This is a genomic window from Micromonospora sp. NPDC005413 (assembly GCF_040606435.1).
In the GTDB taxonomy this organism is placed as follows: Bacteria; Actinomycetota; Actinomycetes; order Mycobacteriales; family Micromonosporaceae; genus Micromonospora.
This window is the reverse complement of the sequence record NZ_JBEXEV010000033.1, coordinates 1-56,402: the sequence shown is the minus strand read 5'-3', so window position 1 is coordinate 56,402 and position 56,402 is coordinate 1. Positions and strand designations below refer to the sequence as shown.

Genomic DNA, 56,402 nt, shown 5'->3' with positions numbered 1-56,402 from the left:
AGACCGGCACCACCGCCCGGCGGGGCGGTGCCAGCCGGGGCGGCTCGGCCCACGCCCGTCGGGCGGCCCGCAGCCAGGCCGGTTCCGCCGACACACCCAGCTCGGCCAGGAGGTCGCCCAGCTCGGTCAACGCGCCCGGGACGGTACGCGGATAGGTGACGTGCACCGGCACGCCGGCCGCCCGCAGCGCCTCCGCGTCGGCCCGGCGGTTCTCCTCCACGTTGAGCAGCACCAGGTCCGGCCGCAGCGCGCGGACCCGGTCCAGGTCCGGGTACTTGCTGCCGCCGACCCGGGCGACGTCCAGCCCGGCCGGATGGCTGCACCAGTCCGTGGCCCCGACCAGCACTCCTGGCACGGTCAGCGCCACCGCCTCGGTCAGTGACGGCACCAGCGACACCACCCGCATCCGCGTACCTCCGTCCGCCACCCGTCCCGGCACCGATCATGCCCGTCTCGTCGGCGCGGCGCGGCGCGGCGCGGGTCAGGGGCGGCCGGGCTCGATGCGGGCGGTCACGTCGAGGTGCGCGGGTGTGCAGCCAGCGGTCGTCGCGAACCGGCGGACCGCGGCATCGACGTGCTCGCGTACGCCGTCGGCCCGGGCGTCGGCCGCCAGGTCCACCCGTATCCACACGTCGGGTCGCGGCGGTGCACCGGTGAGCACCACCCGGGCGCGGCGTACCCCGGGGTCGCCGGTCAGGTCACGCTCCAGTGCGTGGACGAGCACTTCGGTTTCCAGGCGGGTGCGGCCGGGGTGGCTCCCGGAATGGCTCAGCGTGCCGCGCAGTGCCCGGCCGGGCCGGCGCAGCTCGCGGTCCAGCAGGCGCTGCCCGGCGAGGGCGATCAGCACCCCGGTGACCGCCGCGGCCAGGGTGCTCCAGGGCGTGGCCAGCCGCCACGCGTCCAGCATCCCGGCGCCGAGCAGTGCCGCGCCGGGGTCGTCGCCGGGCAGCGCCCCGAAGCTGACCACCAGCGCGGTCGTTCCGGCAGCCACCAGCAGCAGCGCGACGATGGTCCACAGCAGCCGGTGTGCGGCGTCGGTCATGCGGGCCGCCTGCGGGGCAGCAGCCGTATCTCGATCCGGCCGGTCGGGGGCGAGGCGAGCTGATGCAGCTCCTGGTGCACCGCGAACTCGACCTCCGCACGGGCCGCCGGGTCGCCCGTGGCGCGCACCCGGGGGCACCACTGGTCGCCGCGCCGGCGGACCCGCACCCGGGCCCGGCGCACGCCTGGCACGGTCGCGGCCGCGTCGGTGAGCCGGCGTTCCACGCACCGCCGGCGGAGGTGCCAGCCGTCCCGCTCGTCGATCCGCAGCCGAACCGGTGTCCAGCGGCGCAGCTGGGTGGCCAGGATGACCAGGCCCAGCAGTACGGCCACGCCGGCCACGGTCCGGACGCTTGAGTCGTGCCAACGAGTGGTGGTCAGCGCGTCGTACCAGCCGGCGCGGGCGAGCAGCGGTGCCGGGCGGTCCAGCGTGACCAGCAGCGCCTGCACGGCCAGCAGCGCGCCGCCGGCGAGCAGGGCGACGGACAGCAGCAGCGAGCCTGCCCGGTTGACGGTCCGCATGCCGGCCCCCGGCCAACTGACGGGTCGTCGGGTCCCGGCGCCGTCCGCCCCGGGGACGAGCAGATCCTCCACCGTGATGGTTACCGCGGCCACGGTGAGCCCGGTGCCGGCGGCCACCCGGTCGGCGACCGCCATCCGGACGGCCTCGGCGACGGCGGGCACGCTGTGCCCGTACGAGGTGACCAGGTGCAGGTCGAGGCCCACGGACCGGTCGCTCAGGCGGACGGTGGCCGGGCGGGCACCGGATACGCCGGGCACCTGGTCGGCCGCTTCGGTCGCGATCCGCGCGACGTCTGCCACCCCGATGGTGCTCTGTTCGCGACGGTCCGCGTCGATGCTGGCGCGGGTCCCGGTGCTCGGGGTCCCGCCGGCGGGGCCGACGGTCGGGGCGGGGCCGGCGGTCGGGGCGGGGCCAGCGCTCTGTGCGGGGCCGCTGGTCGGGGCGGACGGGCGGGTGGCGATGGGGCGCGGGGGGAGTCGGTGGTGTCGCCCCGCTCGATCAGCGCGAGGGCGCCGGAGAATGGTCGGATCACCGGCCCGTCGAGGCCGGCGGGCACGGCGAGGGTCACCCTGACGCTGGCGAGCGCTCAGGTCACCACCGGCGAGGGTGCCGAACTGCTGTCCCGACATGCTGACCTCCCGGCCGGTCCGCTACCGGCGACCCCGCTGGATACACCCAGGCGGGACCCCTGGAACACGGCGTTGGTGTGATCTCAGTCACAGCTGCCTGGTTGAGCGCTGGCGTCGTTCGGCGGTTCTTGGCACGCTTCTACAACGTTGTAAGCCATGCTTCGTCCCCCGAGGAGCTCTCGATGCGCGTTCCACCGGCCCCGCCAGCGGCAGCCGCCCACCTCGCGCCCACCGGCGAGGACGAGGTGCCGGTCGAGGCACTCGGCGACCTCTACCGCGACGGCATCACGGCCTGCCGGGGCGCCTTCGACCCGGCCTGGGTGGAGCAGGTCGGCCACGATGTGGCCGCCGCGTTCGAGGAGGCGCGCTCGCGCCCCGACGGTGCCGTCGGACGAGGCCCACAGCGCTGGTACGTGGAGATCCACCCGGAGCAGCTGCGCGGCTTCGTCGAGCTGGTCACCCATCCGTGGCTGGTGTCGGTCTGTCAGGCGGTGCTGGGCCCGGAGTACGAGATCGTCGAGCTGGGCTTCGACATCCCCTTTCCCGGTGCGGCGATGCAGCCGTGGCACCGGGACTTCCCGATGCCGGAGGAGACCCGGCGGCAGCGGCGGCTCACATCGTTGGCGTTCAACCTGACCACTGTCGACACGGTGGAGGAGATGGGGCCGTTCGAGATCGCCCCGGGCACCCAGTGGGACGACGAGGCCGACTTCGACCACGGGATGTTCCCGCCCCGGGAGCGCTACCCCCGTTACCAGCAGCGGGCGGTGCGCAAGTACCCGCAGCGCGGGGACATCTCGGCCCGGTCGGCGCTGACCATCCACCGCGGCACCCCGAACGTCTCCCGGTCGGCCCGGCCGGTGCTGGTGCTCGGCGTCGATGCCCCGGGCGCGGGCAACGCCGCCCACCACGACATGGCCGTCACCCGAAGCTACTGGGAGGGCCTGCCCCCGATGGTCCGAGAGCACCTGCACTGCCCGGTGGTGGACCGGTTGGAGCCGATCCGGCAGAAGCACACCATCGAGGGCCTGGTGATGGGCGCCGCCGAGTAGCGGTCGGTCGGTCCGTGGGTCCGGCCAGCTGGGGCCGCACCGCCGAGGCGAGCACCATGATCTACCGCCTAGACTCGGCCCGGCGCGACCGACCGGCGGATGGATCAGGCAGATGACGAGCACCGGCAGCGACGACCGCGGCTGGCTGCGGGCGGTGCCCGCCGACGGCGGGCGCGACACGCTGCTCAGCCGCGCCGGCTACCGGGCCTATCCGGCGCGCCGGCTCAGCGACCTGGTCCAGGGCCGTCCGCCCGGTGTCACCGGCAGCCAGTGGAGTGCGGCCAGTCGCGCCAGCTTCGACTTCGTGATCTGCTCCGCTGACACCGGCCGGCCGATCGTCGCCGTGGAGATCGGCCCGGTCGCGTCCGCCGGCTCGGCGGAGCAGCGCGCTGAGCGACTCAAGGACGCGGTGAGCGCGGCCCTCGGCCTGCCCGTGCTGCGGATCGGATCGCCGACGTTGCGGGCGGCCGAGCACGGCCGGCGCCTCGTGGAGTACGTGATCGACGCGCGCGCCTACGCCGCGGGCGGTGCCGGGGTGACCGCCACTGGGGACGAGCCGGCCCCGGTGGGTTTCCGGGACATCCTCGGTCGGCTGCCGGACGGCCGTACCGGGCCGGTCAACGACCTCGGCGCGCTGACCCGCGCGGCGGCGGTCGAGGCGTACGTGGCCGGGCGGCTGGCCGACCCGATCGTGCGAGGGTTGCACGTGCGCTGGACGGACGGGCCGGCACAGGGGTGGAGTTGGGTGCAGGTACGCCCCGACGTGTGCCTCATCGAGCGGGTCTCGGTGACCGAGCACCGCTTCTCGTGCGGCGTCGACGCGGCACGGCTGGCCGAGGATCTCGCCACGGTCGCCGTCGGGGAGCGGCTGCGTGCCGCTGAGAACGAGGGTGCGGATCTGCTGCCGCGCGCCGAGTTGACCGCGCAGATCGTCGCGCTGAGTCAGCGCCGGAACGACCTGGTGGGCGGATTCGCCTTCGACCACCTCTGCGCCGACTGATCGGCACCCGTTTCACCTGCTGACCCCTGCTCCGCACCGGCTCCGTGTCGGGTCGCGGCAATTTCCTGTGCGCCGGTTGAACCTTCCCGGTCGCCGTCCCGTACTCCTGCGCGAATGAACAGATCTCCCCATCCGCGTCGACCGGGACGCGGGAGGCGGTGCGGAAAGGGCATCGTCGGCCATCGACATGTTACCGGGTAGGTCACGGTGGTCGCCGCCGTGGCGTGCCATCGCACATCCGTCGGTCCGCCGAGGGCAGGAATCCACTACCGGATCGAGAAGGAGAGCAATTCGATGCGCAGGTCCACACGGGCGCGCCGGTCATCCGGCAACGCGCGGAGCAAGCGTCTGCTGGCCGTTGTCGGCACGCTCGTGGTCTTCGGCGGAGTCGTCGCCGTGACCCAGATTTCGTCGGCCCAGGACCGGCGGACGAACAAGCCACGTCCGGCTTCCGGGCAGTGCGTGGAGCCGAGCCCGGGCTCGACCGCGCCGGCTGGCGGCGCCTCGACCAGCCGGACCTGGCAGAACGGTCGGTGGGTGCGTAATCACTGGGGTGACGGGCAGCAGTCGGTCCCCGAGTGCGAGGACGGCAAGGACGGCACGGTGGGCACCGGCACGGCCATCGCCTGTCCGGACGTGACGGCCAAGCTGCCGCAGGTGCCGGACCGGGCGCGGGCCGAGGTGGACCGCAACCTCGCCCAGCTGCAGACCCAGATCGCCGAGGCGGACCGCCGGCTGGCCGCCGAGGGAAACAAGGGTGAGGCGTTCATCCGTAGCGCGATCCTCCAGCCGCTCGCCGGCAAGCGTCGCGCGGTGCTGGACCGGATCACGACCGCCATCGACCGTGTCGGGCCCCGCCCGCAGGGTCTCGCGCAGCTCGCCGAGTGCCAGGTGCAGCCGACCAGCAACACGGGCGGCAACAACGGTGGGAACAACGGTGGTGGCAACACCGGCGGCGGGAACACCGGTGGTGGCAACAACGGCGGAAACAACGGTGGTGGCAACACCGGCGGGAACAATGGTGGCAACGCCCCCGGGGCCGGGCTTGGTGTGCTGGCCAATGACTGCGACGAGAGTCAGCTCCAGCCGCACGACGGCTTCCAGATCGGCAACCGCTGCGTGAGCACCGAATTCGGTGAGGTCGGCGCCGCCGCCAACAACCCGTCGCTGCTGATCACCCAGTTCCCCGAGCAGGTCGGCCGCGACCAGGCCTTCACCCTGCGGATCAGCACCCGCAACCTGGTCCGCGACCGCTTCCTCGCCGCCGGTCAGGGTGGCTACTACGTGGAGAGTTCCCTGCTCAACGACCAGGGGCTGGTCCGGGGCCACTTCCACACCGCCTGCCGGATGCTCGACAGCCTGACCGCACCGCCAGAGCCGCAGGAGGTGCCCGCGTTCTTCGTCGCGACCGAGGACGGCCGCGGAGGTGCCCAGCCTGACGAGGTGACCATTCAGATTCCGGGCCTGCCGGAATCGGGTACGGCGCAGTGCTCCGTCTGGGCCGGCGATGGTTCGCACCGCCTGCCGATGATGGAGCGGGCCAACCAGACCCCCGCGTTCGACTCGGTGCGCATCGACGTCAACTGACCCGACTTGACTAACGGCGGCCGGTCACCCGGGGCGACAACCCTGGGTGACCGGCCGCCGTGTCGTTTCTGGTGCCCGACAATCGACGGGGCCACACCGTTTCCGGCGGGACCCCGTCGTCATACTTGTGCGTCAGCGGCTCTTGTACGCCTCAACGACCTCAACCGGGATCCGGCCCCGCTCGGAAATCTTGTAGCCGTTCTTGACGGCCCATTCCCGGATGGCCCGGTTCTGCTCCCGGTCCATTCCCGCGCCGGTGGGTCGTCCCGGCCGCCGGACTGAGCGGGTGCTCTCGACCGGGCCGCGCCCGATCCGCCGACCCGCATTGATGTATGGATCGAGTGCCTTGCGCAGGACGCCGGCATTCTCGTCCGAGACGTCGATCGTGTAGGCCACGCCGTCGAGACTGAACTCGACCGTCCGGTCGGCCTTCCCACCGTCGAGGTCGTCGGTCAGGACCGTGATTACTTTTCTCGCCATTGCCGATTACTCCCTGTGTGCGGCGGGATGTGCCCAAAGTCTGACCTATCACCCCGGTAATCCGCAACAATATGCGTCCCATTCATTCGGCGCGTCGCGATTCCGTTACCGAGCAAAACCGTGAATCGGCGCGATGAAGGGGGAGTTCATTCGCTGAGGAGACCGGCCTGCCCGGCGATGGCCGCCGCCTCCGCCCGGTTGGAAACCCGCAGCTTGCGCAGCAACGCGGCGGTCATCCGTTTGACCGTCCGCTCCGAGACGTGCAGTTCTTCCGCGATGTCGACGGTGTTGCGGCCAGCGGCGATCGACCGCAGCAGCCGACGTTCCTCGCCGTCGAGGTCGACCGGTGTGGCCTGTGTGGGGCGCAGCAGGGCGCACAGCAAATTGGCCGGCAGCACCGCCCAGCCGTCGAGGATGGCCAGCAGCGGGGGCAGCAGTTCCTCCGCTTCGCTGGTTTTCGGCAGGAACCCCTCGGCGCCGGCCCGCAGCGCCTCCAGCGCCGGTGTGGCGTCTGCGGAACCGGACATCGCGACCACCCGTACCCGTGGGGTCGTCCGCCGGATCGCGGCCACTGCCCGGATGCCACCGGGTGGCGGCATGTGCAGGTCGACCAGGGCCAGGTCGGGGTGGCAGCGGCTGATCAGCGCCGCCGCGGCGGCGGCGTCGCCGGTCGAGGCGACCACCTCGGCACGGCCGTCGGTGGTGACGGGAAGCAGCAACTCCAGACCGCGGACGAAGAGGGGGTGATCGTCCACGACAACGAGTCGCATGGTGGAGGCTCCCGGCATGTCTGCGCCGTTCCCCAGCGGGTACCGATCATGCGGGTACGCACCGAACGAGGGGAGTCGGGTGGATGCGCGCACGCCACGGTTTGCAGGGTCTACTGCGAGGGTTGCGCCGAATCGAGCCCGCACCGGGTGACCACCGATCACCGGAGGTCGATTCCGAGTTGCTGCTGCGCGTGCTGTGCCACGAGTTCCGTACGCCGATCAGCACCCTGACCTCGCTGACCCGCGCCCTGGCCGACGAGCACCGCGAGTTGACCAGCGCCGACCGGCGGGCGATCACCGAGCTGGCCCGCGACCAGGCGGTCCACCTGCAGATCCTGCTGCGCGACGCGACCGCCGGCACCGGCGCTCTGGCCCTGGCCCCACAGTCGGAGCCGGCCGTCCCCCTCGCGGGCATCCTGCGCGAGGCCGCCGCGCTGGTGCCGGCCCGTCGACGGCGTGCGCGGGCCACCCGGAGTGCGGGCTCCTGCCCGGTGCCGGCCGGACGGACCCGGCAGGTGCTGGTCAACCTGGTGGAGAACGCGCTGCGGCACGGGCCGGCGGAGGGGGCAATCGGGCTCTACGCCACTCTGCGGGGTCCCGGTCTGAGCATCCTGGTCACCGACGAGGGGCGGGTGGACGATGCGCTGCTGGCCGCGCTGCGCCGACCGGCGCCAGCTGTCGGGATGTCCGGCCTGGGGCTGTGGATCGTGCGTCAGCTCGTCGCGACGGATGGGGGAGCGCTGCGCGTCCACCGGCTGCGGCCGCGCGGCGTGGCGCTGGAGGTGCTGCTGCCCGTGGTTCACCCGGTGCGTTGACCCCGGCGGGACACGGGTTGGCCCGGTCGGGTCACCGAGGTGGGAACGGCCTCGCTGCCGGTTTTCCCATACCGAGGGGGTCAGATGTTCAGTCATGTCAAGGACCTGCAGTTCGAGGCCAAACCGGACGGCCCGGACGCCGCGTTCGCCCGCCGATTACAGGAGGTTCTGGGCGGCAAGTGGGGCGAGATGACCGTCGCCAACCAGTACCTCTTCCAGGGCTGGAACTGCCGGCTGCCCGGCAAGTACAAGGATCTGCTGCTCGACGTCGGCACCGAGGAGATGGGCCACGTCGAGATGATCGTCACGATGATCACCCGGTTGTTGGACAACGCGCCGCTGTCGCTGTCGGAGGGCATCGCGGACAACCCCGGGGGCGCGGCGACCTTCGCCGCCTCGAACCCGGCGCACTTCATCCATGGCGGTGGTGGGGCGTTGCCCGCCGACGCCAACGGGGTGCCCTGGAACGGCTCATTCGTCACCGCGAGCGGCAACCTGCTGGCCGATTTCCAGCTCAACGTCACCGCGGAGGCGCAGGGTCGGCTACAGGTCGCCCGGTTGTTCAACATGACCGACGACCCAGGCGTCAAGCAGATGCTGCGCTTCCTGCTGGCCCGCGACACGATGCACCAGAACATGTGGCTGGCGGCGATCGAGCAGCTCAAGGAGGACGGGCTGGAGGACATGCCGGTGCCGGAGGCCTTCCCGGATTCCGGCGAGTTCACCGAGGAGTTCGGCTACACCTACCTGAGCTTCTCCTCGGGCGCCGACGCCGCCGAGGGGCGGTGGGCGTCCGGGCTCACGCCGGATGGCAAGGGCGAGTTCCGGTACGGCGACAGCCCGCGGACGAACGCCCCGGAGCCGGTTCTGCCTCCGGGGGATCCGCGGTTGTACGGCACCAACCCAGGTGCGGCCGGCTCGGTCGTCAACACGGTCAAGAGCAAGCTCACCTGACGCCTCTCGTCGGGTCGCCCGCCGGTCCCGGGCGGCTCGACGTACGGGGCCGGACAGTGGTCTGGGTCACACACCGGAACAAGGGGAACGCTTTGTTACTTGAGTGAGACACGCTCAACTCAACGCGATAGCAGGTGTTCGATGGCAACTCTTCCGGTACTTCCCCTGACCGACGCCGTGCTGCTGCCCGGCATGGTCATCCCGGTGACCCTCGACCCGACCACCCAGGCCGCGATCGACGCGGCGCGGGCGACCGGCGACCGCAAGCTGCTGGCCGTGCCCCGTATCGACGGCGAGTACGGCCCGGTCGGCGTGGTCGCCACCATCGAGAAGGTCGGCCGGCTGCCCGAGGGTGAGCCCGTCGCCGTCATCCGTGGCCTGTCCCGGGCCCGGATCGGCTCCGGCGTGCCCGGCCCCGGCGCCGCACTCTGGGTCGAGGCGACCGAACTCGACGAACCCGCTCACGCCGGCCGCGCCCGGGAACTCGCCCGCGAGTACCGCGCCCTGGTGACCTCCGTGCTCCAGCAGAGGGGCGCCTGGCAGGTCATCGACGCGGTGGAACGGATGACAGACCTTTCCGAGCTGGCCGACTCGGCCGGCTACGCGCCCTGGCTGACTCTGGACCAGAAGACCGAACTGCTCGCCGCGCCGGACGTCACCGCCCGGCTGGAGCTGCTGGTCGGTTGGGTGAAGGACTACCTGGCCGAGCAGGAGGTCACCGAGCAGATCAACAGTGACGTCCGCGAGGGGCTGGAGAAGTCCCAGCGGGAGTTCCTGCTGCGTCAGCAGCTCGCCGCGATCCGCAAGGAGCTGGGCGAGGACGAGCCGGATGGTTCGGCCGACTACCGTTCCCGGGTCGAGTCCGCCGAGCTGCCGGAGAAGGTCCGCGAGGCGGCCCTGCGCGAGGTCGGCAAGTTGGAGCGGGCCAGTGACGCCTCTCCGGAGGCGGGTTGGATCCGCACCTGGCTGGACACCGTGCTCGAGATGCCGTGGGGCACGCGTACCCAGGACAACACCGACCTGGCCGCGGCCCGGGCGGTGCTCGACGCCGACCACGCCGGTCTGGCCGACGTGAAGGACCGCATCCTGGAGTACCTGGCCGTGCGCAACCGGCGTGCCGAGCGCAACCTCGGCGTGGTCGGCGGTCGCGGTTCCGGGGCGGTCCTCGCCCTCGCCGGTCCTCCCGGGGTGGGCAAGACCAGCCTCGGCGAGTCCGTGGCCCGGGCACTCGGGCGCAACTTCGTCCGGGTCTCGCTCGGCGGCGTCCGCGACGAGGCGGAGATCCGCGGTCACCGGCGCACCTACGTGGGCGCGCTGCCCGGCCGGATCGTCCGCGCGCTGCGCGAAGCCGGCTCGATGAACCCCGTCGTGCTCCTCGATGAGGTGGACAAGCTGGCCGCCGGCTACGCCGGCGACCCGGCCGCCGCCCTGCTGGAGGTGCTCGACCCGGCTCAGAACCACACCTTCCGGGATCACTACCTGGAGGTCGACCTCGACCTGTCCGACGTGCTCTTCCTGGCCACCGCCAACGTGGTGGAGTCCATCCCCAGCCCGCTGCTGGACCGGATGGAGCTGGTCACCCTGGACGGGTACACCGAGGACGAGAAGGTCTCCATCGCCCGGGACCACCTGCTGCCCCGGCAGCGGGAGCGGGCCGGCCTGACCGCCGACGAGGTCAGCATCGCCGACGAGGCTCTCGCGCTGATCGCGGGGGAGTACACCCGGGAGGCCGGCGTCCGGCAGCTGGAGCGTGGTCTGGCCAAGATCCTGCGCAAGGTGGCGGTGGCGCTGGCGACCGACCCGTCGCCGGTACGCGTCGACACCGACAACCTCACGGGCTACCTGGGGCGGCCGAAGTTCACCCCGGAATCGGCCGAGCGCACCGCGGTGCCCGGCGTGGCCACCGGCCTCGCGGTCACGGGCGCCGGTGGGGACGTGCTCTTCATCGAGGCGACCAGCATGGAGGGCGAGCCGGGGCTGACCCTGACCGGCCAGCTCGGTGACGTGATGAAGGAGTCGGCGCACATTGCCCTCTCCTACCTGCGCTCCAACGGGCGTCGGCTCGGCATCGACCCGAACGCCCTGGCGGGACGGCGGATCCACCTGCACGTCCCGGCGGGCGCGGTGCCCAAGGACGGTCCGAGTGCCGGCATCACGATGGTGACGGCCCTGGCGTCGCTGGTCACCGGCCGCCCGGTCCGCCCCGAGTTCGGGATGACCGGCGAGGTGACGCTCTCCGGTCGGGTCCTGCCGATCGGTGGGGTGAAGCAGAAGCTGCTCGCCGCGCACCGGGCCGGCCTCACCGAGGTGATCATCCCGGCGCGCAACGAGCCCGACCTGGACGACCTGCCGACCGAGGTGCGCGAGGCGCTGACCGTGCACACCCTGGCCGACGTGGCCGACGTGCTCGCCCTGGCGCTGCGCCCGGCCGACGTCGAGGCGCTGGACCCTCCGGCGCTCGCCGCCGCCTGACGCTCCGACCAGAGGGACCCCCGCCGTCTTACCGACGGCGGGGGTCCTTCTGGTACGCGCGGAGGGGTCTACTGTCTCGCTTGAACTTTCAACTACCTCTCCGCCGCGAGGCGGCCCCCTGGAGGAACCCCCGTGAACGTGGTGCTCTGGATCATCCAGATTCTGCTCGCTGTCGTCTTTGCCGGCGCCGGCGTGGCCAAGCTGACCCAGCCCAAGGAGAAGCTGCGCGACATGATGCGGTGGGTGGACCCGGTCCCGCCGACCCAGGTCAAGGCGCTCGGCGCCGTCGAGCTGCTGGCCGCCATCGGGCTGGTGCTGCCCCCGCTCACCGGCATCGCCACCGTGCTCACCCCCCTCGCCGCGGTCGGGCTGGTCATCGTCATGATCGGCGGCATTCTGGTGCACCTGCGCGACATGAAGAAGCAGGACACCGAGGAGCGGCGTAAGGCGGAAATCCAGGGCGCGATCACCTGCACGGTGCTGCTCGTCCTCGCCGCCGTGGTGGCGTGGGGCCGCTTCGGCCCGTACTCCTTCTGATCCGCGGCGCCGGCGACCGTCCTACCCCGGCGGTCGCCGGCAGAGTGCTTCCGTCGGTCAAGCACGTCGATCGGGCGCCGACCGTGCGCGGTCACAGCGGACGGTGATCCGCTGTAGAGTCTGCCCGCTGCTCGATGTGGCACACAACGGGAGAGAGTCATGGAACCGATCGTGAGTGCGCCTGGTGCGGTACCGCCGGCAGTGCCGCAACGGTCAGATCCAGCGGGACGGCGGATGGGGCGGCGGCTGCTCTTCGCCGGCGGCGCGGGCGCTGCGGTAGCGACGACGGTCGCCACCCTGGCGGGTGCGGAACAGACCGGTTCGCCCTCGGTCACGACCGTGCGGGAGGCCCCGCTCAGCCTGCGGGACCCCCGGGTCGGCTGCCTGCTCGACGGCAGTGACGAGTCCGAAAAGGTCGCCACCGCGCTGAGTCTGCTGCCGTCCGACGGCGGGGAGATCGTCCAGCCGGTGGGCAGACTCGGTCTCGGATCGGAGATCGTGTTCCCGACGAGCGTGACCTGGACCGGAGAGAACATCGGCTCGGCGATCATTCAGCCGGCTCCGGGTTACACCGGTCGTCTGATCTCGACCGGAAAGTACAACCAGGTCTCCAACGTGCACTTCCACGGCATGCGGACCTCGAACGTGCTGATGACCGTCCGTGGCCCCCGATCCACCTTCCACCACCTGCACTTCAGCAACTCGGGCAGCCACGCCATCGAGTTCGTCGGTATTGATGCGAACACCAGCGCCCACGCCAACAAGATCACTGACATCAATATCGAGGACTGTCTCGGCTTCGGCATCTTCGTGAACGCCGTGGCATACGACAACGAGTTCCTCAATATCTGGGTCGGTGAATGCCAGACCGGGATACGACTGCACGACGGTTCCTGCTTCTTCGACAATCTCCACGTCTGGGGGTGCGTCGGCAACGGCGTCGAGCTGCGCGACAGCGCCCATCGAAACATCTTCCAGAACGTCTACCTGGAGTCGAACGGCACGGGTGGCACCGGCAGCGGAGCCGAACTGCGGCAGGTCTGGGGAAATCAGTTCATCGGCGGCCGGCTGTGGCGTAACGCCTCCAACGGCATCGAGGTCTCCTCGTCCGGACGTACCCGGATCATGGGTCTCGACATCCACGAGAATGGTGCGAACGGGGTCCGTGGCCGCGATTCCACCATGTGCCAGGTGATCGGCAACCAGTTCTACGACGACGCGACGCCCCGTCGGCAGGATCGGCCGATCATGACGTTCGGTAGCAGCAACCACTGGATCGTCAGCAACAATGTGATGCGCGCCTTCGACCATGTCTCCGGCGGCAGATCGCTGGTCGGCGCCAACAACGTCCTCAGCGGAAACGTCGAGTAGCAGTCGGGGCGACGCCCGGTCACCGCCCCACCGCAGCCTTCAGATCAGTGGCGCTCGCAGCGCCGGCGACCGTCGTACCCCGGCGGTCGCCGGCGGCGTGCTCAGCGCTCGTCGCCCCCGCGGTCCCGGCGCACGGTGGCCTTGCGGCCCTTGATCGTGCTGGAGCGCAACCCGGAGATCACCTCGTCGGCCACCCCCTGCGGCACCTCGACCAGCGAGAACCGGTCGGCGATCTCGATCGAGCCGATGTCCCGGCCGCGGATGCCGGTCTCCCCGGTGATCGCGCCGACCAGATCCTGCGGGCGCACCCCGGCGCGCCGGCCCAGGCCGACGAAGACCTGGACGGTGTTGCCGCCGCCGGAACGCGGCCGGCCACCGCCACGGCGATCGCCGCCGCGGCCGCCATCCTCCGGTCGGCCCTCGCGCGGGCCGCGCACCGGCACCTGCGGGATCTCCTCATCGTCGTCGGAGCCCGGCGAGGCCACCTCGTGCGCGAGCTTCACCGCGGCGAGGGCGACCTCCATCAGATCGAACTCGTCGGTCAGCGTCTCCACGATCACCCGGAACGGGTCGAGGTCGTCCTCCAGCAGGCTCTCCCGCAGCGCCGCCTGGGTCAGCTCCAACCGGCGGGTCCGCATGTCCGCCACCGTGGGGATCTTGTCTATCGTGATCCGCTGGCCGGTGACCCGCTCGATGGTCTTGAGCATCCGGTGCTCTCGCGGCTCGGCGAGGGTGATCGCCACGCCCTCGCGGCCGGCCCGGCCCACCCGGCCGATGCGGTGCACGTACGACTCCGGCGCCGACGGCACGTCGTAGTTGACCACGTGGGTGAGCTGCTCGATGTCCAGCCCACGGGCCGCCACGTCGGTGGCCACCAGCAGGTCGGCCGTGCCCGCCCGCAGCCGGCCCATCACCCGGTCGCGCTGTTCCTGGCTCATGCCGCCGTGCAGCGCCTCGGAGCGGTAGCCCCGGCCGTTCATCGTCTCGGTCAGCCGGTCGACCTCCTCCCGGCTGCGGCAGAACACGATCGCGGCGGTGGGGGACTCCACGTCCAACACCCGGCCCAGCGCGGCCGGCTTGTGCGCCCGCGTCACGATGTAGGCGCTCTGCCGCACCCGGGGCGCCTCACCCGCGACCGCCTGCTCGCGGCCGATCTCGATCCGGACCGGCTCGCGCAGGTGCTGCCGGGCCATCCCGTCGATCCGGGACGGCATGGTGGCCGAGAAGAGCACCGTCTGGCGCTGCGCGGGGGCGTGCTCCAGGATTGCCTCGATATCCTCGGCGAAGCCCATGTCGAGCATCTCGTCGGCCTCGTCGAGCACCACCGTGGCCAGCCCGCCCAGGCGCAGGGTGCCCCGGGCGATGTGATCGAGGGCACGCCCGGGGGTGGCCACCACCACGTCGACGCCGCTGTCCAGTGCCCGCAGCTGCCGCCCGATCGGCTGCCCACCGTAGATCGGCAGCACCCGCGCGCCCAGGTCCTTGCCATAGCGGTGGAACGCCTCGGAGACCTGCACCGCCAGCTCCCGGGTCGGCACCAGCACCAGCGCCACCGGGTCGCCGCCCTGGCGGTGTGCCGTCATGAGGTTCAGCAGCGGCAGCGCGAACGCCGCCGTCTTGCCGGTGCCGGTGGCCGCCTGACCCAGCAGGTCCCGACCCTCCAGCAGCGGTGGGATCGCCTCCCGCTGGATGGGGGTCGGCTCCTCGTACCCGAGGGCGGCCAGCGCGCCCAGCAGCTCGGCCCGCAGCCCGAGCTCGGTGAAGGCGTTCACCTCGTCGGTGCCGGCGGGGGTGGCGTCGGTCGGTGCGTCGTGCTGTGCAGGTGCGGAACTCATGTGCCAAGCCTTTCATCATGCCGGGACGACCGCTGCGCCGACCGGCACAAGAGTGTGCCGCGCCCCATGCCGCGCCGGTTCACGTTGTGCGCAACCGCAGCGAAAATGGTGCCTCCACGACGCCTGAGACACCACTTTCCCTGTTCTTACGGATCTTGCCAACCGGGCACGGCGGGTGGTCTCGGTCAGGCGTTGGTGGTCAGGATTGCCAGGATCATGATTCCCGCGAGTGCCGCGTCGAGCACGCCGCACCACTCCGCGTACCCGCGCGGCACCACCCGGCCGATGCGGTGGTGGACCAGGTCCCAGCCGGCGTGCGCCAGCCAACCGAACGCCACCAGCCACTCGGCCGTCCGCCCGCCGGCAGCGACCGCGACCAGCGTCAGGGCAACCCAGCCGACCAGGCCGACCAGTTGGGTGGCGAGCACCCCCGGCCCGTGCAGCGTGCCGCGGACCACGCCGATCACCAGATAGCCGCCGGCCAGCACCAGCATCGTCCACGGGCTGAGCACGCCCGGGTCGACCCACATGTCGACGGTCATCAGCAGCGCCAGCCCGGTCGGCCAGCGGCGGGCGAGCGCCACCACGACCGGGTGCCAGCGCACCGCAACCGGAGTCTCGTGCCGGTGCCGTACCGCCACCAGCACCATCGCGGGAATCATCAGCAGATGACCGCCGAGCAGTAGCGCGTCACCATCAAGCAGGCCGGCCCAGAACGGCACGAGCAGCAGCAGGAACGGAACGTACATCGCCGCCGCCATCTCACCGACCGCCGGCCATCGGTGCGCCCGGTAGCGCATCCACACCGTCATCCCGACGGTCATGTTCGTGGCCATCACCAGCGCGGCCACATCCGGGCGGCCCAGTGATCCGGCGAACCCCGACACGCCGCCGACCGCGTCCCACACCGGGCCGAGGAGCAGCATCCCGGCGATCATCGCGAGCGCCATCTCGCCGAGGTGCCACAGCAGTCGCCGCCTGTCGCCGCCGGGTGGTGCCGGCCGCGGCGCAGCCGACGGTACGACCATGGTGTCCGCGTACATCCGTGTCTTCTCCATGCCGTTGACCCTGCCGGCGTTCCGGCGCGGTCGGCAGGCTCGTCCGTCACCGGAATCCCGTGCGAATCGCACGGTCCAACCGTGACGTTCGCAGGGGTGGACCGGGCGCGGGGCGGTCCTAGGATCGGTGCGTGGCGAGCGAGGCGGTGATTCCCCGGGCGGACCGCCGGCTGCACCGGGCCCGGCAGGCGACGCTGTTGTCGCTGGCCGCCGGCGTCTGGGCGAGCGTCCTGTTGCCGGCGGTCGGCCTGACTCGCGAGCCCGACCCGGGCCGGGTGGCGCTCGGCGCGGTCGGCATCCTCGCCTTCGTGATCGCCCAGACCGTGGTGCTGTACGCGGCCGTGACGCCATGGCTCGACCCCCGTTGGCGGCGGCGCGCCCAGCTGGGTCTGGCCGGGGTGGCGGTGCTGACCGTTCCGCTGGTGGGGCCGGTGGCGGCCGGCAGTTGGCCGACCTGGGCCTGGCTCGGTGCGGCGCTGATCGGCATGGCCCCGCTGCTGGTGCGACTGCGGGCCGCGCTGGCGTTGGCGGCCGGCGTCCTGCTGGTGGCGGTGGCGGTCGCCTGGTGGACCGGTGGCTCCGTCGGGCGCCACCTCGCCGTGACCGGGGGGATCGGGATCGCCGTCGCCGTCGTCAACGGGTTCCAGATCTGGTTCTGGGACCTGCTCGTGGAGGCCCGGCAGGGTCAGGCAGCCCAGGCCAGGCTGGCCGCCGCCGAGGAGCGGCTGCGCTTCGCCCGCGACGTGCACGACGTGCTGGGGCACAGCCTCACGGTCATCGCGTTGAAGGCCGAACTCGCCGCCCGGCTCGCCCCGGTCGACCCGGAACGGGCCGGGCGGGAAGCCGCCGAGGTGCAACGGTTGGCCGCGTCCGCGCTGACCGAGGTGCGGGAGACCGTGCACGGCTACCGAGCCGTCGACCTCGACGAACAGCTCGCCGCGGTCGTGGGGGTGCTGCGCTCCTGCGGGGTGCGGTGCACGGTCCCGCCGCCGCCGGTGGACCTGCCGCAGCCCGTCGCCACCGAGTTGGCGGCGGTGCTGCGCGAGGCGGGCACCAACGTGCTGCGGCACAGCCGGGCCGACTGGTGCCGGATCCGCATCGATCGGGAGGACGACGTGGCCAGGATGACAGTGGCCAACGACGGCGCCGCCGACCGTGGCCCGGACGCGCACAGCCACGGCCTGCGCGGATTGGCCGACCGGCTCGCCGCGGCCGGGGGCGAGTTGCGGGTACGCCGCGAGGACGCGGTGTTCATCCTCGAGGCCACCGTGCCGGTGCCGTCGTGATCCGCGTCCTGCTCGCCGACGACGAGGACCTGATCCGGGTCGCCGTCGCCGCGCTGCTTGGCCTGGAGCCGGACATCGAGGTGGTGGCACACGCCGCCGACGGCCCGACGGCGGTCACCGCGACACTGGCGCACCGCCCGGACGTGGCCGTGGTGGACCTGGAGATGCCCGGCCTGGACGGCATCGCGGTGGCCGCCGAGCTGACCCGGGCCCGACCCGAATGCGCGGTGGTCGTGCTGACCGGGCACGGCCGTCCCGGGCACCTGCGCCAGGCGCTGACCGCCGGCGCCCGAGGGTTCCTGCCCAAGGGCGCGCCGGGTGGTGCGCTCGCCGACGTGATCCGCCGGGTGCACGGCGGCGGTCGGTACGTCGACCCGTCGCTGGCCGCCGACGCGCTGACCCTGCCCCCGTGCCCGCTGACCCCTCGGGAACTGGAGACGCTGCGGCTGGCGGAGTTCGGGGCCCCGGTCGCGGTGATCGCCCGCCGGGTGCACCTGTCCACCGGCACCGTGCGCAACCACCTCTCCGCCGCCGTGCAGAAGCTCGGCGCGGTCGACCGCGCCGAGGCGGCACGCACCGCCCGGGACAACGGCTGGCTCTGACCCCGCGGCGTCCGCTGCGGTGATCATGAAGTTAGCGACGTCGGTGTCGGCGTGACGTGACGCTGAAGGTGCCGTCGGCGGTGATGTCGAAAACGCGGAGGTGGTTCGGTTCCTGTCGGGTGTCGACGACGTAGAGCTGCCAGCTCGGATCGGTGAACCAGATCGTGCCGTCGGCGCGGGTGACTCGCCGGTTGCCCAGGCGGCGCTACGCAGCATCTTCGACATCGGCGGAGTAACCGGCACCCAGACCATCGTCGTGCTCGAGACATTCCTCGAACGTCCGGTGAGCGTGCTCGACCGGACCGAGCCGTAGCCGTCGGGCTAGCGTGGGGAGGTGCGCACGGTCGAGGTGATCTGTTCGGCGGAGCTGGACGACGCGGTCCGGGCCGCCTGGGACCGGCTGGCCGCGGCCGGGCTGCCCAGCCTGGCCCGCAACACCCATCCGACCAACCGGCCGCACCTGACCCTCGCGGCGGTGGACGAGTTCCCGCCCGGCGCCGAGCACCGTCTGGCTGGCCTGTTCGACGCCGCGCTGCCGGTGCCGGTCACGCTCGACCGCATCGTGGTTCTCGACGGCAGCGCGCCGTTGGACTGGCTCGTCCGACCCACGCCGGCGCTGACCGCGCTGCACGCCGCCGCCGGGGACGTCCTCGCCTCTGCCACCGGACACCGTCCGTGGCACGCGCCGGGCGCGTGGGTGCCGCACCTGAGCCTGGCGCTGCGGTTCCGCAACGCGGACCTGCGGCTCGCCAGGGCCGTCGCCGGCGGTCAGCGACCGATGGGCGCGTTCGTCGCGGCTCGAAGCTACGACGGCACTGACCGGTCCGTGACGCCGCTGATCCGCCAGCAACGCTGATCTCCCGCGACCGTCGGTTGGCGTCCTCCGCAGCTGACCGCTCAGCGACTTGCGGAGATCGCTGGGGACCCGGACTACTGAGCCGTTCAGCGGCCATCGGCTGCCGCCGCTACAGGTCGTCGTCCTCGGAGCGCGGCAGGTGGGTCCAGTGCGCAACGGTGGCGTCGCCCGGGACCGGCGCATTCGGACCTGCGGAGGCTTCGGCCTGCCGGACGCGGTGGACGACGTCCGCCGGCCCGTCGGCGGCGAGCAGGTGCAGGACGCCGGGCCAGTCGGTCAGGCCGTACGGGCTCACGATGCGGCTGGCGCCGGGGCGCCGAGCAGATGCGTCTGGCGGTGACCTCACGCTCGTCCGTGATGACCTGCAGGCCGTCGCTGGCCTGGTCGAGGACGAGGAAGGAGTCCGCCAACAGGAGGTGCTCCAGGCTGCCCCGGTGGGCGCGGACCACCAGAACGGTCGCCTGCATCCCGATCAGCCGACCGCGACGCTCACCGCGCCGAGCCCGCCCGGCTGGTGGCACGCCGCCGCGGAACGGCACGTGCAGAAGGGCCCCCGTCCAACGCGCCAGGCGTTGACGGAGGGCCCTTCCGCACGACTCAGCGGTAGAAGCGCAGGTAGTCGAACTCGGCGGTGACCGGCGACTCGGCGCCGCCGTGCGCGACCAGCCCGATCCGGGGGGTGGTGTCGGCCGGGAAGGTCCACACCGCACCCCACGTCCAGCTCCGCCCGTCCCGGCTGGAGCCGGCCCGGAACTCGTGCTCCCCGGTGGCCGGGTCGACGTGGTGCGCCAGCCGCAGCCAGGTGGTGGTGGCCGGGGCGCCGACGATGCTGCCGCCGTAGACCGGTTGGCCGGCGAAGGGCACCTCGTAGCCGTACTCGACCTGCCGGGTGTTCCAGATCGCCACCTGGGTCAGCCGGGCGAACCGGTCGTCATCCACGTAGGCGACCAGGCCGGCCTGCTGATAGTTGCGGATGGTCTCCTCGCCCAGGTCCAACGTCACCTTCGTCTCGACGACGTAGTTGCCACTCGGCGCGTCGCGCAGCAGCACGCCCGCCGTGTTGCCGGTACCGGTCAGGTCGGCGGCCTGCACCGGCCAGCGCAGCGCGCCGCCGGCGACGGCGGCGCTCGGGTCCTCGCGTACCCACCGCCAGTCGCCGTCCAGCCCGTCGCTGAACTCGTCGGAGTACGCCCGCAGCGGCGCCCCGGTCCGGGGCTCGGGCACCGCCCGCTTCGCCGGCTGGAACAGTCGGGCCACGCTGACGTTGTCGAACTCGGCCTGGCCACCGGTGGCGATCAGGCCGGGTCGACCCCCGACCGGACGGTCCAGCCGCAGCGACACCACGGCGAGCTGGTCGCCGAGGCGGGCCGGGCTCAGCTCGGCGACGAGCTGCTGCCCGCGTACCTCGATTGCCAGGTTGTGCGGGTCGGCCAGGTCGAGCCCGGCGGGCAACGGCGCGGTGGCCCGGCGGTGGCCGTCGCTGGCGACGAGCCGGCCGCCGGCCGCGTCGACCCGGACCTCGGTGCGGTCGCCCAGGGTGAGCCCGGCGCTGGCCGCGCCGGTGAGCCGCAGGTCGGCCTCCGCGCGCACGTCCGCCCCCACGGTGGTACGGCTGGTCAGCGCGCCGTTGCCGGTGAGCCGGCCGTCGGCGACCCGCCACTCGCCGGCGTCGCGTCGCCAGCCGGTCAGCCCGGCGGTGTCGAACCGGTCGTCGACCCGGCCGGTCGTCACCGGCGCGGGCCGGGCGCCCTCGGACGGGCCGGCACCGGCGTTCACCGTCGGCCAGCCGTCGATCCAGTCCAGCCGGTCCAGCAGCATCGGGCGTTCGTTGATGCCGAACGGCTCGTCCAGGTACGGGTCGGCGCGGTCGATCGCGTGGTAGACGATCCAGTCCTGACCGGACAGGTCGGTGAGGAAGCCGTTGTGTCCGGCGCCGATCCACCGGTTGCCGTTCTGGGTGAGCACCGGCGTGCCACCGGCCCGGGACGCGGTCAGCGCGACGCCGTCGCGGTCGGTGAACGGGCCGCGAGGGCTGCGCGCACGTCCGACCTGGACCGAGTAGCCCGTTGCCGGTCCGGCGCAGCAGTTCGCGGTGGAGGCGAACAGGTAGTACCAGCCGTCGTGGCGCAGCACGTAGCTGCCCTCGAACTTGTTGTCGATCGCCACCTGCGTCGGTGTGCCCACGGCGGTCAGTCCGTCGGGGCTGAGCTCGGTGACCGAGATGCCGCCGTAGTAGCTGCCGTAGTAGAGGTAGCTGCGGCCGTCGACGTCGGTGAACTGGCTGGGGTCGATCGTCCACAGGTAGCCGCCACCACCGCCGGGACGGGGGGCGACGACCGGTTCGGCGGCGAAGGTCCACGGCCCGGTCGGGGTGGGGGCGGTGGCCGCGCCGATGGCGTAGTCGCTGCCCTCGGTGGAGACGGTGGTGTCGGTGACCGTCACGTACATGACCCAGCGGTCGCCGAGGCGGCGCACGTCAGGTGCCCAGAAGGCCGCCCCGGAAGCCGCGTACGGCGGGCGCTGGTCGGGGCCGAACGCGTCCCCGACGTACGTCCAGTCGACCAGGTCGGCCGAGCGGGCGGTGGGCACCCGGTGGAACTCGTGCTCGCCCTCGCGCAGGGGGTCGGTGGTGCCGTAGGCGTACCAGAAGCCGTCGTCGCCGCGGACGATGACCGGGTCGGCGAACGTGTCGCCCACGCCGACCGAGATCGGATTGCGGTAGCGGGACGGACCGTCGGAGCCGGCCGCGGGTAGGGGCGCGGTCGCGGCCAGGATCAGACCGAGCGCGGCGGCGAGCGCGCCGCCGCGGCGAAGGTGTCGCATGTGGACCTGCCTCGGGGGAGTGGGCGGTGTGTGCCCTAGTTCTTACAACGATGGATACAACGTTGTAAAGAGATGCGCATCCGCAGTGTGGGCCGGCACGTACGCCGGACCCGGCCGTTCGGCGCGTCGACGGTCGGGGCGATGATGGGGCCATGAGCGGTGGCACCGAGGGGCGGGGGATGGCCGAGCTGGCCGCTCTGCTGGCCGATGGCACGCGGGCCGGCATCTGCCTCGCGCTGCTCGACGGCCGGGCCTGGACGGCCGGGGAGTTGGCCCGCCGTGCCGGGGTCGCGCCGTCCACGGCCAGCGACCATCTCACCCGGCTGGTCCGGGGCGGGCTGCTGGTCGAGGAGCGGCAGGGGCGGCACCGCTACCTCCGGCTGGCCGGGCCGTCGGTGGCCCAGCTGATCGAGCACCTGGCCGGACATGCCCCGGCCCCATCCGCGCCGACCGGCTCGCTGCGCAAGGCGACCGCCAGCGCCGCGTTGACCTACGCCCGGACCTGCTATGACCACCTCGCTGGGCGGCTGGGCGTGCTGATGTACGACGCGCTCCTGGCCGACGGACGGCTGGACCGGTCCAGCGGGTTGGCGCTGACCGCCGACGGGTGGGCGTGGGCGACCGAACTGGGCGTACCGGTGGAGGTGCTGCGCACCGCTCGACGCCCGGTGGTTCGCGACTGCCTGGACTGGACCGAGCGCCGCCCGCACCTGGCCGGAGCACTCGGCGCGGCGCTCTGCCGCCGTTTCACCGACCTGGCCTGGATCACCCAGGGCAGTGGCCGCGCGGTCCGTCTCACCCCGGCCGGCCGCGCCGCCCTGGCCGAAACCCTGGACGTCCCCGAAAGCGCCCTCGCCCCCGCCTCGCCCCCGGCGCCCACCAGCGGCCGAGCCTGACCCAAGGGTCGCCGGCCAGCGGCGCAGGGGGCACAACATCCTGGATCGAGTGGCCTCCGGCGCCGCCGAAGGCCACTCCATCCACGATCGAGCACGATCTTGGGGGCGTGGCGGGCAGGGCGGGCCGGGCGGGCAGGGCGGGCCGGGCGGGCAGGGCGGGCCGGGCGGGACGGGGGCGGCGTGCGGCGTGGGCGGGATTGTTCGGTGAGGGGCGAAGGGTTCGGCTTCTACGGTCGGGCGGTGACTGACAGATGGCCTGCCATTGCTCCCGCTGCGGAAACGCCCGACTGCGGCCCGCCCTCGTTCGCGCCTGGGCGCGGTTGGTGGCTGACGCGGCACGCCGACGTGCGGGCGGCGCTGACCGACCCGGCCTTCCGGGTGCCGGCCGTCGACAGCGGGCCGCCCGGCACGCTCGCCTGGCTGCGCGCCTCGGTCAGCCGGTTCAGTCCGCCGCAGCGGCACGCCGAGCGCCGGGCGATCGTGGTGACCGCGCTGGGCGAGCTGGACCCGGACGAGCTGCGGCACGAGGCCGCCCGGCTGACCGTCGCCGTCCTGGACCGGGCCGGTGACCGCCTCGACGTGATGGGTGCGCTGGCCCGGCCGGTGCCGCTGCGGGTGCTGGCCGTCCGCCTCGGTCTCGCCGATGCGGCAGCCGCCGGGACGGCGGTCGCGGTCGTCGCCGCGGCGTACCACCCGGGGGTTGATCCGGCGCTGGCCCGGCGGGCCGACCGGGCGGTGGCCACGCTGCTGGCGCTCGCGCCGCCGGCCGCACCGGAGGTACGGGCGAACCTGATCGGTCTGCTGGTCCAGGCGTGCGACGCGACCGCCGGCCTGATCGGCGCCGCCGCCCACCACCTGCTGCCCCCGCCCGACCATGGACCACCGGTCGCGGCGGGGACGGCCGAGGTGTTGGCCGAGGTGCTGCGGCTCGACCCGCCGGTGCGGGCGACCCGCCGAGTCACCACCTCCGCGGTGTGCGTGGGCGGGCAGGATCTGCCGTCGGGTAGCCCGGTGCTGCTGCGGTTCGACGCGGCCAACCGCGACCCGAGGGTGTTCGCCGAGCCGGCGATGTTCCGACCGGGTCGGCACGACGCTGGGCTGCTCACCTTCGGGGCGGGAGAGCGCGGCTGCCCCGGCGACCGGCACGCCCTGGCCCTCGCCGGCGGGGTGCTTGACGTGCTGCGCGAACGCTGTCGGCGCACCCGGGCCGACCTACGCCACGAGCCGCACCCGACCCTGCGTGTTCCGACGAGCCTGGAAGTGAGCGTCCGATGACCGACCACCGTGCGGAGTTCCGCGCCCTGCACCACACCGGGCGACCCCTGCTGCTGCCGAACGCCTGGGACCACGCCTCGGCGGCGGCGCTGGCCGCGCGCGGGCACGCGGCGATCGGCACGACCAGTCTCGGGGTCGCCGCGGCCGCCGGCCGACCCGACGGCACCGGGGCCACCGCCGCGGAGACCCTGGCCCTGGCCCGTCGGCTCGCCAAGCTGCCGGTGCTGCTCAGCGTCGACATCGAGGCCGGGTTCAGCGATGATCCGGCGGCGGTCGCCGGGTACGTGGCGGAGCTGGCCGGGCTTGGCGTGGTCGGGATCAACCTGGAGGACGGGCGGGCCGACGGCACTCTCGCCGACCCCGAGGGCACCGCCGACAAGATCGCCGCGGTGAAGGCGGCGGTGCCGGGCCTGTTCGTCAACGCCCGGACCGACACCTGGTGGCTCGGGATGGATGACCCGCTGCCGCAGACTCTCGCTCGTGCCCGCGCCTACCGGGCCGCCGGCGCCGATGGGATCTTCGTGCCCGGCATCGTCGACCTCGCCACGCTGCACGTGCTCACCGAGCGGATCGACGCTCCGGTGAACGCGCTGTACCAGCCGGGCGGGCCGGGGCTGGCCGAGCTGGGCGGCGCCGGGGTCGCCCGGGTCAGCACCGGCTCCCTGCTGTTCCGGGCAGCGCTGGCCGCCGCGCTCGCCGCCGCCGACGGGGTACGCGCTGGTGGGCTCGCGGCGCCGGAGGGGCTGCCGTCGTACGCCGAGGTGCAGGGCCTGGTGCCGGCGGACGGCGACTGACGGGCCGCACCCCCGCCGCCGATCCAGCGCGCCCAACCGGACGGCCCGCTCCCTTCGGGGTAGATAGGAGGATTGTTCGGTCTATTCCGGTCCCGATGATTACGGTGTGTTCTAGGGCGAACCACCCAGTGCCGTGACCGGAGAGAGGGACCCGTCATGCGAGTGCCCAGCCGTAGCCCGGGACAGCAACCCGGTTCGCCCGTGTCGCCCACCGCCCCGGCTCGCCGCCGGCCCTCTGGCGCGCCACCCCGCCGCCTTCCCGCCGCCGCGCCCGACCTGGCCGCCTACCGGGCCGCCGTCGCCGAGCTGCTGGTCGAGGTCGGTGCCCTGGCTGACGCGGCGAGCACCCGGGCTCGGCAGGTGCTCATCGACGAGCGGTTGCGTGAGCCTGCGCTCGCCGCAGTCCTCGACGCCACCCCGCAGGGGCTGATCGGCGCGCGCGAGACGCTGCTGCTGGAGATGGCCCGCTACCAGCCGAACGAGCGAACGTCGGCGCGGAACCTCACCGCGCTGGTCCGGATCTACCTGCTCTCCCGCATCGACGTGCTGTGGTGGCAGGACGCCCCGACCTTCGTCACCGACGACCAGGTCAACGGCAGCGCGGACCTGGTCGACCTGGAGTGGCTGCGCCGCCGCGACCTGCTGCGCTTCCGCTACCAGGAGCAGCCCGCCACCATGCTGGGCCGGGCCGCGCGCGGGCTGCGTCGCCGGCTGCAACCGGACTCCACCCCGCGCACCGCCGGGCTGCTGTTCCGCCGCGCCCGGCGCGAGGTGGTGGCGCTGCTCAACGAACTCGGACGTGAGTTCGCCGCTGCCGCGCCTCCGGCCACCCCACCGCTCTGGGTGACCAGCCTGGTCCGCAGTGCCGAGCACCAGTACCGGCTGCGCCGCCTGGGCTACGCCGCGATGCTGCCCAGCGGGCACTGCCTCGGCTATTCGGTCGACGTCGAGCTGGCCTGGTTCGAGCGTTTCGGTGCGCGGGACACCCTGGCGGAGCTGCTGCTGGCCCGGCAGGAGACCGGGGAGCTGAACGTGATCGACGAGGGGCAGGCCTGGCACCTGTGTCTCGCGCCCACCGCCCGGCGTCGCCTACGCCGGGCGTACGAGACCGAGATGGGGGTCTGAGCCGATGTGCGGCATCGCGTTGAGTATCGGCCCCGAAGCCGACCCGGCGACCTTCCGGCGGATGCTCGCCGTCCTGGCGCCCCGCGGCGAGGTGACCGAGACCCGGTCCGAGAACGGGCTGCTCGCCGGCACCCGCCGGCTGCGCGTCGTCGACCGGGACCGGGCGGTGCAGCCGTGGACCTCGACCGACGAGCGCTGGCTGCTCTGCTTCAACGGCGAGATCTTCAACTACCGGGAGCTGCGGACGCAGCTGACCCGCCTGGGGCAGGCGTTCCGTACCGAGAGCGACACCGAGGTGCTGCTCGCCGCGTTCCAGCAGTGGGGCGAGGCGGCCGTGACCCGGCTACGCGGTGAGTACGCCTTCGCGGTCGTCGAGCGGGCCACCGGCCGGGCGTACCTGGCCCGCGACCCGCTCGGGGTCAAGCCGCTGTACTGGTCCCGCCGGCCCGGCTGCCTGCACCTCGCCTCCGAGGTCAAGGCGCTCGTCGGGCATGGCGCTCCGATCGCCGAGGTGCCGCCCGGGCACCATGGTTGGGCGGATGCGGACGGACACGTGCGACTGAGCCCGTACGTGGACCTGCTCGCCATCGGCGAGGACCTGCCGGTCATCGACGACCCGGACGAGGCGGCGCTGCTCGTCCGTGCCGCGCTGAGCGACGCGATCCGAATGCGGGTGGACACCGACCTGACCGTCGGGGTGGTGCTCTCCGGCGGGTTGGACAGCTCGTTGACCCTGCGGCAGGTGCGGGACATCCACCCGGACTGCGTGGCGGTGACGGTCGGTGTGGCGGACAGCCCCGACGTGGCGTACGCCCGGCGGCTCGCCGCCGATCTCGACGTGCCGCACGTGGTGGTCGAGCTGCGCCCGCGCGACATCCGGCTCGCCGACGTACGCGAGGCCATCCGGATCTCCGAGTTGACCGAGTACGGCGACATCATCAACGCGGTCGTCTCGGTGCCGATCTTCCGTCGGCTGCGTGACCTGGGCATCAAGGTGGTGCTCACCGGCGACGGCTCCGACGAGCTGTTCGGCGGGTACCCGATGTATCACCAGGTCGGCCCGAGCGCGGCCCGTCGACTGTTCCTGCACCGGATCCGCAATCTGTGCCGTACGGAGTTGCAGCGGGTCGACCGGGCCGCCATGGGGCACGGGGTGGAGGCGCGGGTGCCGTTCCTCGACCTCAGCGTGGTGGAGCTGGCGATGCGGCTGCCACTGGATCTGAAGCTGCGCCACGGGCAGGAGAAGTGGATCGTCCGGCGGGCGTTCGCCGACGTGCTGCCCGACTACATTCTGCGGCGCGCGAAGAACCCGATGTCGTACTCGTCGGGCCTGCACGAGCGGGTCCGGTTGTACAAGCCGCTCTTCGCCCGGCTGCACCGCTCGTTCGGCTACGACCTGCAGGAGCCGGTCCGCCGGGACTTCGACACCGTGCTGACCCGGTGCGGCAACGACCTGGACCTGGCCCTCGCCGACGGGCAGACCCGGCCCGACTACACGGTCCTGGAGCACGCCCGCGATCTGGTTGGCGCGGCGAAGTGGAACGCCGCGCCGATGGTCCGCCGGTTGGTCGGCCCGCGTCCGGCGCGGGGCTGATCGGTCCTGCCCAGCGCCAGGTCCGATCGCCGCCAGCATTCCCGCCGGCGTCGGGCCAGGCTGGACGTATGACGAACAGCACCACGTTCCGCGCCCTCGCCCTGCCGGCCGAGGCGCTCGACACCATCCGCCGCACCGGCCGCGACGCCGACGACCACCCCGTCGAGGCGCTCGCGGCTGGTGGCGGGGAACCGCTGCGCTGCTGCCTGCGCGATGCCGAGGCGGGGGAGGCGCTGCTGCTCTTCGGCTACCCGCCCCCGGTCGCCTCCGGCCCGTACCGGGAGATCGGCCCGGTCTTCGCGCACGCCACCGCGTGCCCGGGCCCGGACGCGCCGGGCGTCCACCCGCCGGCCTGGCGGGGGCGACCCCAGGTGCTGCGGGCGTACGACCGGCAGGGCCGGATCCACGGCGGCCGGCTGCACGACGGCACGGATCCGGAGGCGGTGATCGCCGAGCTGTTCGGCGACCCGGCGGTGCACCAGCTGCACAGCCGCAACGTGGTGTACGGCTGCTTCATGTTCGCCGTGGAGCGGGCCGACGGGTGACGGCAGCCGGCACGATCGATCGGGCGGTCGGTGCTCAGCTCACCAGCAGCAGCGCACCGACCGCGGCGAGCGTGCCGGTGACCGCGAGCAGGGTGCTGGTCAGCACGAACCGGGTCACCGGCACCGCCACCCCGGCCGCCCGGCACCGCTCGAACCACAGCAGGGTGGCCAGCGACGCCCAGGGGGCGGCCAGGGGGCCGACGTTGGCGCCGATCAGCAGGGCCAGCAGGCGGGTCTCGTCGCCGATCGGCAGCACCGACTCGCCGGCCAGGTAGGCCGGCAGATTGTTCACCCCGTTGGCCAGCAGCGCGCCCGTCCCGCCGGCGCGCAGCGCCCCGGCCGCGCCGCCGTCGGCGCCGAGCAGGCCGGCGACCAGGTCGTCCAGCCCGTACCGGCCGAGGGTCTGCACCACCAGGAACAGGCCGGTGACGAAGAGCAGCAGCCGGAGCGGCACCAGACCCGGGCGCAACGTGGCGGGGGAGCGGACGACGAAGCCGAGCAGCACCAGCGCGACCGCGACGGTGGAGGCGACCCCGATCTCCACTCCGGCGACGATGCCGGCGACGAAGAGCAGGCAACCGGCCAGCGCCGTGCGGTGCAGCACCGGATCGGCGGGCACGTGGCGGGCCGGCGGAACGAAGCGTCCGCCGGCCGGCCGGTCCCGCCGCCACCAGGCGAACCAGAGCAGCGCCATGGTGACCGCCACGGCGGCGAGCTGCGGCAGTGCCATCCGGGCCGCGTACGCCAGGGGGGCCAGCCCGACCCGGTCGGCGGCCAGGAGGTTGGTCAGGTTGGACACCGGCAGCAGCAGGCTGGCGGTGTTGGCCAGCCAGACCGTGGTGACCGCGAGCGGGCCGGCCGGGACGCGCAGGGTGCGGGCCAGCGCGAGCAGCACCGGGGTGAGCAGCACCGCGGTGGTGTCGAGGTTGAGCACGAGGGTGGTCAGCGTGGCGAGGCTGCCGCAGAGCAGGAACAGGGCCGCCCAGCTGCCCCGAGAGGCGATGGCCAGCCGGCTGGCCAGCACGTCGAAGACCCCGGCCACGGCAGTCAGCTCGGCCAGCACGATCACGGTGCCGAGGAACAGCAGCAACGGTAGGACGCGGTGCAGTGTGTCGGCGGTCTCGGCGCGGGGCAGCAGCCCGCTCAGCGCGCAGGCCGCGCCGACCACGGCGAGGACGACCGCCACCAGATCGAGCGGGTGGGGACGCCAGCGCGTGGTCGGCTTGGGCGGGGCTGCAAGCGTCACGTCTGGTCACGTTGGCACAGGGCCTGACCGGTCGCTCGGCAACCCCTCGCGCTGGTGACCGGTCCCACCGTGCCCGCGACCCGACCACCCCGCTGATTCACGTCCTTTGCTCTGCTTCAACGGGCGCAACACCTGGTGTCCGAATAGCGGACGTCTGGTGTTGCGTGGGGTGAAGCAGAGCAAAGGACGGCTCGACGGTGACCGGGGGCGCGAAGAGGGCCGGCGGATCGGCCTGAGCTGACCGCCGGACATGGCCGGGCCCGGCCCCCCGATCTCGGGGGCCGGGCCCGGTTGCGTGCTCGGTGCCTACCAGCTCAGGTAGCTGGGCTGGGTCTGCACGTTGAGCTCCTTGTAGCGGGTCAGATTCGCCGTCCAGGTGCGCCAGTCGTTCAGCTCCAGGACGTCGAGGCCCTTCACCATGTCGTTGGAGTAGATGTGGCCGTTGTAGTAGTACGCGGACCAGGTGCCACCGCCGACGAACGTGTCGGCCGAGAGGGGACCGCGCTCCCAGAAGGCGATCTCCTTCGGGTTGGCCGAGTCGGTGAAGTCCCAGACCGAGATGCCGCCCTGGTACCACGCCTGGACCATGATGTCCTTACCGAGCACCGGGATCAGCGAGCCGTTGTGCGCCACGCAGTTCTCGGTGTCGGCGTTGTTGCGGGGGATCTTGTAGTAGCTGCGGAAGTTCATCGTCCGAGCGTCACCGCGGCCGGTGATGTCGTAGATGGCGTCCGCGCCCCGGTTGGGTCCGATGGCCTCGTTGCAGGTCGCCGCCCCGCCGCCACCCAGCTCGTCGGTGAAGATCACCTTGGTGCCGGCGTTGTTGAAGGTGGCCGAGTGCCAGAACGCGAAGTTGACCGTGTCCCGGACTCGGTTGATGACCCGGGGCGCCTCGCGGTTCTTGATGTCGAGCAGGATGCCGTCACCCATGCACGCGCCGGCGGCCAGGTCCTTGGCCGGGTAGACGGTGATGTCGTGGCAGCCGGTCGTCGCCGACCCGGTCCCACTGCCCGGGAAACCGCCGTCCGGGAAGAGGTTCGGGGCGGCGATCACGGCGGCGTCGGTCGGCTTCTTCAGCGGCACCTTGATGATGGAGATGGAGTCGTGCGGCGGCTGGCAGTCCGGGAACTCGGCCCGCGGGCTGTACGAGGAGACGTACAGGTAGATGGCCTTGCGGTCCTTGCCCGGCACCAGGGTGTGGGTGTGCGAGCCGCAGGCCGTCTCGACGGACTTGATGTACCGCGGGTTGGCCTTGTCCTTGATGTCGAAGACCTTGATGCCCTCCCAGGACCCCTTCACGTCCGCCCCCTGCGTGGTGCTGTTGCAGGAGTCGTCGCTGCGGGACGAGTCGGTGGAGAGGAACAGCAGGTCACCGTGGACCGAGATGTCGTTCTGCGACCCCGGGCAGAGCACCCGGGCCTTGACCGTCGGCGCGTTCGGTCGCGAGATGTCGTAGATGACGAAGCCGTTGTAGTTGCCGGCGAAGGCGTACTTGCCCTGGAAGGCGATGTCGCTGTTGGTCGCGTCCAGTGGGGCGACCTTGGGCAGGTTGGCGATCTGCCGCAGGTTGGGGCTGCTCACGATCTCGTCGACGCCGGGGATCGTGTTGGTGGGCGCGGCGGCGGGGGCCGACTGTGGCACCACCTGGGCGTTGCTCGCCGGGGCGACGAGGACGCTGGCGACGAGAAGACCGGTCGTGGCGAGCGCCATGATGCGCAGTTGTCGTAACCGTGGCATGTGGAGTCTGATCATCGGCGAGGCCCTTCGCAAGGGGAAGATGATGGTCGACACGTTACCGTCCGGAGAAGAACGTCGATGTGACCTGGCTCACATCAAAGTGTCTTCTTCAATGGATAACATCGCGATGACCTCGACCCCAGGGAGTGGCCCATGACCAACCGGCGTGCACGAACCCTGGCGATCGTCACACTGGCTCTCGTGCTGCCACTGGTGGCCTTCATCGTGGTCCGCGCCGGGGGCGACGCCGGAACGGGCGCCGCGCGGCCGGTCTCCGCGCCCGCCGTAACGCCGACGGTCAGCCCCGTACCCACCGACCTGACCGTCATCGCGCCCGGCCGCCCGGGTGAGTCGGCGTCCACCCGCGCGGCCCACGAGGTCCGCGATGCCGGCCCGGCGCCGCACAACTCGTTGGACGTCTGGTTCGTACGGATGATGATCCCGCACCACGCGCAGGCCCTGGCGATGGCGGAGCTCGCCCCCGACCGGGCAGCCGACCCCGACATCCGCGCCCTCGCCGATCGCATCCGAGCCAGCCAGGGGCCGGAGATGGGCATGATGCGTGGCTGGCTGCAGACCCGCGGCCTGCCGGCGGAGGTCCAGGGGCACGATCACGGCAGCATGCGCGGCATGCAGTCACCCGAGGCGATGCGGCAGCTCGCCGCGACCCGTGGCGCGGACTTCGACCGGCTCTTCGTCCGGATGATGACCGAGCACCACGAGGGTGCCATCGAGATGGCCACCAACCTGCTCACGGTCGGTTCGGACCTGACGCTCAACGAGTTCGCCAACTCGGTCGCCACCGAGCAGACCGTCGAGATCGACCGCCTGCGTGAGGTCCTCGGCGACTGAGCCGGGCCTCCCAGCACGTACGCTGGGTGACCGTGAGACGCACGATGTTCGGCCGCCCGCTGCGCGGCGTCGCCTTCGACGTGGGCGTCTCTGTTCTGGTGGCGCTCGTCGGCCTGGCCGGGGCGGCAAACCAGCCGGGCGGTTGGGCAGCCACGCTGGTCGGCGCGGGGATGGCGGTGGCCCTGCTGTTCCGCCGCTCGCACCCGAGCGCGGTGACCGTGGCGGTCGCGGCACTCGCCCTGGTCCAGGTGATCGCCCAGTGGGGTCCGCTCGCCTACGACGTCGCCGTCCTGATCGCGCTCTACAGCGTGGTGAAGTACGGCGAGCGGCTGCGCGACGGGGTGCTCGCCGGCGCGGTCGCCGCCGTTGGCGTGCTGCTCGCCGCCGCGCAGACCCCGGGCGTCGTCAGCTGGTGGGTGACCGCATTGTGGTACGCGCTGGTCACCGGCGCGGTGTGGTTGGTCGCGCTGAACGTGCGGACCCGCCGCCTCTACGTGCTCAGCCTGGAGGAGCGGGCCACGACCCTGGAACGCGAGCGGGAGGCCGAATCCCGGGCGGCGGTCGCCGAGGAACGCACCCGGATCGCCCGTGAGCTGCACGACGTGGTGGCCCACAGCATGGCGGTGATGATCGTCCAGGCGGACGGCGCCCGGTTCATGCTCGACCGCGACCCCGAGCAGGCCCGCACCGCCGTGAAGGTGGTCGCGGACACCGGCCGGCAGGCACTGGAGGAGATGCGTCGGCTGGTCGGCGTCCTGCGCGACGCCGGCCCCGCCGTCGGGGCCGACGGGCTCGTGGTGGCCGCCGACCCGGAACACCGGCGCCTGGCCCTGGCCGAGTTGCCCGACCTGCTCGCCCGGTTCGGCGACGCGGGGCTGCGCATCCGCGGCACCGTCACCGGTGAACCGCCGGCCCTGCCCCCGGGGTTGGAGCTGACCGTCTACCGGGTGGTGCAGGAGGCGCTGACCAACGCGCTCAAGCACGCCGGCGTCGGTGCGGGCGTCGAGGTCGTCCTGGCGTACACCGCCGAGGCCGTCGTGGTCCGGGTGGTCGACGATGGTCGGGGCCGCCCGCTGGTCAGCCCAACGCCGTCCGGAGGTCACGGTCTGCTCGGCATGCGGGAGCGGGTGACGGTGTACGACGGCAGCCTGACCGCCGGCACCCGGCCGGCCGGTGGCTGGCAGGTCGAGGTCCGGCTACCACTACCGTCGGATCCGGCAACGGAGGTGATCGCGGCATGACGGTCCGGGTGGTGATCGTGGACGACCAGGCACTGATCCGCGCCGGGTTCCGGATGGTGCTGGACTCCCAGCCCGACCTGGAGGTGGTCGGGGAGGCGATCGACGGTGCGGACGCCCTGCGGGTGCTCGCCCGCACCGAGGCCGACGTCGTCGTGATGGACATCCGGATGCCGACCATGGACGGGGTGGAGGCGACACGGCGGCTCTGCGCCGACCGGCCCGCGGGCCCGCCCCGGGTGCTGGTGCTGACCACCTTCGACACCGAGGCGGACGCGTTCGCCGCCCTGCAGGCCGGGGCGAGCGGCTTCCTGCTCAAGAACGTTCCACCGGAGGACCTGCTGGCCGCGATCCGGGTGGTGGCACAGGGCGACTCGGTGGTGGCCCCGTCGATCACCCGGCGGCTGCTGGACCGGTTCGCCGGGCAGTTCGGCGCCACCCCGAGCACCGACCCTCGGCTCGCGCAGCTCACCGAACGGGAACGGGAGGTGCTGCTGCTGGTCGCACAGGGGCTGTCCAACGCGGAGATCGCCGCCCGGGTGCACGTCGCCGAGGCGACGGTGAAGACCCACGTCGGGCGGATCCTGGCGAAGCTCCAGCTGCGTGACCGGGTCCAGGCCGTTGTGCTGGCGTACGAGAGCGGGCTGATCACACCCGGCGGATGACGCCGTGTACGACCTGGGTCGTACCGGCCGGCGGGCGCACCGCGACCCGGGACGCACGCAGGTCGAGCGCGCAGGTGGAGATCGACGGACCAGCGCCGGCCATAGCGTCGAGGGGTCCGATCCGCCACCGGCACCGGGAGCCCCGCATGATCCGCCTGACCCTGCGTTCGCTGCGCGCCGAGGCGCTGCGCATGCTGCTCTCCGCGCTGGCCGTCGTGCTCGGTGTCGCGTTCGTCGCCGGCACCATGATCTTCGTCGACGGGATGCGCGTCGGGGCGTACGAGCGGGCCGGCACCTTCGACCGGCACACCGATCTGGGTGTCTACTCGGCCGGCCGCGAGGTGTTGCCCCCGGCCCTGGTCGACCGGGTGCGTGCGGTCGACGGGGTGGCCGCCGCGGCGGGTGAGCTGACCAACACCGCCGGGATCGTCGGCGCCGACGGTCGGCCGGTGCTCGGCTTCACCATGCTCGTCGCCATCCCCACCGAGGACGCCCTGCGCTCGTACGACGTGGTCGCCGGCCGGTTGCCCGATCGAGTCGGGGAGGTGGTGCTCGACGCGCCGACGGTGGCCGAGGAGGGCTTCGCCCTCGGCGCTGCGGTTCGCATCGGCGGCACCGGCGGCGCGGCCCGCCCGTACACCCTGGTTGGCACCGTCGACGTGGCTGGCACCGCCCGCGACGTCGGCGGTCCGTTCGTCGGCCTGGTCGGGTCGGATGCGCTGGCTCTCACCGGTGAGCGGGGCTTTGGCCGCATCATGGTGGCGGCCCGGCCCGGCGCCTCCGTCACGGCGCTGGCCGAGCGGGTGCGCGCTGTGGCTGGCGCCGACGCCACCGTGAAGAGTCGCCAGCAGATCCTCGACGAGGCCGTCGAGGATGCGGTCCGCAACCTGGACCAGTTCCGGATGCTGCTGTTGATCTTCGTGGGGGTCGCCGTGGTGGTGGCCGGCTTCGTCATCGCCAACACCTTCGCGATCGTGCTGGCGCAGCGCACCCGGCGGACCGCGCTGTTACGCCTGATCGGCGCCACTCGGGCGCAGGTCTTCCGGGCCGCCCTGCTGGAGTCCGCGGTGCTGGGGCTGGTCGCCTCCGCGCTCGGGGTGCTGCTCGGGGTGGCCCTCGCCGGCGGGTTGCGGCTGCTGATGTCCCGGCTGGACGTGCCGGTCACCGGTGGCCTGACCGTGACCGGTTCAACCGTGGTGACCGGCCTGCTGCTGGGCACCGTGCTCACCGTGTGCGCTGCCCTGCTGCCGGCGTGGCGGGGGACACGGGTCGCCCCGGTGGCCGCGCTCACCGACGCCGCGGTGCAGCCCAGCCAGGGCGCTGGTCGGGTTCGGCTGACCGTCGGCGCGGTGGTGCTGGCCGTCGGTGTCGCCGCGCTGGCCGGGGCCGCCAGCGCCGGTCAGTTGCTGCTGGTGGCGGTCGGCGGGGTGCTGGCCTTCTTCGGAATCGTGCTGTTCGGGCCGGTGCTCGTCCCGGCTCTGGCCCGGGTGTTCGGCTGGCCGGCACGCCGCATGCTCGGGGCGACCGGTGAGCTGGCGGTGGCCAACACCGTCCGCAATCCGCGGCGGGTCGCCGCGTCCGCCACCGCCCTGGTGATCGGAATCGGCCTGGTGTCGGCGTTCATGGTCGGCGCGCGTAGCACCAAGGACGGCATCGAACGCAGCGTGGACGCCCAGATCGGGACGGACTTCGTGGTCAGCGGAATCGGTCAGGACCTGCCTGCCGCGCTCGCCGGTGAGCTCGCCGCCCGCCCCGAGTTGGGCGTGGTGCACGAGCAGCGCAGCACGGTCGTGGCCGACGTCGAGGTCCGCGCGGCCCACCCGGCGCTGGTCGGGCGGACGCTGAGCGGAGTGCTGGCCGGCGACGCCGCCCGGGTCGGGCCGGGGCAGGTGCTGGTGCACCGGGAGTTGGCGCAGGCACGTGGCTGGCAGGTCGGCTCCCCGGTGACCGTCCAGGGGCGGTCGTTCCGGGTGGCCGCCGTGGTCACCGACGACACGTCTGGCAGCGCTGCGCCCGCAGGTCACGTCATCGACATGGCCGACGCGGACTTCGCGGCGCTCTTCCCCGGTCAGCGAGGCTTCCTGGCCGAGATCGACCCCGCCGCCGGGGTGAGCGCCGACCAGGCCCGGGACGCGATCGAAGCGGTGCTGGGCCGCTACCCGACGGTGAACCTGATGGACCAGGGTGCGTACAAGAAGATGCTCACCGGCACGGTGGACATGCTGCTCGCCTTCGTCACCGCGCTGCTCGGCCTGGCCGTGGTGATCGCCCTGGTCGGCGTGGCGAACACGCTGAGCCTGTCGGTGGTCGAGCGGACCAGGGAGAACGCCGTACTGCGGGCGGTCGGGCTCACCCGAGGGCGGATGCGGGCGGTGCTCGCCGTCGAGGCGGTGCTGATGGCGCTGGTCGGCGCGGTGCTCGGGATCGGGCTCGGCGCTGGCGTCAGCGCGTCCGCGATGGCCCTGCTGGCCCGCCTCGGCGGGGACTTCCACGTGGTGCTGCCGCTCGGCCAACTCGCACTGATCCTCTGCGTCGCGGTGCTGGCCGCCCTGCTCGCCTCGGTGGTGCCGGCACGCCGGGCGCTGTCCCGCCCCGTTGTCGAGGCGCTCGCCGACCAGTGACGGACGCGGTTCCGACCGGGCGGGTGTCGCGGACGGACACCCGCCGGCCGGCCCCGCCGTCTTCCCCGGCGGCGGGACCGGCCAGCGGTGCCGGGTCTACAGGCGCTCGACCATCGGGCCGACACACCGGTTGCGGGTGTCGAAGACGTAGCGGGCGTGCTGGACCACGAGGTCGTAGTCGAAGCTGTCGTGGTCGGTGACCACCACCACCGCGTCGGCGGCACGCACCTCCCGCTCGGTGAGCCCGACCACGGTGACCCCGGCCGGGATCTGGTGCGCCTCGGCGTACGGCTCGACCGCGTGGACCTCGGCACCGAGAGCCTGCAGCCGGCGGGCCACGTCGACCGCGGGGGAGTCCCGCATGTCGCCGGTGTTCTTCTTGTACGCCAGACCGAGCAGCAGCAGTCGGGCACCGCTGACGGCCCGGCCGTCCCGGTTCAACCCCGCCATGATCCGCTGCGCGACGTGCTCGGGCATCTCGTGGTTGATGTCGTTGGCCAGCTCGATGAACCGGAACTGCCGGCCGAGGCGGCGCTTGACCTGCCACGACAGGTAGCACGGGTCGATCGGCAGGCAGTGCCCCCCGACACCGGGGCCGGGCCGGAACGGCAGGAAGCCGAACGGTTTGGTCTCCGCGGCGTCGATCGCCTGCCAGACGTCGATGTCCAGATGGTGCGAGAGCATGGTCAGCTCGTTGATCAGCGCGATGTTGACCTGGCGGAAGGTGTTCTCGATCAGCTTGGTCAGCTCGGCGACACGGGTGGAGTCCACCGGCACGGTGCGTTCCACGAGGCGCTGGTAGAACCCGTCCACCCGGGCCAGCGACGCCGGGTCCACGCCGGAGACCACCTTCGGGGTGTTCTCCAGCCGCCAGGTCGAGTTGCCCGGGTCGATCCGCTCGGGGCTGTAGCCGAGGTGGAAGTCGCCGGGGCTGCTCAGCCCGCTGGCCGACTCCAGCAGCGGGCGCAGCAGCTCCTCGGTGGTGCCGGGGTACGTGGTCGATTCCAGGATCACCGTGCAACCCGGGCGGACGTACCGGCCGATGCCGACGCCGGCCTGCTCGACGAAGCTCAGGTCGGGGGTGCCGTCGCGCAGCGGGGTCGGCACGGTGATGACGCAGATGTCGAAGCCCTCGGCATCGGTGTACTCCGTGCTGGGGTGGTACCGGCCGCTGCCCAACGCCCGGCCCAGCCGGTCGGTCGGGATGTCCTCGACGAACGACTCGCCGGAGGCCAGACGCTTCACCCGGTCGGCGTCGACGTCAAGGCCGACCACGTCCAGCCCCGCCTCGACGGCACGCATGGCCAGCGGCAGTCCGACGTACCCCTGACCGATCACGACCAGCTTTTCAGCGCTCACCCAGGCTCCCGCAGCAGATGGTGGAAATGGCCTGCTGGGAGCCTAGAGGCGTGTTCAGCGCCGTAAGTCCGTTTTGGGGATATCGGTGCTGGTGGGACTGCTTCGCAGGGGCGGCGCCGATCGGCTCAAACGCCCTCCGGGACCTCCGGACCGGTCGGCGGACTCGTGGTGGGGGGCGGACCGGACGGGGTCGGTGGCTCGTTCGGCGTTGGCGCGGTCGTCGGCGGCGGGCTGGACGGCGACGCGGGGGCGCTCGGCGTCGGCGTCGGCGGGCTCGTTGTCTGGCTGGGCTTCGTGCTCGGTGAAACGGAGACCGAGGCCGACGGGGAGTCGTCGGGGGCGGGCGGCCGATCGGGCCGGCCCGGGTTGTCGGTGGCGATCTGCTCGTTCGCCGCAGGCAGCTCCAGCTGGCCGGTCGGCGCCACCGCCGGCGAGGTGGTCGGCAGATTGACCGCCGGATCCTCGCCGGCATCGCCCGCCGCGCCCAGCGCCGCGCCGAGCCCGACCAGCGCGACCAGCACGGCCGCCGCCGCGCCGACCAGCGGGCCCCGCCGTCGCCGACGCCGACGCTCCGCGCCACTCGCCACCGCCGCGCCGGCCGGCACGTCGGCACGGGTGCCGGGACCGGCGTCGCGCAGCGCGACAGGCGTCGCCATCGCCGTCGGCGGCTCGCCGTCGGTGACCGCGGTCCGGGCGGCCTCCGCCATCGCCGCACCGCTGGTGAACCTGTCGAGCGGATCCTTGGCCAGAGCCCGCGACACCAGGGCGCGGACCGCCTCCGGGATGTCGTGCGGCAGCTCCGGCGGCTCGTCGTCCAGGTGTCGGACGGCGACCTGGAGCGGATTGTCGCCGGTGAACGGCGGACTGCCGGTGAGGCAGCAGTACGTGACCGCGCCCAGGGCGTAGATGTCGGTGGCACCGCTGACCGGCCGGCCAGCGGCCTGCTCGGGAGCCATGTAGAGGGCGGTGCCCGGCACCGCGTTGGCGCTGGTGATGCTGGTGATGTCGGTGGAACGGGCCACGCCGAAGTCCACCAGGACGACCGTGCCGTCCTCGTGCACCAACAGGTTGCTGGGCTTGACGTCGCGGTGCACGATGCCGCCGCGGTGCGCCGCGTTCAGTGCCGCGGCGGCCTGGGCCACGATCGACATCGTCTCGGCCACGTCGAGCCGGCCGGCCGTCTCGATCCGCTTGGACAACGGCTCGCCGGCGACGAACTCCATGACGAGGTAGTCCGCCCGACCGCCGTCGGGCAGGTCGTCCGCGCCGCAGTCGAAGACCTGCACGATGCCGGGGTGCCGCAGCGCTGCCATGATCCGGGCCTCAGCCCGGAACCGGGCGATGAAGTCGGGGTCGGAGACCAGGGCGGGCAGCAGAACCTTGACCGCTACCTGCCGGCCGAGGATCAGGTCGGAGGCACGCCAGACGTCGCCCATACCGCCCGTGGCGACACGTTCGTCCAAGCGGTAACGACCGCTGAGCACGACCTCCGATGACAACACGGCATTACCGTACCTAGAGTGCCGCGCCGCGGCGCGCCGCGGCTGGTCGGCCGGGCGGCTGGTACGGACTGGTCCGTCCGGCCTGACCTCTGCGGACGTTGCGATCTCTGTGACGACGCGACGACCTGGCGTAATGAAATCCGACATATTTCGGCGTACGGATGCTGGAAAGTGGCAACCGAGCGCCTTGTGACGCGGTTGGCGTCCCCGGGCCGCAGGGCGTTACGGCCACACGCCGTCCCGCGGGGTTGAAAATTGTCACTCTTCCGTGACACGGTGCCGACTTGTCGGGTCGGTGGTCCGCTCCTAGCGTTAGCCCGGCTCGGGCCCGCCCGGCGACCTCGGCGGCAGCGCGCCGAGCCGACCGTCCCGGCGCTGGCCCAGACGCCCGGCCACCTCGGTCGCGGGGCGCGATGAGATCGGCGGGGGGCGGTACGGGTGCGGAAGCTGGTCGGGCGGACGATTCGTACCGCGTGGTCCGCCTCAGCGCGGCTGATCGGGTTGGCCCGCGCCGGGCGATCCACGGGCCGCGGATGACCGGCGAGCTGTCGGGGGCGGTCAGCGCAGCACAGGCCGGGGACGAGGAGGCGTTCCGCGTCCTCTACCGCAACCTCCAGCCGGGTCTGCTGCGGTACCTGACCGTCCTTGTCGGCGCGGACGCCGAGGACGTCGCTTCCGAGACCTGGCTGCAGATCTCCCGCGACCTGCCCAGCTTCACCGGCGGCGAGTTCCGTGCGTGGACCGTCACCATCGCCCGCAACCGGGCGATGGACCACCTGCGCCGGCTGCGTCGTCGACCGTCCCTGCCGGTCCCGGTGCACGCGCTCGTCGACCTGGCCAGCGACGCGGACACCGCCGAGCGGGCCAGCGAGACGATCGGCACCGAGACCGCCCTGGCACTGATCGCCACCCTGCCTCCCCGCGAGGCCGAAGCAGTCCTGCTGAGGGCCGTGATCGGCCTAGACGCGGAATCCGCCGGGCGGGTGTTGGGCCGCCGGGCCGGTGCCGTCCGGACCGCCGCCCACCGGGGTTTGCGACGGCTCGCAGCCCTGCTGGAGCCGCAGACCCCGGCATGGCCGTCAACCGAGGTCGAGGGGGTGCCGCCGACCCGCACGGGTAGCGGACCGTCCCTGCGGGCGCCGCACGTCGAGCCGGCGGACGGCTGACGTGAGGGGATTCCCGATGAACCCGTTCCGACGGGCCGACCATGCCGAAACCGAACGGCTGCTCGACTCGGCCCGCGCCAACACGGACACCGCGCCGGATCCGGCCCGCCCCGCCCCGCCCACCGAGGCGGACGCGACGTCGCTTCAGGTGCAGGCGTCTGCCCCGGTCGTACCCCCAGCCGAGCCGGTGGCCGGGTTGCTTGCCGCAGCCGCCGGCCCGATCCGGCCGGGGGAGTTGGCCGGCGAGGAGGCCGCGCTGGCCGCGTTCCGGGCCGCCCGGGCCAACCCGGCGCCGTCCGTGCCACACCGGCCGCACCGTCGTCGCCTGACCACGGGCGCGGTGGCCTGGATCGGCGCGTTGGCGGCCACCGCAACGGCGGGCGCCGCCTTCGCCGCGGTCACCCGCGACCGGGCACCGGATCCGCTGCCCCCGGCACCGTCCAGCACGTCACCGACCCCCGACCAGGGTGCGCACCCGTCCGGCGGGCGCACCGTCAAGCCCAGCCGATCGGCGTCACCCGCCACACCGTCGCCCGCCACGCCGTCGCTCACCGTGACACCGTCGGCCTCCACCGCGCCCGGCGGCCAGTTGCACGGCCTGTGCCGCGCCTGGCAGGCCAAGAAGCCCGCACAACGGGAGAAGGCGCTGCGCACGCCGGCCTTCGGAAGGCTGGTGACCGCCGCCGGCAGTGCCGATGAGGTCGAGGCGTACTGCCAGCGGCTGGTGCCCACGGCGAAGCCGTCCGAATCGGCGAAGGCCACGCCGTCACACCCGCGGACGGGCCACCCCACCCCCGAGTGAGGTGGCCGGCGGCTGGGGCGGTTCAGTTCCGCCCTGCGCGGGAAATTCGTCTGTTAGACAGAAGTTGGTGGCGCCGTGCACGCCCCCGACGGTGTCGGTGGGTGGGTTTACGGTGGCACGGTTTCCCGGAGCCGGCGCACGGAGAGGGGGCCGAGCGATGGTGACGTCGCCCGAGTTGGACCGCAGCGCCATCCTGCGCGAGTCCGCCGCCGCAGGGCGGCACCTCGCCCGGATCTGCTTCAAGACCGGCCCACCGACACACACTGGCGTCGAACTTGAATGGACCGTGCACGACGCCGCCGATCCCGCCCACCCCGTCGACCCGACGCGGCTGCGGGCGGCGCTGGGGCGGCACAGCCCCGCCACGCTGGATGCCACCAGCCCGGTCGAGCCGCTGCGACACGGCGGCATGGTGACCCTGGAGCCGGGCGGCCAGTTGGAGATCTCCACCCCGCCCCGTCCCTCGGTCGCCGCGTTGATCCAGGCCACCGAGGCCGACATCGTCCAGGTCACCGACCTGCTGGCCGCCGCCGGGCTGATCCTCGGCCGCAGCGGCATCGACCCACACCGACGGCCCCGCCCGGTGCTGGAAACTCCCCGCTACCGCGCGATGCGCGGTGCCTTCGACCGGCGCGGTCCGGCCGGCCGAACAATGATGTACAGCACCGCGGGCCTGCAGGTCTGCCTCGACGCCGGTGAGCCGGATCAGGTCGCTGACCGCTGGGCCACGGCCCACGCGGTCGGGCCGCCGCTGCTCGCGGCGTTCGCCTCCGCCACCCGACACGCCGGGCGGAGCACCGGCTGGGCCTCCGCCCGGATGGCCGCCTGGCTGGCCATCGACCCGGCCCGCACCCGCCCGGTCTGGGTCCCCGGCCGCGTCGACGAGGACCCGACCGCCACCTGGATCCGGTACGTGCTCGCCGCGCCGCTGCTCTGCCTGCGCCGGCACGGCCCGGACTGGACGGCCCCGCCCGGCGTGACCTTTGCCGACTGGCTCGACGGCGCGCTGCCCCAACCACCCACCACCGATGACCTCGACTACCACGTCAGCACCCTCTTTCCGCCGGTGCGGCCGCGCGGCTACCTGGAGCTGCGCTACCTGGACGCCCAGCCCGACCGGGACTGGCGGCTCCCGCTGGCGGTACTGACCGCACTCTTCACCGACCCGGGCACGGTGCGCGGGGCGTACACGATCGCCGCGCCGGTCGCGCACCGCTGGTCGGCCGCAGCCCGGCACGGCCTGGCCGACCCGGCGCTGGCCGCCGCCGCGACGGCCCTGCTCGACCTGGCTCTGACCGCCCTGCCCCGGCTGGGCCTGCCGGCCGGCACCCACGACGAGATCCAGCGAGGTGTACGACGGCGGCTGGCCGCCGCGAAGCGGGGGGTTCGGTGAGTGCGAGGAGTGAGCCGGGGTTGCGAGCCCCGCAGTCGCGAGCGAAGGCGGTTCGGTGAGTGCGAGGAGTGAGCCGGGGTTGCGAGCCCCGCAGTCGCGAACGGAAGGTGGCGCGGTGATCGGGAGCGGGACGGAGCACGTTGACGGGGAGCGACTGCGCGCCCGGATCGCGGTGGAGTTGGCACGCGCCCGCTCCCGCACCACGCTGCTGACCGAGGTGGTCGACGACGCCGACCTGATGCGTCAGCACTCACCGCTGATGTCGCCGCTCGTCTGGGACCTCGCCCATGTGGGCAACCAGGAGGAGCTCTGGCTGGTCCGCGACGTCGGGGGCCGCGAGCCGGTCCGGTGCGACATCGACGAGTTGTACGACGCGTTCAAGCAGCCGCGCCGGGACCGCCCGGCGCTGCCCCTGCTACCGCCCGCCGAGGCGCGCGCCTACCTGGACACCGTCCGGGACAAGGTGCACGACCTGCTCGACGGGGTGGCCTTCACCGAGCGGCCGTTGGTCGCCGACGGGTTCGCCTTCGGCATGATCGTGCAGCACGAGCAGCAGCACGACGAGACCATGCTCGCCACCCACCAACTGCGCTCCGGGCCGGCGGTGCTGCACGCCCCGCTGCCGCCGGAGCCGTCGGCCCGGGTCGGCGGGGAGGTGCTGGTCCCGGCCGGTGAGTTCACCATGGGCACCGACACCGACCCGTGGGCCCTGGACAACGAACGCCCCGCGCACCGCGTCGACCTCCCGGCGTACGTCATCGACGCCGCCCCGGTCACCAACGGCCAGTACGCAGCCTTCATCGCCGACGGCGGCTACACCGATCAGCGCTGGTGGAGCCCGGCCGGCTGGGCACACCGGCTTCGGGAGCAGCTCAGCGCGCCGATGCACTGGCGCCGTGACGGCGACGACTGGTCATGTCAGCGCTTCGGCCGGTGGAGCCGGGTCCGCGCCGACGAGCCGGTGGTGCACGTGTGCTGGTACGAGGCACAGGCGTACGCGGCGTGGGCCGGCAAGCGGCTGCCGACCGAGGCGGAGTGGGAGAAGGCGGCCCGTTGGGACCCGGCAACCGGGAGGTCCCGCCGCTATCCCTGGGGCGACGACGACCCGACCGAGGCACACGCCAACCTCGACCAACGCCACCTGCGGCCGGCGCCGGTCGGCGCGTACCCGGGGGGTGTCTCGCCCTTGGGTGTGCACCAGCTCATCGGTGACGTCTGGGAATGGACGTCGACCACGTTCAACGGGCATCCCGGCTTCACCGCGTTCCCCTACCGCGAATACTCGGAGGTCTTCTTCGGCGACGACTACCGGGTGCTGCGCGGTGGCTCGTTCGGCACAGACCGTTCGGCCTGCCGGGGCACCTTCCGCAACTGGGACTATCCGATCCGCCGGCAGATCTTCAGCGGTTTCCGCTGCGCGCGTGACGCCCGACCGGACGAGTCGCACCGGTGAGCCGCAGCGCGACCGGCGGCCGGGTACGCGAGGTGCGCTGATGTGTCGGCATGTGGCCTACCTGGGGCCGCCGGTCACCCTGGCCGAGGTTCTGTTCGATCCGCCGCACTCGCTGGTGCGGCAGTCCTGGGCGCCTCGCGACATGCGCGGCGGCGGCACCATCAACGCCGATGGGTTCGGCGTCGGCTGGTACCCGGGCGAGGGCGAGCCGGTGCGCTACCGACGGGCGCAGCCGATCTGGAGCGACCCGACCATCGCCCAGCTCGCGACGGTGACCCGCACCGGCGCGGTGCTCGCGGCGGTGCGCTCGGCCACCGTCGGGATGGCGGTGCTCGACGGCGCCGCCGCGCCGTTCGCCGAGGGGCGGTGGCTGTTCAGCCACAACGGGGTGGTGCGCGGCTGGCCGGACGCCGTGGTGCCGCTCGCCGCCGGCCTGCCGGTGCGTGACCTGCTCACCCTGGACGCCGCCACCGACTCGGCGTTGCTCTGGGCGCTGGTGCGGCACCGGCTGCGCGCTGGCGAGGACCCGGCCGAGGCGGTCGGGCGGACGGTGGCCGATGTCGCCGCGGCCGCCCCCGGGTCGCGGCTCAACCTGCTGCTCACCGACGGGCGCCGGGCGGTGGCCAGCGTGGCCGGGCACGCGTTGTCGGTCCGCGAGACGCCGGGCTCGGTGGTGCTCGCCTCCGAGCCGCACGACGACGATCCCGGGTGGCGGGCGGTGCCCGAGGGGCATCTGGTCGTCGCCACGGCGGGCGAGGTGCGGGTACGTCCACTGCCGGGCCGGAGCGCCACACCGGTCGGGCACGCAACGGTTGATCGAGCTGAGAGGTGAACCGATGACCGCGGAACCGCTGGAGATCTACCTCGAAGAGCACGACCTGGAGCGCGGCCTGCGCGACGATGTCCGGGCGGGTCTGAGCGCCGGGCAGAAGTGGCTGCCGCCGAAGTGGTTCTACGACGCCCGGGGCAGCGAGCTGTTCGAGGAGATCACCCGCCTTCCGGAGTACTACCCGACCCGGGCCGAGCGGGTGGTGCTGGCCGAGCGCGCCCCCGACATCGCGGCGCTGACCAGGGCCAAGACCTTGATCGAGCTGGGCTCCGGCTCGTCGGAGAAGACTCGGCTGCTGCTGGACGCCTTCACCCGTCGTGGTGGGCTGGGCACGTTCGTCCCGCTCGACGTGTCGGTCAGCGCGCTGCTCGGGTCCACCGCCCAGATCGCCGCCGACTACCCGAGCCTGCGGGTCCGGGGCATCGTGGGTGACTTCACCCGGCAACTGGACCGGCTGCCCACCGGCGGCCGACGGCTGGTGGTGTTCCTCGGCGGCACCATCGGCAACCTGATGCCCGCCGAGCGGGCCGAGTTCCTGACGGCGATGCGGGCCGCGCTGGAGGTTGGCGATTGGCTGCTGCTCGGCACCGACCTGGTGAAGGACCCGTCGGTGATCGTGCCCGCGTACGACGACGCCGCCGGGGTGACCGCCGAGTTCAACCGCAATGTGCTGCACGTGATCAATCGGGAGCTGGGCGCTGATTTCGACCCTGCGGCGTTCGAGCATGTCGCCCTCTGGGACCCGACGCACGAGTGGGTCGAGATGCGGTTGCGGGCGACCCGGCCGATGCGGGTGCGTGTGCTGGACATGATCGTGGACTTCGCGGCGGGGGAGGAACTGCGCACGGAGGTCTCGGCGAAGTTCCGCCCGGAGGTGATCGCCGCGGAGTTGGGCGCGGCGGGCTTCGCGACGACGGAATTCTGGACCGACCCGGACGGGCTCTTCGGGGTCACGCTGGCGCGGGCACGGTGAGCCTGTTCACCCACCCCGAAGTGACCTTCCGGTGATCGGATAGGCTGATCGCGCGAAGGGGAGTAGCCCCCAATGTCGTGGTCGACATACTGGTGCGTTTCGCATCCGGCCACGCGGCCCCGGTTTCTCAGGGGCGGGCGAGACCTTCGACTCAGGCTGTTGCAGCCGGGTCGAGGGCGTCCCTGTACCTCCTCCCGGTGTGAGCGGGAAGGACGTCATGGAGGGATTTTTCGTCGCGCTGGTCGTCAGCTTCGGCGTCATCTTCGTCGCCGAGCTGGGGGACAAGTCCCAGCTGATGGCGCTGACCTTCGCCACGCGGTTCAAGCCGATCCCGGTGTTGATCGGCATCACGGTCGCCACGGCGGTGGTGCACCTGGCGTCGGTCGCCATCGGCGTGGGTCTCGGGGCGGTGTTGCCGACCGAGTGGATCTCCCTGGTGGCCGGCGTGGCTTTCCTCGGCTTCGGCGCGTGGACGCTGCGCGGGGACAAGCTCACCGAAGAGGAGAAGCGCAAGGCGGAGAAGACCAGCAAGACCGCGATCGTGGCGGTGTCGGTGGCGTTCTTCCTGGCCGAGTTGGGCGACAAGACGATGCTCGCCACGATCACGCTCGCCACCAAGTACGGCTGGTTCGGCACCTGGCTCGGCTCCACTCTCGGAATGGTGGCCGCGGACGCGCTGGCCATCCTGGTCGGCCGGATGCTCGGTCGCCGGCTGCCGGAGAAGGCCATCAAGTACGGCGCTGCGATCCTCTTCGCCATCTCTGGTCTCTGGCTGATCCTGGAGGCGGTGAACGAGCTGACCTGAGTGCCGACTAGCTGCCCCGAGGGCGGGTAACGGCCCGAGGTGGGGCCGGCCGAGCTGTTGCGCCACGGTGACCAGGTGTTGGTTGCCGTGGTGGAGGTGGCCGGCGCACTGGTGATCTTCGTCGGCGCGGTCTGGGCGGCGGTGCGGTTCGTGGTCGAAGGGCTGCGACATCGCACCGCCGCCGTTTTCACTCCGATCCGGCTCTCGCTGGGCCGGTTTCTGACCCTCGGCCTCGAATTCCAGTTGGCGGCCGACGTGCTGCGGACCGCGGTGTCCCCGTCGTTCGACCAGATCGGCCAACTGGCCGCCATCGCCACGATCCGGACGGCGTTGAACTACTTCCTGGGCCGGGAGATCCGTCAGGAGCAGCGGCAGGTCGCCGAGGGAGAGCGTCGGACGTGATGGAAGCCCTGGTCACGGCGGTAACAACGCTGGCCCTGGTCACCGGTGTGGTCATCGTGCTCAGCACCGGGGCACTCCGGAGCGCCGTCCGGGTGCTGCTGGACCTGCTGACCGCGGCGGGCCTGCTCCGCCTCGCCGGCGACCCGGGCTGGAACGGCCTGGCCGGGGCGGTGGCGATCATCGCCCTGCGTCAACTGCTCGGGGCCGCACTGAGCGCCCCACCCCCGTGGTCCGGGCGACAATCCCCGGCGTCCTGCGCCGGGGACGACCACCACCTACCGTTGGCGGTGAGAGGCGAAACCGGGGAAAGCGGGAGGATAACCACATGAGGCGGCACGACGAACCGAACGAGTACGGCTTCGCCGGCGAAGGCACCGCTCCGGAGCCGCCGCCCGCGGACAAGCCTGACGAGCAGGATCGCGCCGAAGCGGTGGCGGTGCCGGGCGACGATCTCACCGCGCCGACGGCCGAGGCGCTGGTCGAGGAGACCGAGGACCTGCCGCCCGCCGAGCGTCGCCACTGATCGGAGGCCCACGGCGCGGCCCGGGGAGGAGCGCGACCAACGCGCCGACCCCGCTCAGCGGTCGGCTGGCCGCTGGTAGACGTCGGGCACGCCGTCGCCGTCCTCGTCCAGCCGTTCCCGCTCCGCCACCCGGCGGTACGCCGCGTTACGGCGCACGAGCACCGTGGCTGCCAGCCCGGCGGAGATCACCGACCCGAGCAGCACGGCTGCCTTGACCCGGTCGTCGGCCGTGCTGCCGGCGCCGAAGGCCAGGTCGCCGATGAGCAGCGACACGGTGAACCCGACGCCGGCCAGCAGGGCGATCCCGAGCAGGTCCGACCAGGTGATGTCCTCGTCCAGTTCGGCGCGGGTGAACCGGGCCAGCAGGTACGTCGAGCCGAAGATGCCGATGCTCTTGCCGAGCACCAGGCCGCCGACGATCGCGATCACCACCGGGTCGGTCAGCAGGGCGCCCAGGTCGGTGCCGCGCAGGGTGACCCCGGCGGCGAACAGGGCGAAGATCGGCACCGCGAGGCCGGCCGACACGGGCCGCCAACGGTGCTCCAGGTGCGCGGCGAGCCCGCCCTCGTCCGCCCCCGTACCGCTCACGGCCGGCTGGCCGTCACCCGCCGCCCGGCGGCGGGCCAGCACCGGGACCGTGAAGCCGAGCAGGACGCCGGCGACCGTGGCGTGCACACCCGAGGCGTGCACCAGGGCCCAGGCGGTGATCGCGAGTGGGATCAGCGCCCACCACCAGCTACGCCCGCGCTGCACCAGCAGCGCGAAGAGCCCGATCGGGGCCAGCGCGGCGAGCAGCGGAACGGGATGGAAGTCGGCGGTGTAGAAGACCGCGATGATGGTGATCGCGAACAGGTCGTCGACCACGGCGAGGGTGAGCAGGAAGGCGCGCAGGCCCTGGGGCAGGTGCGAGCTGACCACCGCGAGCACGGCCAGCGCGAAGGCGATGTCGGTGGCGGTCGGGATGGCCCAGCCGCGCAGCCCTTCGCCGCTCGCGCTCAGGACGACCGCCACGTAGATCAGCGCCGGCATCAGCATCCCGCCGAGGGCGGCCACCACGGGCAGCGCGGCCCTGCGCGGGTCGCGTAGTTCACCGGCGACGAACTCCCGCTTGAGCTCCAGGCCCACCACGAAGAAGAAGATGGCCAGCAGGCCGTCCGCCGCCCACGTGGCCACGTCCAGGTCGAGGTGCCACGGCGCGCCGCCGGGCCAGGGCACCCAGCCGCCGAGCCGGGTGTACGAGTCGGACCAGGGGGAGTTGGCCCAGATCAGCGCGGTCACGGCACCGAGCAGCAGCAGCGCGCCACCGACGGTCTCGGTGCGCAGCACGTCGGCCAGGTGTCGGGCCTCGGGCCAGGAAGATCGGGAGAACAGGCGAACCTTCGGCCGGCGCTGCTCGGATGGCGGGGTGCGGGGGGTCATGTGCGGGGCTCACCTCGGGAAACAGGACGGCAGGAATCCACTTGCCGACCAGACTTCCCGGCACACCGCTGCCGACCCTATCCGGCTCCGCCGTCGGCAGCGACCGCAGGGCCGATGGGGCACCCTCCGGTCCTTCTGGACTTATTACCGCTCTCGCCGCTGCCGAATCGACGTTTGTCGGGTTGGTCATGCGAGTGCACATCTCGCCGCCGGAAAATACATAACTCCGGACATAAGCCGTATGAGCGGCTTTAATAGTTTCACGAGTTTAGAGACGACCTTGGGGGTTTTCGTGAAGTTCTTTGGCGTAACCGGATCGACACGGAGGCGCTCCTGATGGACCTGCTCCGCCAATTGCGCCACGTGCGTCGGCACTGGTGGGTCGCGCTGGTCACGGTCATGGTGGCCCTGGGCGTCTCGGCGTTCCTGACCGTACGGGCCCAACCCCGGTACGTCGCCTCGGTGACCTTCTTCGTTACCACCCCCAACTCGGGCGTCAGCGACGCCTACCAGGGTGGTCTCTTCCTTCAGCAGCGCGTCAAGTCGTACGCCGACCTGCTCAGCAGCGACCGGCTGGCGCAGAGCGTGGTGGCCGAGACCCCGATGGGCCTCACCGCGGACGAGGTGCAGCGCCGGGTGAGCACGTCCACCGAGACCGGCACCGTTCTGCTGCGGGCGTCGGTCACCGACACCGACCAGACCCGGGCGTTGCGGGTGACGGAGACCCTCGCCGCGAAGTTCGTCGAACTCGTGCAGAGGGTCGAGACACCACCCGAGGGCAAGACGCCGATCAAGATCGAAGTAGTCAGTGGCCCACGGGTGAGCGCCAGCCCCGTCTCGCCGCAGCCGGTCCGCAACCTCACCCTCGGTGGCCTGGTCGGTCTGCTCCTCGGTGTCGGTCTGGCCATCCTGCGCGGCGTCGCCGACGTTCGGCTACGCGACGCCGCAGGCCTGCAACGGGTCACCGGCAGCCCACTGCTCGGTGAGATTCCGTTCGAGGCCAACGCCCGCACCGCTCCACTGATCGTGGGCGACGCCGCGACCTCGGCGCGCGCCGAGGCGGTTCGCAAGCTGCGTACCAACCTGCGCTTCGTGGATGTCCACGAGCCGGCCCGGGTCATCGCCGTGACCAGCGCCCTGCAGGGCGAGGGCAAGACGACACTCTCCTGCAACCTGGCCATCGCGCTGGCCGAGGCGGGTTGGCGGGTGCTGTTGGTCGACGCGGACCTGCGCCGCCCGAAGGTCGACGACTACCTGGGCCTGGACGCGGGTGTCGGCCTCACCGACGTGCTGGTCGGCGACGTGCAGGTCGGCGACGTCGTGCAGCGCTGGGGGGACAAGTCGCTGCTGGTGCTGCCCAGCGGCTCCGCCCCCCCGAATCCGAGCGAGCTGCTCGGTTCCAAGGCGATGTCGGACCTGCTGCTGTCGCTGCGCGAGTCGGCGGACATCGTCATCATCGACACCGCGCCGCTGCTCGCGGTGACCGACGGCGTGGTCGTGGCCGTGCAGGCCGACGGTGCGCTGCTGGTGACCCAGCAGGGTCGTACCTCGCGGACCCAGGTGGCCGCGGCGGCCCGCGCACTGCACTCGGTCTCGGTCCGGCTGCTCGGCTGCGTGCTCAACATGGCCAAGGTCGCCAAGGCCGAGGCGTACCAGTACGAGGCCTACCGGGTGGTCACCTCGACGCCGAAGGCGTCGGTGCCGACCGACCGGGCCACGTCCGGTCGGCACAGCGACACCACCACCGGGGTCAACGGCGTCGCCGACCACACCCAGGAGCTCACCCGGCTGCCCCGATGAGCGCGGCGAGGGGTCGCAGCGACCGTTCGATCTCCTCGGCGCAGCGTCGGAAGTCGGCGGCGGTGCCGCCGATCGGGTCCCGAAGGTCGTCCGCGTCCGGGGCGGCGGGTTGCAGCCGGCCCCGGGCCTGGGCGGCGGCGGCGATCGCCGCCCGCAGCGGGTCGTCGGCCGACCCGGCGGGCGGCTCGGCCGCCGCGGCGAGCCGGCCGAACTGGTGCAGCGTGAACGTCCGGTGCAGCGCTCCCGGCGCCAGCGCGGTGCAGACCGAGCGCTGGCGTCGGGTCGCGGTCAGCACGAGCGTCGCGTCGACCAGGTGCTCGGGGCGCAGCTCCCGGGTCCGGAACGCCGCCGGGTCCGCGCCGCTCTCGGTGACGACCTCCATGGCGTACGGGTGCATGGTCATCCCGTCGATCGCGTCGGTGCCGGCGCTCGCCACGGTGACGGGCCGGTCGGCCAGCAGCCGGCGGGCCAGGTACTCGGCCATCGGCGACCGGCACAGGTTGGCGTGGCAGACGAACAACACGCGATCAGCCATCGGTGCCCCTCTCATCGGTGCGGACACGGGTGCCCGCACCGCGGGGGCGGTGCGTCGACGCCGGTGGCCGCGCAGGGAGGGGTTGTCGGAATCGTACGCGGGCCGGACGCCCGCCGGTCATGGTGCCGCGCCGGCCGACGCCGATCCGTGCTGGACGGGGGCGAACAGGTGAGGATCGGCATCCTGTCGTACCACTTTCCGCCCGAGCCGGCGTTCATCCCCGGGAGCCTTGCCGAGGAGTTGGCCGCGCGTGGGCACGAGGTCCGGGTGCTGACCGGATTTCCGGACTACCCGGGCGGGCACGTCTATCCCGGCTGGCGGCAGCGTTGGCACCACGAGACGCACAGCGAACGGCTGACCGTCCGGCGGGTGCCCCGGTACCTCGGAGATGCCGGGTCCACCCGAGCCCGGATGGCCAGCTACCTCTCCTTCGCCGGCAGCGCGACGCTGACCGCGCGCCGGTTCCTTGGCGACGTGGACGCGCTCTACGTCTTTCAACTGCCGGCCACGACGTTTGCCGCCGCCGGGGTGCTCCGGCTGCTCGGGCAGGTGCCGGCGGTGCTGCACGTGCAGGACGTCTGGACCCGTGACGGCGCCGAGGAGGCGGGCGAGGGGCGCTGGGCGGCGCGGATGGGCAGCGCGATGACCCGGATCTACCGGGCCGCGGCGCGGATCGCGGTCGCGGCGCCGTCGATGCGGGATCTGGTGGTCGCCGCCGGCGCTGACCCGGCCCGGGTACGGCTGGTGCTGAATTGGACCGACGAGCGGATCTTCCACCCGGCGACGCCCAGCGCGGCCGCCCGGCAGTTGGTCCGCCGGGATGGTCGGTGCGTGGTGATGCACGCCGGGACCATCGGCGCGCGGCAGGGGCTGGAGACCGCGGTCCGGGCGGCCGCGGCGCTGGACCGGACGATGGATCTGGTCCTGGTCGGCTCCGGAGCGGCGGAGCGGCGGGTGCGGGGGCTCGCCGCCGAGTTGGGTGCGGACAACGTCCGCTTCCTGGAGCGCCGGTCGCCGGTCGACATGCCCGAGCTGTATGCCGCCGCCGACTACCAGCTGGTCATGTTGCGTGACCTTCCGGAGCTGCGCGGGATGGTGCCGGGCAAGCTCCAGGCCGCGCTCTCCTGCGCCGCGCCGGTGGTCGCCTCAGCCGGTGGGGACACGGCCGAGCTGGTCGAACGGGCCAGGGCAGGACTGTCCTGCCCGCCGGAGGACTGGGCGACGCTGGCCGACCGGTTCTGGCTGGCCGCCACCATCCCCCCGCCGACACGCGCCGAAATGGGTCGCCGGGGGCGGGAGGCGTACCTGCGGGAGATGTCGCTGCCAGCCGGGGTGGACCGGATCGAGCGGCTGCTGCATGAAGCGGCGGGACGTGTCCCTGAGGCCGTCGCCGACCCGCGAGAAAACCTCGCGTAACGGACGAGAAATGCCATAACGGTACGAGCTTCGTTGGTACGTGTGAGGAACGTCAGGGATATCGAACCTTCTGTCCGATTCCCGGAAACAGGAGTGTGGTGTGACGGAAAGCGAACGGCCGACCCGGCGGCGAAGCCGGTCCCGGCGCCGTCGGCGTGCCCGACTGCGACGGGCACTCCTCGGTGCCCTGGTGGTCGGCTCGCTGCTGCTGGCGACCGGCGGGTGGATCGGCTTCCGTGGCTGGCAGGCGCGTGCTCACCTGCTCAACGCCGCTGGCCTGGCCCGGGAATTGAGCGCCCAGGTGGTCGGTGGGGACACCGACCGTGCCCTGCGGACCCTCGCCGCCCTTCAGGAGCAGTCCGGCGCGGCCCGGGCCGCGACCGCGGACCCTGGCTGGCGGCTCGCTCGGCGTACCCCGATCGCCGGCGACGACGCCGACGCGGTCCGACGGATCGCCGTGGCCATCGACGAACTGGCCCGACAGGCGTTTCCGGCCCTGCTGCGGACGGACCTGACCAGCCTCGTGCCCACCGAGGGTCGGCTGGACCTGGCCCGGCTCACCGCTGTCTCCGCCGAGCTGACCCGGGTGCACGAGTCGGTGCAGCGTACGCGCCGGGACCTGGCGGAAGTGCCGGCCGACAACCTGGTCAGCCAGATCCGGCAGGCGCTGACCGACCTGCGTGGCGAGATCGACCGACTGGCCAGCCTCACCACCGCCGCCGACCAGGGAGCCCGCCTGCTGCCGCCGCTGCTCGGCGCGAACGGCCCGCGACGATACCTGCTGGTCTCGCAGAACCTCGCCGAGCTGCGCGCCACCGGCGGCATGTTCGGCGCGTACGCGATGATCGAGGCCGAGAACGGCAAGGTGAAGATGGGCAAGCAGGGCAGCAGTGCCTCGCTCGGCCGGTTCACCCCGGCGCTGAAGCTGCCCGCCGAGACCCGCGCACTCTGGACCGACCTGCCCGGCATCTATCCCGCCGACGTCAATCTGTCCCCGCACTTCCCGACCGCCGCCGCGTTGTACCGCGAGATGTTCCGCCGCAAGACGGGCACCACGGTCGACGGCGTGCTCGCCGTCGACCCGGTGGTGCTGTCCTACCTGCTCAAGGCGACCGGCCCGGTGATGGTGCCCGGTGGTGTCCCGCTGGCCAGCGAGAAGGTCGTGCAAACCCTGCTCAACGACAGCTATCAGCGGCTGAACATCACGCAGCAGGACGAGTTCTTCGCGGCGTCGGCCGCTGCGGTCTTCGACGCCTTCTTCAAGAAGAATGTCAACCCGAAGGTGTTGTTGTCCGCATTTGACCGTGCTATCACTGAACGCCGGATATTGTTCTGGAGTGCCCGATCTGAGGAACAACGGACATTCGGCGACAGCCGGATGGCCGGGACGCTTCCGGAAAAGGACACCGTGCCGACGGTCGGCGTGTTCCTCAACGACGGCAGCGGCGCGAAGCTCGGCTACTACCTGCGGCCGACGGCGAACCTGACGGTGGGCGAATGCCAGCCCGACGGCCGCCGTGAGCTCCGGCTGCGGGTGACTCTGCGCTCGACGGCGCCGAAGTCCGGTCTCAGTGAGTCGGTCCTCGGCCTCGGCATGGCGGGGGACCCGTACACCATGCGCACTTTGGTGTCGATCTTCAGCCCGGCGGGCGGGAGTGTGCTTGACGCTCGTCTCGACGGCACGGAGATCGCAATGGGCAGCGGTACCGAACGTCGCCGCCAGGTCGCCACGGTCAACGTCGAGGCGAGCCCGGGCGCCGAACGGACGTTGGAGGTCGCCCTGTTGACCGCCAAGACCGGCGTCGGACAGGCCGAGCTGTGGCTGACCCCCACCGCCAGCCCTTGGACCACCCAAGTTCATTCCGCACCAAGCTGTGACCAGTAGGAGGGAACCAACTATGCGGCTATCCCGCATCATCATGGCGCTCACGGTCGGCCTGGCCGTGGTGGCCGTGCCGACCGCGGCGGGGGCGGCACAGCCGCAGCCGCAGCCGTCGCCGACGATCACGGACACGCCTCAGCCACCGCCATACGTGCCAGCGCCCCCGTTGCTGACCGTCAACCGGCCGACGATCTTCCTGGGCGAGACGGTCATTCTGACCGGCACCAACTTCGGTCCGACCGAGACCGTCGACATCGTCGTGACGGTCACACCGCTGGCAGCCCCGGCTGCCGGCCAGGCGCCGGCCCGCCGCAGCGACGGCAGCACCGTGGCCATGGCCCCCGTGGCCTACCAGGCGAGCGCGCCCCCGAGCTTCACGGCGTACACCGACGCCCAGGGTCGCTTCACCAAGAGCTACAAGCCGTCGGTGACGGGTCTGCTGACCTTCACCGCCACGGGCCGGGAGTCCGGCCGGACCGCCAGCACGGAGCTGCGGGTGCTGCACAAGAAGCAGCCCCTGCCCGTCACGGGTGACAGCCTCGGCACGCCCATGAAGCTCGGTGGTGGCCTGGTCGGCGCCGGCGCGATCATGCTGCTGCTGACCCTGGCCTGGCGTCGCCGCCAGCGCCTCGGCGGTGCTGCGCACTAACCCGCACCACACCGGGCAGCGCCCGGATCGCACGGAAGCTGGCGCCCGTCGGAGCACTCCGACGGGCGCCAGCCCGTTTTGAACGATGTCGGCCCTCCAGGACCATCTCCCTCAAGACCTCCCGCAGCCACCAAGCCGCACATCCAGGCGGCAATGGATCGCCCACGCGCCCCGGTGACCCGGTGACCCGGGCCCCCGGTGACCCGGGGCTCGCGGTGGTTCGGGGCTCGCGGTGGTTCGGGGCTCGCGGTGGCCCGGTGACCCGGGGCTCGCGGTGGTTCGGGGCTCGCGGTGGCCCGGTGGCCCGGGGCTCGCGGTGGTTCGGGGCTCGCGGTGGCCCGGTGGCCCGGGGCTCGCGGTGGTTCGAGGCCCCGGTGGTCAGTGCCCCCGGTGGCTTCGGGCCTCCTGGGTGGGTCAGTGCCCCGGTGGCTCGGGCCTCTCCCGGCGGGTCACGCCCCCTGGTGGGTCAGGCGCAGCCTGGTGGGTAGGCCCCACCCCGGGTGGGCCAGACCCCAGCGCGACCTTTGTCCACTTTTGTTCGCTACGGCGAGGGCGGCGGGTTCAAAATCGACTCGACATCGCCGACATGGGGGTATCAAGCGCCGCGGATACCCCCATGTCGGCGATATTGAGTCGATCATCTCCGGTCGGGGCGGTTTGAAGGTCCAGCCCCGCAGACGCCTGGGTGACTTGTCCGAATCGGGGTGGTCGGGTTGTGACCGGTCGCACCCGTGGCCTGGAATCATGGCCGGCCCGGGGTCGTTACATACCCTGACGATCGCAGCACCACGGCCCGCCACCCCGCGCCTCGGGGTTGGAGCGCCGACCCCTCGGGGTTGGAATGCCGCTCCCCGGGCTTGGAGGCCGACCTCTCCGGGTTGGAGCGCCGGACCCCCGGGGTTGGAATGCTTGGCCCCGCCCGGTCGTTGCAGCCACCTACGAAACGACCGCCCGGTCACCGCTTCCCTGCGGGTGCCGATGGATGGGCCACCCCCGGAATGACCCCGGCCCCCCGGTCGTTACACCTGGACCCGGCGCCACGAGCCCTCCGCCCGTAGGCCGCCGACCCCGGCGCCACGTGCCACCCCGGCCGTAGGCGCCGACCCCCCCCAAGACTTTTCCCTGATTTTTGATGCGCCCGGACGAGGTGCTCACACCCCGCACGCCGGTTCCCCCTTTTGTGGCGGCTGGGTGTCCTTACCCCCGAAGGAGCTA

General features: G+C 72.6%; 51 protein-coding genes (1 of these 51 running past the window's edge). 36 read left to right on the top strand and 15 right to left on the bottom strand.

Annotation, left to right across the window (positions count from 1 at the left end):
• The 3 genes from ABZS37_RS26725 to ABZS37_RS26715 form a co-directional block, all read right to left on the bottom strand.
• Positions 1-406: the 5' portion of a helical backbone metal receptor gene (locus ABZS37_RS26725; RefSeq protein WP_355173312.1), read on the bottom strand. 320 nt of this gene lie to the left of the window's left edge; the window shows 406 of its 726 coding nt (coding positions 1-406); the start codon lies at positions 404-406; its stop codon lies beyond the left edge, outside the window.
• A 75-nt stretch (positions 407-481) separates the two neighbouring features.
• Positions 482-1,042 carry a hypothetical protein gene (locus ABZS37_RS26720; protein ID WP_355173310.1) on the bottom strand — a complete coding sequence of 187 codons (561 nt, stop codon included), beginning with the start codon at positions 1,040-1,042 and terminating at the stop codon, positions 482-484.
• Positions 1,039-2,193: an Asp23/Gls24 family envelope stress response protein gene (locus tag ABZS37_RS26715; protein ID WP_355173308.1), complete on the bottom strand. Its 1,155-nt coding sequence runs from the start codon at positions 2,191-2,193 to the stop codon at positions 1,039-1,041. The genes ABZS37_RS26720 and ABZS37_RS26715 overlap by 4 nt, the downstream gene beginning before the upstream one ends.
• A gap of 182 nt (positions 2,194-2,375) precedes the next feature.
• On the opposite strand from ABZS37_RS26715, the gene ABZS37_RS26710 reads away from it, so the two are divergent.
• The 3 genes from ABZS37_RS26710 (at position 2,376) to ABZS37_RS26700 (ending at position 5,832) form a co-directional block, all read left to right on the top strand.
• Positions 2,376-3,245, top strand: a complete 870-nt coding sequence (locus tag ABZS37_RS26710) for a phytanoyl-CoA dioxygenase family protein (protein WP_355173306.1) — start codon at positions 2,376-2,378, stop codon at positions 3,243-3,245.
• Between the two features lie 112 nt (positions 3,246-3,357).
• A complete protein-coding gene (locus tag ABZS37_RS26705; RefSeq protein WP_355173304.1) occupies positions 3,358-4,245 on the top strand; it encodes a DUF2726 domain-containing protein in 888 nt (295 codons plus the stop codon).
• 294 nt (positions 4,246-4,539) lie between these two features.
• Positions 4,540-5,832, top strand: coding sequence for a hypothetical protein (locus ABZS37_RS26700; protein WP_355173302.1), 1,293 nt, complete (start codon positions 4,540-4,542; stop codon positions 5,830-5,832).
• 132 nt (positions 5,833-5,964) lie between these two features.
• Here ABZS37_RS26700 and ABZS37_RS26695 read toward each other — a convergent pair whose 3' ends face one another.
• Positions 5,965-6,312 carry an Lsr2 family protein gene (locus ABZS37_RS26695; protein ID WP_210784867.1) on the bottom strand — a complete coding sequence of 116 codons (348 nt, stop codon included), beginning with the start codon at positions 6,310-6,312 and terminating at the stop codon, positions 5,965-5,967.
• A gap of 146 nt (positions 6,313-6,458) precedes the next feature.
• Positions 6,459-7,082, bottom strand: coding sequence for a response regulator transcription factor (locus tag ABZS37_RS26690; RefSeq protein ID WP_355173300.1), 624 nt, complete (start codon positions 7,080-7,082; stop codon positions 6,459-6,461).
• Between the two features lie 83 nt (positions 7,083-7,165).
• On the opposite strand from ABZS37_RS26690, the gene ABZS37_RS26685 reads away from it, so the two are divergent.
• From ABZS37_RS26685 to ABZS37_RS26665, 5 genes are all read left to right on the top strand, one after another.
• A complete protein-coding gene (locus tag ABZS37_RS26685) occupies positions 7,166-7,897 on the top strand; it encodes a HAMP domain-containing sensor histidine kinase (RefSeq protein ID WP_355173298.1) in 732 nt (243 codons plus the stop codon).
• Positions 7,898-7,981: 84 nt separating this feature from the next.
• The gene (locus tag ABZS37_RS26680; RefSeq protein ID WP_355173296.1) at positions 7,982-8,851 is read left to right on the top strand and encodes a manganese catalase family protein; all 870 of its coding nucleotides are present in this window, start codon (positions 7,982-7,984) and stop codon (positions 8,849-8,851) included.
• Positions 8,852-8,992: 141 nt separating this feature from the next.
• Positions 8,993-11,323 (top strand): endopeptidase La, encoded by a 2,331-nt coding sequence (gene lon / locus ABZS37_RS26675; RefSeq protein ID WP_355173294.1) that lies wholly within the window; start codon positions 8,993-8,995, stop codon positions 11,321-11,323.
• A gap of 132 nt (positions 11,324-11,455) precedes the next feature.
• Positions 11,456-11,860: a DoxX family protein gene (locus tag ABZS37_RS26670; RefSeq protein WP_355173292.1), complete on the top strand. Its 405-nt coding sequence runs from the start codon at positions 11,456-11,458 to the stop codon at positions 11,858-11,860.
• Between the two features lie 234 nt (positions 11,861-12,094).
• On the top strand, positions 12,095-13,231 hold the full coding sequence (locus ABZS37_RS26665; RefSeq protein WP_355173290.1) for a right-handed parallel beta-helix repeat-containing protein: 1,137 nt from the start codon (positions 12,095-12,097) through the stop codon (positions 13,229-13,231).
• A 101-nt stretch (positions 13,232-13,332) separates the two neighbouring features.
• Here ABZS37_RS26665 and ABZS37_RS26660 read toward each other — a convergent pair whose 3' ends face one another.
• On the bottom strand, positions 13,333-15,066 hold the full coding sequence (locus tag ABZS37_RS26660) for a DEAD/DEAH box helicase (protein ID WP_355173288.1): 1,734 nt from the start codon (positions 15,064-15,066) through the stop codon (positions 13,333-13,335).
• Positions 15,067-15,251: 185 nt separating this feature from the next.
• Positions 15,252-16,124 carry a hypothetical protein gene (locus ABZS37_RS26655; RefSeq protein WP_355173286.1) on the bottom strand — a complete coding sequence of 291 codons (873 nt, stop codon included), beginning with the start codon at positions 16,122-16,124 and terminating at the stop codon, positions 15,252-15,254.
• 131 nt (positions 16,125-16,255) lie between these two features.
• Between ABZS37_RS26655 and ABZS37_RS26650 the strand changes: the two genes are divergently transcribed.
• The 4 genes from ABZS37_RS26650 to ABZS37_RS26635 all read left to right on the top strand — a co-directional run bounded on the left by ABZS37_RS26650 (position 16,256) and on the right by ABZS37_RS26635 (position 18,868).
• On the top strand, positions 16,256-17,410 hold the full coding sequence (locus ABZS37_RS26650; protein WP_355173284.1) for a histidine kinase: 1,155 nt from the start codon (positions 16,256-16,258) through the stop codon (positions 17,408-17,410).
• A complete protein-coding gene (locus tag ABZS37_RS26645) occupies positions 17,407-18,012 on the top strand; it encodes a response regulator transcription factor (RefSeq protein ID WP_355173282.1) in 606 nt (201 codons plus the stop codon). The genes ABZS37_RS26650 and ABZS37_RS26645 overlap by 4 nt, the downstream gene beginning before the upstream one ends.
• Positions 18,013-18,112: 100 nt before the next feature.
• Positions 18,113-18,325, top strand: a complete 213-nt coding sequence (locus ABZS37_RS26640) for a hypothetical protein (RefSeq protein WP_355173356.1) — start codon at positions 18,113-18,115, stop codon at positions 18,323-18,325.
• Positions 18,326-18,346: 21 nt separating this feature from the next.
• Positions 18,347-18,868, top strand: coding sequence for a 2'-5' RNA ligase family protein (locus ABZS37_RS26635; protein WP_355173280.1), 522 nt, complete (start codon positions 18,347-18,349; stop codon positions 18,866-18,868).
• 109 nt (positions 18,869-18,977) lie between these two features.
• Here ABZS37_RS26635 and ABZS37_RS26630 read toward each other — a convergent pair whose 3' ends face one another.
• Both ABZS37_RS26630 and ABZS37_RS26625 read right to left on the bottom strand, forming a co-directional pair.
• Positions 18,978-19,163, bottom strand: coding sequence for a hypothetical protein (locus ABZS37_RS26630; protein ID WP_355173278.1), 186 nt, complete (start codon positions 19,161-19,163; stop codon positions 18,978-18,980).
• 302 nt (positions 19,164-19,465) lie between these two features.
• A complete protein-coding gene (locus ABZS37_RS26625) occupies positions 19,466-21,691 on the bottom strand; it encodes a family 43 glycosylhydrolase (RefSeq protein ID WP_355173276.1) in 2,226 nt (741 codons plus the stop codon).
• Between the two features lie 152 nt (positions 21,692-21,843).
• On the opposite strand from ABZS37_RS26625, the gene ABZS37_RS26620 reads away from it, so the two are divergent.
• From ABZS37_RS26620 to ABZS37_RS26595, 6 genes are all read left to right on the top strand, one after another.
• Positions 21,844-22,587, top strand: coding sequence for a winged helix-turn-helix domain-containing protein (locus ABZS37_RS26620; RefSeq protein ID WP_355173274.1), 744 nt, complete (start codon positions 21,844-21,846; stop codon positions 22,585-22,587).
• Between the two features lie 240 nt (positions 22,588-22,827).
• Positions 22,828-23,862 (top strand): cytochrome P450, encoded by a 1,035-nt coding sequence (locus ABZS37_RS26615; protein ID WP_355173272.1) that lies wholly within the window; start codon positions 22,828-22,830, stop codon positions 23,860-23,862.
• Positions 23,859-24,656 carry an isocitrate lyase/phosphoenolpyruvate mutase family protein gene (locus ABZS37_RS26610; protein WP_355173270.1) on the top strand — a complete coding sequence of 266 codons (798 nt, stop codon included), beginning with the start codon at positions 23,859-23,861 and terminating at the stop codon, positions 24,654-24,656. The genes ABZS37_RS26615 and ABZS37_RS26610 overlap by 4 nt, the downstream gene beginning before the upstream one ends.
• A gap of 156 nt (positions 24,657-24,812) precedes the next feature.
• On the top strand, positions 24,813-25,781 hold the full coding sequence (locus tag ABZS37_RS26605) for a DUF5715 family protein (protein WP_355173268.1): 969 nt from the start codon (positions 24,813-24,815) through the stop codon (positions 25,779-25,781).
• 4 nt (positions 25,782-25,785) lie between these two features.
• On the top strand, positions 25,786-27,375 hold the full coding sequence (locus tag ABZS37_RS26600) for an asparagine synthase-related protein (RefSeq protein ID WP_355173266.1): 1,590 nt from the start codon (positions 25,786-25,788) through the stop codon (positions 27,373-27,375).
• Positions 27,376-27,443: 68 nt separating this feature from the next.
• A complete protein-coding gene (locus ABZS37_RS26595) occupies positions 27,444-27,920 on the top strand; it encodes a DUF1203 domain-containing protein (protein ID WP_355173264.1) in 477 nt (158 codons plus the stop codon).
• 34 nt (positions 27,921-27,954) lie between these two features.
• Here ABZS37_RS26595 and ABZS37_RS26590 read toward each other — a convergent pair whose 3' ends face one another.
• Both ABZS37_RS26590 and ABZS37_RS26585 read right to left on the bottom strand, forming a co-directional pair.
• The gene (locus tag ABZS37_RS26590; protein ID WP_355173262.1) at positions 27,955-29,166 is read right to left on the bottom strand and encodes an SLC13 family permease; all 1,212 of its coding nucleotides are present in this window, start codon (positions 29,164-29,166) and stop codon (positions 27,955-27,957) included.
• 306 nt (positions 29,167-29,472) lie between these two features.
• Positions 29,473-30,918: a hypothetical protein gene (locus ABZS37_RS26585; RefSeq protein WP_355173260.1), complete on the bottom strand. Its 1,446-nt coding sequence runs from the start codon at positions 30,916-30,918 to the stop codon at positions 29,473-29,475.
• Between the two features lie 138 nt (positions 30,919-31,056).
• Here ABZS37_RS26585 and ABZS37_RS26580 point away from each other — a divergent pair, with 138 nt between their 5' ends.
• The 4 genes from ABZS37_RS26580 to ABZS37_RS26565 all read left to right on the top strand — a co-directional run bounded on the left by ABZS37_RS26580 (position 31,057) and on the right by ABZS37_RS26565 (position 36,279).
• Positions 31,057-31,755, top strand: coding sequence for a DUF305 domain-containing protein (locus ABZS37_RS26580; RefSeq protein WP_355173258.1), 699 nt, complete (start codon positions 31,057-31,059; stop codon positions 31,753-31,755).
• Between the two features lie 26 nt (positions 31,756-31,781).
• Entirely contained in the window at positions 31,782-32,996 is a 1,215-nt protein-coding gene (locus ABZS37_RS26575) for a histidine kinase (RefSeq protein ID WP_355173256.1), read from the top strand.
• Entirely contained in the window at positions 32,993-33,658 is a 666-nt protein-coding gene (locus tag ABZS37_RS26570; RefSeq protein WP_355173254.1) for a response regulator transcription factor, read from the top strand. The genes ABZS37_RS26575 and ABZS37_RS26570 overlap by 4 nt, the downstream gene beginning before the upstream one ends.
• 146 nt (positions 33,659-33,804) lie before the next feature.
• Entirely contained in the window at positions 33,805-36,279 is a 2,475-nt protein-coding gene (locus ABZS37_RS26565) for an FtsX-like permease family protein (protein ID WP_355173252.1), read from the top strand.
• Positions 36,280-36,375: 96 nt separating this feature from the next.
• Here the strand turns inward: ABZS37_RS26565 and ABZS37_RS26560 are convergent, their stop codons facing one another.
• Positions 36,376-37,638 carry a nucleotide sugar dehydrogenase gene (locus tag ABZS37_RS26560; RefSeq protein WP_355173250.1) on the bottom strand — a complete coding sequence of 421 codons (1,263 nt, stop codon included), beginning with the start codon at positions 37,636-37,638 and terminating at the stop codon, positions 36,376-36,378.
• Positions 37,639-37,763: 125 nt separating this feature from the next.
• A complete protein-coding gene (locus ABZS37_RS26555) occupies positions 37,764-39,140 on the bottom strand; it encodes a serine/threonine-protein kinase (protein ID WP_355173248.1) in 1,377 nt (458 codons plus the stop codon).
• Between the two features lie 533 nt (positions 39,141-39,673).
• Here ABZS37_RS26555 and ABZS37_RS26550 point away from each other — a divergent pair.
• The 10 genes from ABZS37_RS26550 to ABZS37_RS26505 all read left to right on the top strand — a co-directional run bounded on the left by ABZS37_RS26550 (position 39,674) and on the right by ABZS37_RS26505 (position 47,486).
• Positions 39,674-40,306 (top strand): RNA polymerase sigma factor, encoded by a 633-nt coding sequence (locus ABZS37_RS26550; protein WP_355173246.1) that lies wholly within the window; start codon positions 39,674-39,676, stop codon positions 40,304-40,306.
• A 16-nt stretch (positions 40,307-40,322) separates the two neighbouring features.
• Complete coding sequence (locus tag ABZS37_RS26545; protein ID WP_355173244.1) at positions 40,323-41,108, top strand: hypothetical protein; 786 nt, start codon at positions 40,323-40,325, stop codon at positions 41,106-41,108.
• 157 nt (positions 41,109-41,265) lie between these two features.
• Positions 41,266-42,501 (top strand): ergothioneine biosynthesis glutamate--cysteine ligase EgtA, encoded by a 1,236-nt coding sequence (gene egtA, locus ABZS37_RS26540; protein ID WP_355173242.1) that lies wholly within the window; start codon positions 41,266-41,268, stop codon positions 42,499-42,501.
• Positions 42,502-42,619: 118 nt separating this feature from the next.
• On the top strand, positions 42,620-43,954 hold the full coding sequence (egtB, locus tag ABZS37_RS26535; protein WP_355173352.1) for an ergothioneine biosynthesis protein EgtB: 1,335 nt from the start codon (positions 42,620-42,622) through the stop codon (positions 43,952-43,954).
• Between the two features lie 40 nt (positions 43,955-43,994).
• Positions 43,995-44,786 carry an ergothioneine biosynthesis protein EgtC gene (gene egtC, locus ABZS37_RS26530; protein WP_355173240.1) on the top strand — a complete coding sequence of 264 codons (792 nt, stop codon included), beginning with the start codon at positions 43,995-43,997 and terminating at the stop codon, positions 44,784-44,786.
• A gap of 4 nt (positions 44,787-44,790) precedes the next feature.
• Positions 44,791-45,756: an L-histidine N(alpha)-methyltransferase gene (gene egtD, locus ABZS37_RS26525; RefSeq protein ID WP_355173238.1), complete on the top strand. Its 966-nt coding sequence runs from the start codon at positions 44,791-44,793 to the stop codon at positions 45,754-45,756.
• A 217-nt stretch (positions 45,757-45,973) separates the two neighbouring features.
• A complete protein-coding gene (locus ABZS37_RS26520) occupies positions 45,974-46,561 on the top strand; it encodes a TMEM165/GDT1 family protein (RefSeq protein ID WP_355173350.1) in 588 nt (195 codons plus the stop codon).
• Positions 46,562-46,600: 39 nt separating this feature from the next.
• On the top strand, positions 46,601-46,963 hold the full coding sequence (locus tag ABZS37_RS26515) for a DUF1622 domain-containing protein (RefSeq protein WP_355173236.1): 363 nt from the start codon (positions 46,601-46,603) through the stop codon (positions 46,961-46,963).
• Positions 46,960-47,292 (top strand): hypothetical protein, encoded by a 333-nt coding sequence (locus tag ABZS37_RS26510; protein ID WP_355173234.1) that lies wholly within the window; start codon positions 46,960-46,962, stop codon positions 47,290-47,292. Before ABZS37_RS26515 ends, ABZS37_RS26510 begins: the two co-directional genes overlap by 4 nt.
• Positions 47,289-47,486, top strand: coding sequence for a hypothetical protein (locus ABZS37_RS26505; protein ID WP_355173232.1), 198 nt, complete (start codon positions 47,289-47,291; stop codon positions 47,484-47,486). Before ABZS37_RS26510 ends, ABZS37_RS26505 begins: the two co-directional genes overlap by 4 nt.
• A gap of 54 nt (positions 47,487-47,540) precedes the next feature.
• Here the strand turns inward: ABZS37_RS26505 and nhaA are convergent, their stop codons facing one another.
• On the bottom strand, positions 47,541-48,905 hold the full coding sequence (nhaA, locus tag ABZS37_RS26500; protein ID WP_355173230.1) for a Na+/H+ antiporter NhaA: 1,365 nt from the start codon (positions 48,903-48,905) through the stop codon (positions 47,541-47,543).
• Positions 48,906-49,241: 336 nt separating this feature from the next.
• Here nhaA and ABZS37_RS26495 point away from each other — a divergent pair, with 336 nt between their 5' ends.
• Positions 49,242-50,705, top strand: a complete 1,464-nt coding sequence (locus tag ABZS37_RS26495; protein WP_355173228.1) for a polysaccharide biosynthesis tyrosine autokinase — start codon at positions 49,242-49,244, stop codon at positions 50,703-50,705.
• Here ABZS37_RS26495 and ABZS37_RS26490 read toward each other — a convergent pair.
• Positions 50,686-51,240 carry a low molecular weight phosphatase family protein gene (locus ABZS37_RS26490; RefSeq protein WP_355173226.1) on the bottom strand — a complete coding sequence of 185 codons (555 nt, stop codon included), beginning with the start codon at positions 51,238-51,240 and terminating at the stop codon, positions 50,686-50,688. The genes ABZS37_RS26495 and ABZS37_RS26490 overlap by 20 nt on opposite strands.
• A gap of 168 nt (positions 51,241-51,408) precedes the next feature.
• Between ABZS37_RS26490 and ABZS37_RS26485 the strand changes: the two genes are divergently transcribed.
• The 3 genes from ABZS37_RS26485 to ABZS37_RS26475 all read left to right on the top strand — a co-directional run bounded on the left by ABZS37_RS26485 (position 51,409) and on the right by ABZS37_RS26475 (position 55,187).
• Complete coding sequence (locus ABZS37_RS26485) at positions 51,409-52,656, top strand: glycosyltransferase family 4 protein (RefSeq protein WP_355173224.1); 1,248 nt, start codon at positions 51,409-51,411, stop codon at positions 52,654-52,656.
• A 100-nt stretch (positions 52,657-52,756) separates the two neighbouring features.
• Positions 52,757-54,541, top strand: coding sequence for a DUF4012 domain-containing protein (locus tag ABZS37_RS26480; RefSeq protein ID WP_355173222.1), 1,785 nt, complete (start codon positions 52,757-52,759; stop codon positions 54,539-54,541).
• Between the two features lie 13 nt (positions 54,542-54,554).
• Positions 54,555-55,187 (top strand): hypothetical protein, encoded by a 633-nt coding sequence (locus ABZS37_RS26475; protein WP_355173220.1) that lies wholly within the window; start codon positions 54,555-54,557, stop codon positions 55,185-55,187.
• Positions 55,188-56,402 lie beyond the last annotated feature (1,215 nt).

Bases quoted from the DNA above. Each gene is read 5' to 3' on its own strand.
- ABZS37_RS26720 (WP_355173310.1), bottom strand. From the start codon at position 1,042: ATGACCGACGCCGCACACCGGCTGCTGTGGACCATCGTCGCGCTGCTG.
- ABZS37_RS26715 (WP_355173308.1), bottom strand. From the start codon at position 2,193: ATGTCGGGACAGCAGTTCGGCACCCTCGCCGGTGGTGACCTGAGCGCT.
- ABZS37_RS26710 (WP_355173306.1), top strand. From the start codon at position 2,376: ATGCGCGTTCCACCGGCCCCGCCAGCGGCAGCCGCCCACCTCGCGCCC.
- ABZS37_RS26705 (WP_355173304.1), top strand. From the start codon at position 3,358: ATGACGAGCACCGGCAGCGACGACCGCGGCTGGCTGCGGGCGGTGCCC.
- ABZS37_RS26700 (WP_355173302.1), top strand. From the start codon at position 4,540: ATGCGCAGGTCCACACGGGCGCGCCGGTCATCCGGCAACGCGCGGAGC.
- ABZS37_RS26695 (WP_210784867.1), bottom strand. From the start codon at position 6,312: ATGGCGAGAAAAGTAATCACGGTCCTGACCGACGACCTCGACGGTGGG.
- ABZS37_RS26690 (WP_355173300.1), bottom strand. From the start codon at position 7,082: ATGCGACTCGTTGTCGTGGACGATCACCCCCTCTTCGTCCGCGGTCTG.
- ABZS37_RS26685 (WP_355173298.1), top strand. From the start codon at position 7,166: ATGCGCGCACGCCACGGTTTGCAGGGTCTACTGCGAGGGTTGCGCCGA.
- ABZS37_RS26680 (WP_355173296.1), top strand. From the start codon at position 7,982: ATGTTCAGTCATGTCAAGGACCTGCAGTTCGAGGCCAAACCGGACGGC.
- lon (WP_355173294.1), top strand. From the start codon at position 8,993: ATGGCAACTCTTCCGGTACTTCCCCTGACCGACGCCGTGCTGCTGCCC.
- ABZS37_RS26665 (WP_355173290.1), top strand. From the start codon at position 12,095: ATGGGGCGGCGGCTGCTCTTCGCCGGCGGCGCGGGCGCTGCGGTAGCG.
- ABZS37_RS26660 (WP_355173288.1), bottom strand. From the start codon at position 15,066: ATGAGTTCCGCACCTGCACAGCACGACGCACCGACCGACGCCACCCCC.
- ABZS37_RS26655 (WP_355173286.1), bottom strand. From the start codon at position 16,124: ATGGAGAAGACACGGATGTACGCGGACACCATGGTCGTACCGTCGGCT.
- ABZS37_RS26625 (WP_355173276.1), bottom strand. From the start codon at position 21,691: ATGCGACACCTTCGCCGCGGCGGCGCGCTCGCCGCCGCGCTCGGTCTG.
- ABZS37_RS26620 (WP_355173274.1), top strand. From the start codon at position 21,844: ATGAGCGGTGGCACCGAGGGGCGGGGGATGGCCGAGCTGGCCGCTCTG.
- ABZS37_RS26610 (WP_355173270.1), top strand. From the start codon at position 23,859: ATGACCGACCACCGTGCGGAGTTCCGCGCCCTGCACCACACCGGGCGA.
- ABZS37_RS26605 (WP_355173268.1), top strand. From the start codon at position 24,813: ATGCGAGTGCCCAGCCGTAGCCCGGGACAGCAACCCGGTTCGCCCGTG.
- ABZS37_RS26600 (WP_355173266.1), top strand. From the start codon at position 25,786: ATGTGCGGCATCGCGTTGAGTATCGGCCCCGAAGCCGACCCGGCGACC.
- ABZS37_RS26595 (WP_355173264.1), top strand. From the start codon at position 27,444: ATGACGAACAGCACCACGTTCCGCGCCCTCGCCCTGCCGGCCGAGGCG.
- ABZS37_RS26585 (WP_355173260.1), bottom strand. From the start codon at position 30,918: ATGATCAGACTCCACATGCCACGGTTACGACAACTGCGCATCATGGCG.
- ABZS37_RS26580 (WP_355173258.1), top strand. From the start codon at position 31,057: ATGACCAACCGGCGTGCACGAACCCTGGCGATCGTCACACTGGCTCTC.
- ABZS37_RS26570 (WP_355173254.1), top strand. From the start codon at position 32,993: ATGACGGTCCGGGTGGTGATCGTGGACGACCAGGCACTGATCCGCGCC.
- ABZS37_RS26565 (WP_355173252.1), top strand. From the start codon at position 33,805: ATGATCCGCCTGACCCTGCGTTCGCTGCGCGCCGAGGCGCTGCGCATG.
- ABZS37_RS26550 (WP_355173246.1), top strand. From the start codon at position 39,674: ATGACCGGCGAGCTGTCGGGGGCGGTCAGCGCAGCACAGGCCGGGGAC.
- ABZS37_RS26545 (WP_355173244.1), top strand. From the start codon at position 40,323: ATGAACCCGTTCCGACGGGCCGACCATGCCGAAACCGAACGGCTGCTC.
- egtA (WP_355173242.1), top strand. From the start codon at position 41,266: ATGGTGACGTCGCCCGAGTTGGACCGCAGCGCCATCCTGCGCGAGTCC.
- egtC (WP_355173240.1), top strand. From the start codon at position 43,995: ATGTGTCGGCATGTGGCCTACCTGGGGCCGCCGGTCACCCTGGCCGAG.
- egtD (WP_355173238.1), top strand. From the start codon at position 44,791: ATGACCGCGGAACCGCTGGAGATCTACCTCGAAGAGCACGACCTGGAG.
- ABZS37_RS26520 (WP_355173350.1), top strand. From the start codon at position 45,974: ATGGAGGGATTTTTCGTCGCGCTGGTCGTCAGCTTCGGCGTCATCTTC.
- ABZS37_RS26505 (WP_355173232.1), top strand. From the start codon at position 47,289: ATGAGGCGGCACGACGAACCGAACGAGTACGGCTTCGCCGGCGAAGGC.
- nhaA (WP_355173230.1), bottom strand. From the start codon at position 48,905: ATGACCCCCCGCACCCCGCCATCCGAGCAGCGCCGGCCGAAGGTTCGC.
- ABZS37_RS26495 (WP_355173228.1), top strand. From the start codon at position 49,242: ATGGACCTGCTCCGCCAATTGCGCCACGTGCGTCGGCACTGGTGGGTC.
- ABZS37_RS26490 (WP_355173226.1), bottom strand. From the start codon at position 51,240: ATGGCTGATCGCGTGTTGTTCGTCTGCCACGCCAACCTGTGCCGGTCG.
- ABZS37_RS26475 (WP_355173220.1), top strand. From the start codon at position 54,555: ATGCGGCTATCCCGCATCATCATGGCGCTCACGGTCGGCCTGGCCGTG.